Origin of the sequence: Claveliimonas monacensis, from assembly GCF_014982975.1 — a bacterium.
Taxonomy (GTDB): Bacteria; Bacillota; Clostridia; order Lachnospirales; family Lachnospiraceae; genus Claveliimonas; species Claveliimonas monacensis.
Genome location: NZ_JADCKL010000006.1, coordinates 115,343 through 156,028, shown reverse-complemented (window position 1 = coordinate 156,028; position 40,686 = coordinate 115,343). Strand labels below are relative to the sequence as shown.

The following is a 40,686-nucleotide window of genomic DNA, read 5'->3' as shown; positions in this document are numbered from 1 at the left end:
TAGTAAGACCCCTTGAAGACGACGAGGTAGATAGGGCAGAGGTGGAAGTGTGGTAACACATGGAGCTGACTGTTACTAATCGGTCGAGGGCATAACCATAAAGGTTCGGGAAGAGATGGAAGATAGAAAAGATTTCTTGTATGTGGTTTTGAGGGTACATAGATTAAGAAGAGCTGATAGAAGCTCTTCTTTTTTTATTGACTTTTCTACATTTGTAGAATATAATAACTCTACAAATGTAGAAGCAATATGCGAAGGAAGGAGGCGAGAACTGTAATGGAAGAGATAAAGCGTTTGCCGGAGAGTGAACTTGAGATTATGCAGATTATATGGAAGAAGTCCGCTCCGGTTTCCAGGGTGGATATTGAACAGGCCCTGCAGGAGACACATCCGCTGGCGCCGACTACCATTCTCACATTGCTGACACGTCTCTGCGAAAAGGGCTTTCTATCTCTCAAAAAAGAGGGAAGGAGCAACCTGTATGAGCCGCTGATCACAGAGAAGGAGTATCTGGCAGCGGAGAGCAGATCATTTCTGGACAGGGTGTTTCATGGTTCTGTGGCGTCCTTTGCGACAGCACTCTGTGACAGCGGAGTTACGAAGGAGGAGCTGGAGGAACTGAGACGTCTTCTTGAGGAGGGAGGGCTGTAGCATGTCAGAGGTGTTTATCCTGTATATGTACCGCATGTTCTGGGCACTGTTTCTGGGAGCGTTGCTGGCAATGGGGTTCAGAAGATCGTGGAATGCGGAGCATGGCAAGATGACGTCATGGATGGAAGACAGGGAGCATGCGGTAGTATGGCTGGATCCTATTGTGTTTCCTGTTATGATCATATTCTTCGCGGCGATCAATCTGTGGGTATATGGCTCTGATGACGGGGTGGAATATGGTCTCTGTCTGCTTATTGATATTTTTGTGTTTGTGAGCGTCTATTTTACAGGGCTTATGTTTTTACTGCCTATGCTCAGACGCCGCTACACAGCCAGAACATGTGCGGTACTCTGGTTGGTGCCGGTTTTTCTGTTTTACCAGCCGCATATGCTATACTTGATGAGATCAGAGCCGCCTCTCGTAGTGCTGTACCTGCCGGGGATACTCCTGCGGGTGCTGCTTACCGTATGGGCGGCAGGTTTCCTGGTGTTGTTTGGGACAAAGATCGGCTCCCACATCTGGTTTTCACGCCGCCTGAGACAGCATTCCCGTCCGATCCTGGACCCTGAGTTGCTGGAGATATGGGAGAAAGTAAGGCGCGATCTGGATATGCACATCCCTGTTGATCTGCGATACTGCAGCCTGATCCGGACACCTCTCACGATCGGGATGAGAAAGAAGAGCAAGGTCACCTATCTGCCGGAGCGCGCTTATGGGGCAGAGGAGGCGGAGCTGATCTTCAGCCATGAACTGCACCATGTGCAGAGACGGGACACCCACACGAAATGTTTCCTGGAGTTCTGCAAGGCGCTTGGCTGGATACACCCGCTTGTGTGGCTGGCGGCCAGGAGGGCGCAGGATGATCTGGAGCTCTCCTGTGATGAGATCGTCCTGGAGAGGGCGGATGCCGTCACACGGCGGAAATATGCGAAACTTCTCCTCTCAACAGCGGGGGATGGCCGTGGATTTACGACCTGCCTCTCGGCCTCAGCCCGGACGCTGCGGTACCGCATGCGGGCGACTGTGTCAGGAGGGAAGAAAAAGCTTGGGGTTGTCATGCTGTTTACAGTTATGGCCTTGAGTGTCCTTGGTATGGGAAAGATCAGTGTATCAACAGACAGGACCTCGTTGGCAGAGCTGATCCAGCTTTCCGAGGACAGCCTTTCAGAAGTTTATCTTACGAAAGACGGGGAGGAGATCCGGATCAGTGATCTGGAGAGACTGGCCGGGTATCTCTCTTCCCTGCAGGCGGAAAGGCTGATCTACACGTACACGCTGCTTTCTGAGCCAGAAGGCGATGTCCTGGAGGGATTCACCTCTTCTGACGCGACATTTCGTATGTCCGGGAGCTATGTGGAGATTTGGTTCCCGGAAAAGAGAAATCCGGTGCTCTGCCGTATGAAGGAGCCCGTTGACTGGCAGAAGATCCAGGCGTTTGAATGACAGCTGCTTGCCCGATATGAGCAATGCAGGAATCTTCGTACGGAAAGAAATTGAGGTAAAATGCTTGAATTAGTACAGAATATGTGATAAAATACTTTCTGTTATGAAGATAGATAATCCTCCTTAGCTCAGTCGGTAGAGCACTCGGCTGTTAACCGAGTTGTCGTTGGTTCAAGTCCAACAGGGGGAGCTTGAAAAGCCCGTAAATTCAATGTTTACGGGTTTTGTTTATTTCCGAGAGCAACGAGCCAAGCGGACATGCTCGCATGTCCATTTGGCGACTGCCGCGAGAGTCAAAGACCGTCGGGGGCTTTGAATTTGCAACATGCCCCTCGGGGGCAAAATAAACCGTCTGCTGAAAAAAGCAGGCATTAGATTATTAACCGAAAAATGAACCGGAATTACGTTGCTGGATGGGGGCGGTATGTTGCCCGAAGGTAAATTTTAAGTTTTACTGTTGGGCTTTTTTTGTGCCTTTTTTCAGGAAGGAGGGAAGTCTTATGGTATTGAATGAAATGGGAAAACGGTAGCTTTTTCCCTGATCGAAACGGATGTGACCGTGACCGGGAGCAATCGGGTGCTGACGCTTTCCACCTGTACGCCGGGTGCCTGAAAGAAAACAATAAATATATAATCTGTTGTGGTCAGTTTTCTATTCTAACCATAAAATGAAAAGAATGGTTAGAATATGTCACGTATAATCTATAAAATACGTGACAAAATCATGGTATATGGCTTGGGGCACAAGTTTTATCCTTTATTCGGCTATTCTAACCACTTTTCTAACCAATAATTGACAAGAATGGTTAGAAAGGTTAGAATGTGAGTAGAATAATTTGGAGGGAAATAAGATGGTTTTTAAGGAAAGCGAAACAGTGGAATTAAAATCTGTTGTGGTGGATGATATAAAAAAAGAAATTATAGCATTTGCAAATTGCGAAGGTGGGAAATTATATATTGGTGTTCAGGACGATGGAACGGTTATCGGACTGGATGATCCGGACGGAGCTGCCCTGCAGGTCAGCAATATGGTTCGGGATACGATAAAGCCGGATCTGACGATGTTCTTACATTATGAGACGTTAAATGAGGACGGAAAGCAGATTGTTGCAGTCGATATCCAACAGGGAACGGAACGCCCTTATTATATTGCAAAAAAGGGGCTGCGTCCGGAAGGGGTTTATGTCCGGCAGGGGTATTCCTCAGTACCGGCGACTAATACGGCAATCCGCCGGATGATCAAGGAAACGGATGGAGATCATTTCGAGGATATGAGATCTTTAAATCAGGAGCTGACTTTTGAAGCGGCAAAAAAGCAATTTGCCAAAAAGAATCTTCCTCTGGGCGAACCACAGATGAAAACGCTGGGGATTATGACGCACGACGGAGTTTATACAAATCTGGGGCTGCTGCTGTCAGATCAGTGTGTGCATACGATCAAGGTGGCCGCTTTTGAAGGAACTACCCAGAGCCAGTTTAAAGACCGTAAAGAATTTTCCGGCTCCCTGTTTCAGCAGATGGACGAAGTGTATGATTACATTGATTTTCGCAATCAGATCCATTCTTCATTCCAGAAGCTGTACCGGATCGATCAGAGAGACTATCCGGAGACAGCAGTCAGGGAGGCACTTTTGAATCTGCTTATCCATCGTGAATATTCCTACCGGGCCAGCAGCTTTGTCAGTCTTTATGCAGACCGGATCGAGTTTACTTCCATTGGAGGGCTTTTAAGCGGAGTTACCCTGAATGATGTGATGATGGGGATATCTGTGTGCCGAAATATAAAACTGGCCAATATATTTTATCGTCTGGAATTGATCGAAGCATACGGAACCGGGATGCGGAAAATAAGGGAGGCTTATTCGGAAACAGGGAAAAAGCCTGAGATTGAAACTTCTGAAAATGCTTTTAAGATCATTCTTCCGAATCTGAATGTCCAGACCGAGACGAAGAAGACGGACGTTAACAAGCCGGCAGATGACGATCAGCAGGAAGCAGTAATTTCTCTGGCAAAAAAGCAGGGTACATTTACAAGAAAAGATGTACAAAAAGAGTTGGGGATCAGTCAGACAACATGCGGACGGTTATTGAAGAAGATGGTTGAAAATGGACAGATCATTCAGGAGGGAAAAAGCCGGAACACACATTACCGGCTTCCTGAGTAACAATAGTGATCGGGGAAACGAGGTCTTAACTGCCTCGTTTTTTCTATGCATTTTGATAGGGAGGAAGGGGAGTTCCTGCAGTGTGCGCAAGCTCCGGCAAAGCGGCGGCTTTTTGTGGTTGTCTTAATATACTGTACCTTAAAAACTGTGATAAGTCGGCCCCGAAAGTTACCGACAGGTAACTACGGCACAAAAAAGTGCGTACTTGTAGGCAGGCCGCTTCACTCATAAAATAAGCTCAGAAAATAAATCGGAAATGAGAAATGTATGAATAAGGCACAGTTTGTTGTGGATAAAAATAGGTGTACCGGCTGCGGCATGTGTGTGAAGGTATGCCCGGGAGGCGTCCTGTCTATGGGAGAGGATGGCAGGGTACAGATAGAAGACTTTCAGGAGTTTGGATGGAGCGGCTGCTGGAAGTGCGAACACTGCCTGGCGGTCTGCCCGACGGGGGCGATCTCCATCTTTGGGCACTGCCCAAAGGACAGCATCCCTCCGGTGCAAGCGGATGAGGCGTCTCCTGTCATAGACGCTCTGATCGCAAACAGGCACTCCTGCAGGCGCTACCAGGACCGCAGCGTAGATCCGGGCATGATCTGTGATACGATCCGCATTGCCACAAAGCCAATGACAGAGCAGTATGTGCTGGGAGAAATGCTGAAGATCCTGATCGAAAAGGATACAGATCTTCAGGTGGAACTGACCCAGGGGGTAGGCGGCACTTCCAACATCCAGCCGGCTATGGAGAGCGGAGAATTTGACCTGTATCCCGAGTACACCGGCACGGCCTGGAATATGGTGATGAAGGAGGAAGGGCTGTACACGGAGGAGTTGTTTGACGATCTGCAGGCGTTTTACAATGACGAGCTTTCCATGGAGTGGACCGGTATGTATGGGTTCAACAATACCTACGGCCTGGTGGTGCGCCGGGAGATCGCGGAGCAGTATGATCTGAAGACTTACTCTGATCTTGCCCGGGTTTCGGAACAGCTTGTGTTCGGAGCAGAGTATGATTTCTTCGAGAGAGAAGACGGTTATGATGCCCTGTGCGATACCTATGGCTTTCATTTCAAGGAGACAATGGATCTGGATATCGGGCTGAAGTACCAGGCCATAGACCAGGGGCAGATCGATGTCATGGTGATCTTTACCACAGACGGACAGCTCTCAGCTTCCGATGTGACTGTGCTGGAGGACGATAAGCAGTTCTATCCGTCTTATCTGTGCGGCAATGTGGTCCGCAGCGAAGTGCTGCAGGAACACCCGGAACTGGAGCAGATCTTTGAACAGGTGACGGGGATCATTTCGGACGGAGACATGGCTTCCATGAATTACCAGGTGGAGGCAGAGGGAAAAGAGCCGGAAGATGTGGCGGAAGAGTTCCTTGAGAGCCGGGGACTTCTGTAAGGAGGATGCAAAATGAGTACACTGATAGAATTTAAAAATATCAAAAAGTCATATGGGGAAAAGGTGGTTATGGAGAATTTTGATCTCCAGGTAGACAGGGGAGAGTTTGTCACCATCATCGGTTCCTCGGGATGCGGCAAGACCACAGCGCTCAAGATGGTGAACGGGCTGATCCATCCCGACCAGGGAGATATCCTGATCGATGGTGAGAACATCCGGGAAAAAGACCAGACCCAGCTCAGGCGAAATATCGGCTATGCCATCCAGGGGAGCGTCCTGTTTCCTCACATGACAGTGGAGCAGAACATTTCTTATGTGCCGGATCTACTGAATGGGAGGAACCGGGCAAAGACAAAGGAGGCTGTATCCAAGTGGATGAAGATCGTGGGGCTGGACGAAGAGCTGAAGGAGCGCTATCCGGCGGAACTCTCGGGCGGTCAGCAGCAGAGAGTGGGCATTGCCAGGGCACTGGCTGCATCGCCGGAGATCCTGCTCATGGATGAACCTTTTGGCGCGGTGGATGAGATCACCCGGCCACACCTTTTGTGGAGCGGCTGGTTGAGAAAGAGAGAAGGACCTGCAGCCTGCCGGAGGAGAAGCTGAGGGACTGCGAGTTTAGCGGCGCGGCAGGCGCAGTAAGGGGAGAAGACAGGTGAAAGCATAAAGAGGGGATGCCCCGGGCAATCAATATGTTCCCTTCCAAGCAGATATGTTCTTGTGGGATGCGCTATTTAAAATGTATGCGATGGATACTAAACTGGCTTGCGCATCTGATAAAATGATGATAAAATTAAGATAACAGAGAAGGACAAAAGCATGTGGAGAAGGGAGAGATTGCTATGATACAAATTAGACCTGTTTCAGATTTGAGAAATAAATTTCCGGAGATTGAAAGGATTGTCAATGAGGGGCAACCGGTATATTTGACTAAAAACGGATATGGGGCAATGGTTGTGCTGAGTCTGGAGGAATATGCAAGTCTTGTGGACAACGTGGAGATGAAACTGGACGAGGCGGACAAAATAGCAGAAACCACAGAAGAAAGATTAAGCCATGATGACGTATTCCGAAATGTAAGGAGAGTGATCCATGGCAGATAAAAAATACAGAATTCGGTACCTGCCTTTGTTTGAGCAGGATTTAGTGCAAACAGTGAGTTATATTACAAATGTACTAAAAAATCCAGATGCAGCGGAAAAGCTGGCGAATGATGTAGAGGCGGCTATATTAGAATGTTTGCATAATCCATTAGCGTTTGAACCGTACCCATCTGTAAAGAAGAGAAAATATCCGTATTATCGGATTTATGTGCGTAATTATGTGGTTTATTACGTTGTTATGGGAGATATAATGGAAGTTCGGAGATTTCTATATGGTGCAAGGGATATAGATAGATATCTATAAAACACGAATGGATAAGCGGATGTATTGTGTGTGTGCAATATGTCCGTTTTTTAAGTTAATGTTATCTGATACATACTATTTTTAGAAGGAGAAGAGGAGTATATGTATACAAAAGATAAAATGAATTCATAAAAATGCTGCCCAGCTCATGCAGGGCAGCAAAAAATTTATATTCTTTTCATAAATCTCAGCAATACCTTTCCGAGTGCCAGCACGAGCACGGCCGATGCAATGGCTTCCGGAATGCCGGATGCGGTGATGGTTCCCATGATCAGGCCCCACACAGCTGTGATGCCCACATTCTGAGCCTGGGCGTACTGCTGGGCGAAGAGAAGATAGATGCTGCCCATGACAGTCACCGTGTTGACCATAGCTCCCACAAAGCCGGTGATGGGAAGGGCGATAGTCTGGTTTAAGTGAACCTTCTCGAAGAGCTTCCAGAGCCAGCCGGATACTACGCCGATGAGAATGCGGCATCCAACGGAGATCCAGAGCGCTTTCAGAACGCCGGGAAGTCCGGTGGTGCTCATAAAGGGAGAGAAGGCGAAGGACAAAAGGGTCGGTGCCATGGTATTGCTTATGAGAGAGCAGATTCCAAAGACGCCGCCTAAGATGCCGCCTGCCAGTGGTCCTAAGAGCACAGCTCCGAGGATGACCGGAATGTGTACTGTTGTCGCCTTGATGACTGGAAGCTGGATCATGCCAAGCGGTGTGTTCGCGAGGACGATGACGATCGCTGCCATAAGTGCAACACAGACCATCCATCTGGTGTCATGTTTTTTTTCTTTCATTATTCAATTCCTCCTTGTTATCATTCCCGCTGTCGGGATATAATACAATTACGCGGAAAGTATAGCATGAAAGGAAGGATTTTACAATATGCTGAAAGGGAAGACAGTGATCCTGGGAGTGACTGGGGGGATCGCGGCATATAAGAGCGCCTGGCTGACCAGCCTTCTTGTAAAGGCGGGGGCGGACGTGCAGGTGATCATGACAGAACACGCCAGGGAGTTTATAGCGCCACTGACATTTGAGGCGCTGACAAACCAGCGGTGCCATACAGATACATTTGACAGGAACCACGAGTACAGCACAGAGCATGTCTCTCTGGCTTCCCGGGCGGACGCGGTGATCATCGCTCCGGCCACGGCCAACGTCATTGCGAAGCTGGCTTGCGGCATTGCGGACGATATGCTGACGACCACCGTGCTGGCCTGCGACTGCCCAAAGATCGTAGTGCCTGCCATGAACACCAGGATGTACGAAAATCCGGTGACCCAGGACAATCTGGAAAAGCTGAGAAAATACGGGGTGACTGTAGTGGAGCCGGCAGCAGGCCGGCTGGCCTGCGGAGATGTGGGAAAAGGCAAGATGCCGGAGCCGGATGTCCTGTTTCAGTATGTGCTCATGGCCTGCGCCTTTGAAAAGGACATGGCGGGGAAGAAAGTTCTTGTGACAGCAGGCCCTACCCAGGAGCGGATCGATCCGGTGCGCTACATCACCAACCACTCTACCGGGCGGATGGGCTATAGCATCGCGAAGATCTGTGCCCTGCGGGGAGCGGAGGTGACGCTGGTGACCGGACAGACAGCCCTGGAGCCCCCTCTGTTTGTAGATGTGGTGCCGGTGGTGTCTGCCAGAGATATGTACGAGGCAGTTGTGGAAAGAAGCGTGGAGATGGATGTGATCATCAAGGCCGCGGCGGTGGCGGACTACCGCCCGGCGGTGACAAGCGATGAGAAGATCAAAAAGTCCGACGGAGATATGGCTATCGATATGGAGAGGACCGATGATATCCTGGGCTATCTGGGCAGCTGCAAAAAGCCCGGACAGTTCCTCTGCGGATTTTCCATGGAGACCCAGAACATGCTGGAAAATTCCCGCGCCAAGCTCAGGAAGAAGAACCTGGACATGATCGTGGCCAACAACCTGAAAGTCAAGGGAGCGGGATTTGGAACAGACACCAATGTGGTGACCATCATCACGGCGGACATGGAAAAGGAGCTGGAGCTCATGAGCAAGGATGAGGTGGCGGCAAGGCTGCTGGACGAGATCCTTGCCCGCATCTGAAAGGACAACGGGCAGCAGGTACACAGCGCGGCGGTTGTGCGCTAAAATATATAGAAGATAATAAAAATAAAATGGAGGTAATACATATGGATCCGAACAGAAGAAAGAGAAATGAAATGGCAGCGCAGAGAGTGATCAAAGGGCTGGAGTCCCGGAACATGGAAGGCTATTACGCAGAGTCAAAAGAGGAAGCCCTGAAAAAAGCGCTGGAGCTGATCCCTGAGGGAAGCTCTGTGGGCTGGGGCGGTTCTATGTCCATCAAGGAAATGGGGCTTCTGGACGCTGTCTGTTCAGGAAATTATACGGTTTACAACCGGGATATCTGCAAGACTCCGGAGGAGAAGAGGCAGACCCAGCTGCAGATTTTTACCAGCGATTATTTCCTTTGCAGCACAAACGCCATCACAGAGGACGGTGTGCTCGTGAACGTGGACGGGACGGCCAACAGAGTGTCCTGCATCTGCTGGGGGCCTGCCAATGTGGTTATGATCGTGGGCATGAACAAACTGGTGAAGAGTGTGGAGGACGCTGTTTCCCGGGCAAGATACGAGGCAGCTCCTATCAATGCCCAGAGGTTTGGACTGGACACACCCTGCTCCAAGACCGGCGTGTGCGCCAACTGTAAATCTCCGGATACGGTGTGCTGCCAGGTGCTGGTGACAAGGTATTCCAAGGAGAAAGGCCGCATCAAAGTCATTCTTGTGAACGATGAGATGGGATTTTAAGGAGACAGAGAAATGAAGATCAGACAGTTTATGGACTGCTTTCTTCCTATACCTGTCGTGGGAAAGCTTGAGGAGAACTGCTGGGGAGCGAAGAGTGTGATCCCTAGAGATCAGGACAATGGCCTGGAGGACAAAGTGCTGGAAGATCCGGCTGTGTCCGGGAAGGTGAACTACACATACTGGGACGGAAGCATTGTATATGATGAGGACGAGTGCGGAAAGTACCACCTGTTCGCCAGCCGCTGGAACGAGGCGGATGGATTTGAGAAGGTGAATGGGGAAGGCGGCTGGAGCGGTTCCCTGGCTGTGGAGGCGGTCAGTGACTGTCTGTATGGACCCTATGACCAGAAAGAGCGGCTGCTCTGGCCTGACAGCCAGGGCGGCCTGGGATACAATGTGTATGTGTTCCGCCTGCGGGACGGCGATCCGGCGGGGAGATATGCGGCCATTGCCAGCGATACCCGCCCGGGAGACCTTTTCACCACAGACAGCCTGGATGAGGGGAAATGGGTGTACCGGGGACCGGTGAAGCTGGACAGAGGACATTTTTTTCGTGCCAATATCTGTATCATTCTAAGGCCGGACGGAGCTTACGAGCTGCTGAACAGGGACGGCCTGATCGCTCTGTGCCGGGGAAGCATCCTGGATACGTTTCAGCTGGTGCATGAAAATATATGGCCTCGGGTGGAGGGCCTGCCCACAGTGAACATGGAGGATCCGGTGCTCTGGTACAGCGGCGGCCTGTATCACTGCGTGGTCAATCAGTGGAGTGCCAGAAAGGCTTTTTACATCATCTCTGAAAATGGTCTGGACGGCTGGAAACTGTCCGATGGGATTGCCTACTCGCCTACTGTGGATTTTCTGCGATACGAAAATTCGGACGTGGTCAACAGGTGGAATAAGATTGAGCGGCCCGGCGTATATATAGAAGACGGGATTGTGAGGGCCATGACATTTTCTGTCCTGGATCTCCCCAAGGAGGAAGATAAGGGAAATGACGGCCACGCCAGCAAGGTGATCGTGGTCCCCTTTGACGGAGAGGCGCTCAACCAGTTCGCAAAGGAGCAGTACTACGGAAAATAGAAATTGTCAAACTTTTCATTGACGAACAGGGAAGAGTTTGCTATAATATGAGTGTTCCGCAAAAACGGGACACTGCGGCGCAGTAGCCAAGTGGTAAGGCACAGGTCTGCAACACCTCGATTCACCGGTTCAAATCCGGTCTGCGCCTCTCAACAAAAAGAAGAAAGAGAAATATCAGCTCAGCTGGTATTTCTCTTTTTCGTATATAAATATTTACCTCAGGGTTCATACTGCAAAACTAAAAAGAACTTCTGCGGGATAGAGGAGTATGTTTATAATGCAACTAGAGAAACAGGACACAGATTAAAAACAGACAGGGAGGATGGCAAAATGGAGGCGAGATCCATGGCGTGTTTGTCAAGGACAAGGTGTATGTCTACATCTTGGAGCTGATCAGGGCTACCTATGTAGAAAGCTGGATTTAGGAAACACGGGCGAAAAAACGGACTTGACTTCCACTGCCATACTATGGTATATTATTGTGGCGATGGAAGAAGGTCTTTTTTTTATGCCTAAATTTAGGCATCCGGTCAGGACCGCCGGTAACACGTCAACATTAAGAAAATGAAGCGAGGTGGAAGTTGTGCGTACAAGAATTACTTTAGAGTGTACAGAATGCAAGCAGCGTAACTACAACATGACAAAGGATAAGAAAACTCATCCGGAGCGCATGGAAACCAAGAAATACTGCAGATTCTGTAAATCACACACATTGCACAAAGAAACAAAATAGTCGCTGGCAAAAGGAGTGAATGTCGTGAGTAAAGAAAAAACTCAGAAGAAGAGCTGGTTCAAAGGTCTTAGCTCAGAATTCAAGAAGATCATCTGGCCAGACAAAGTGACACTTGCGAAACAGACAGCAGCGGTTGTTTGCGTATCCGTAGTGCTGGGAGTCATCATCGCGATTATCGACTTCGTTGCACAGTATGGGATAGATTTTTTAATAGGACTGTAAGCAAGAAAGGTGATTATATGTCAGAGGCAAAATGGTATGTTGTTCATACTTATTCCGGGTATGAGAACAAAGTGAAAGCCAACATTGACAAGACAGTGGAGAACAGACATCTGGAGGAGCAGATCCTGGAGGTGCGGGTTCCACTGGAGGATGTTGTGGAGAACAAGAATGGGGTGCAGAAAGTGACACAGAAAAAGATGTTCCCCGGCTATGTGCTCATTCACATGATCATGAATGACGATACATGGTATGTAGTCCGCAACACAAGAGGCGTGACAGGGTTTGTGGGTCCCGGTTCCAAGCCGGTTCCCCTGACAGACGAGGAGATGGCGCCCCTTGGCATCCAGCGCGAGAACTACGTGGTGGATTACGAGGTGGGCGACAGCGTCAAGGTCATCGCCGGTGCGTGGGCGGATACGGTGGGAGTTGTGCAGTCCATCAACGCCGCAAAGCAGAGCCTGACCATCAATGTTGAGCTGTTTGGCCGCGAAACGCCAGTAGAAATAAGTTTCGCTGAAGTGAAAAAATTGTAGTCAGTAGTGGGAGGGACATGTGTCCCGACAATACCACAAGGAGGTAATGAAAATGGCAAAAAAAGTAGAAGGTTATATCAAATTACAGATTCCTGCCGGCAAGGCAACTCCGGCTCCTCCGGTCGGACCTGCACTTGGACAGCACGGAGTTAACATCGTTGAGTTCACAAAGCAGTTCAATGCCAGAACAGCTGACCAGGGAGATCTGATCATTCCTGTAGTAATCACCGTTTACAACGACAGAAGCTTCAGCTTCGTTACAAAGACACCTCCGGCAGCAGTCCTGATCAAGAAGGCCTGCAATCTGAAATCCGGTTCCGGTGTGCCGAACAAACAGAAAGTTGCAAAGATCACAAAGGCTCAGCTCCAGGAGATCGCTGAGACAAAGATGCCTGACCTGAATGCAGCAAGCCTTGAGGCAGCTATGAGCATGATCGCAGGTACATGCAGGAGCATGGGTGTTACAGTAGAAGAGTAGAGCGATTTGAGTCAACAGGAACAGTAAGTGGGAGGGTTATCCCGACATTACCACAAGGAGGTATTTTTTAAAATGAAAAGAGGAAAGAAATATACAGAAGCTGCAAAAGCTATCGAGAGAGGAACACTCTACGACAGAGATGAAGCAATTTCTTTAGTAAAGAAGACAGCAGTGGCAAAATTCGATGAGACCATCGAGGCTCACATCAGAACAGGCTGTGACGGACGTCATGCTGACCAGCAGATCCGCGGCGCCGTTGTACTGCCTCACGGAACTGGTAAGAAAGTCCGCATCCTTGTATTTGCAAAAGACGCAAAGGCTGAGGAGGCAAAGGCAGCAGGAGCTGACTATGTAGGAGGCGACGAGCTGATCCCGAAGATCCAGAACGAGAACTGGTTTGAGTTCGATGTTGTAGTTGCTACACCAGATATGATGGGTGTTGTTGGACGTCTCGGACGTGTACTTGGACCTAAAGGCCTGATGCCGAACCCGAAGGCCGGAACAGTAACAATGGACGTTACAAAGGCTATCCAGGACATCAAAGCTGGTAAGATCGAATACAGACTTGACAAGACAAACATTATCCATGTGCCGATCGGTAAGGCTTCCTTTACCGAGGAGCAGCTTGCAGACAACTTCCAGACGCTTATTGATGCAGTCAACAAAGCCAGACCGGCAGCTGTTAAGGGTCAGTTCTTAAAGAGCGTGACACTTACTTCTACAATGGGACCTGGCGTGAAGCTTAACCCGGTTAAGCTGGCTTAATCAGAAGCCCGAATTGACGCATATAGAAAGTCTGCCGCTTTTGAGGACACAGAGTTCTCGGGCGGCGGGCTTTTTTTTTTTGAGCAGGCTTTTTGAAAAGTATGTGTTGACAATACATCGTATTGGTATATAATATATTGTTAGTTCCCGAATTGTTAGCAACCGAACAACAAAAAAGGGGAACGGGAAAGGATGGAGTTATGGCGGAAGATGCAGGGAAGTGGATCAACCGTGTTTCCCATCAATTGAAGAGACAGATGTCCTGTACGGACCGGCAGGCGGACGATCTAACGAACATGCAGAAACACATTCTGCATTTTATTTTGCTTGAAACCATGCACAGGGATCTGTTCCAGAAGGATCTGGAGAAGGAGTTCAAGGTCCGCAGGTCCACGGCCACGGGAATCCTTCAACTTTTGGAGAAAAAAGGGTATCTCTACCGGGAGCCGGTGAAGGAGGATGCCAGGCTGAAGCGCATTGTGCCGACGGAAAAAGCGGCAAAGCTTCGGGGAGACCTGTTGAAAAACATCCGCAGGAGCGAAGCGCGCTTAAGAAGAGGGATTTCGGAGGAAGATATGGACGTGTTCATAGAAGTGCTCAAGCAGATATCCTCCAATCTGTCCTGCGGGGAAAAGCAAAAGGAAATAAGTATGGAAAGAAAGGGAGAGTCAGATGAATAGGAAACTACTGAAATCTGTGCGGGAGTACAAGAAGCAGGCGTTCCTGGCACCTGTACTGGTGACGCTGGAGGTGCTGCTGGAAGTACTGATCCCGCTTCTGATGGCCAATATCATTGACATCGGAATCATGGAAGGAAATATGGACTACATTATAAAGATGGGCATCGTCCTTGTCATCATGGCTATGCTGTCGCTTGCGTTTGGCGCAAAAGCGGGGCAGGTGGCTGCTGTCGCGGCTGCCGGCTATGCCAAGAACCTGCGGCATGACATCTTTTATAAGATCCAGGAATTTTCATTTGGAAATATTGATCATTTTTCAACACCCAGCCTTGTCACAAGGCTGACTACAGATATCACCAATGTGCAGATGGCATTTATGTTTAGTATCCGCATGCTGGCGAGAGCCCCCATCATGGTGGTGCTGTCCTGGATCATGACAGCCACTATCAGCCTGAAGATCGCATTTCTCATGCTGATTACGATCCCCGTCCTGGGAGGCGTTCTGATCTTTATCGCAAAGAAGGCGCACCCTCATTTCATCCAGGTGTTTGACGAGTACGATATACTGAACAACACAGTGCAGGAGAATGTAAATGCTGCCAGAGTGGTAAAGGCCTATGTGCGGGAGGAACACGAGAATGAGAAGTTCCACAAGATTTCCCTGAAAGTGTTTGATCTGTTCACAAAGGCTGAGAAGCTGGTGGCGTGGAACTCCCCTGTTATGAACTTTGTCATGTACACAGTGGTCCTCCTCATTGTTCTCATTGGAGGAGAGGACATTGTGCTTGGAAATATGATGACAGGTGAGCTTACAAGTATCATGGTATATGCCATGCAGATCCTCATGTCCCTGATGATGGTATCCTTTGTCTTTGTCATGATCATGATTGCTGAGGCTTCTTCTGACCGTATCAAAGAGGTGCTTGAGGAAGTGCCGGAGATGGTGGATAAAGAGGATGCCCTGACAGAGGTGGCGAACGGGGATATTGATTTTGAACATGTGGACTTCAGCTATGCAGGGGAGGACGGCAACCTGTCTCTGAAGGATGTGAACCTTCATATTAAGAGCGGACAGATCGTCGGTATCATCGGCGGCACCGGAAGCGCCAAGTCCACTCTGGTGCAGCTCATCCCAAGGCTCTACGATGTGACCAGAGGCTGTGTGAAGGTGGGCGGCCAGGATGTGCGGAAATACAATCTGGAAAAACTCCGGGATCAGGTGTCCATGGTGCTCCAGAAAAACGTGCTTTTCACGGGAAGTATTTACGAAAATATCCGCTGGGGAGATGAGAGCGCCAGCAATGAAGAGGTCAGGAGAGTGTGCCAGCTGGCCCAGGCTGACGGATTTATCAGTGAGTTCCCGGCGGGATACAACACCATGATCGTAGAGGGAGGAAACAATGTGTCCGGCGGACAGAAACAGAGACTTTGTATCGCCAGAGCCCTCTTGAAGAAACCGAAGATCCTGATCCTGGACGACTCCACCAGCGCGGTGGATACAAGGACAGACGCCCTGATCCGCAAGGCTTTCAGGGAGGAGATCCCGGATACCACAAAGATCATCATTGCCCAGAGGATCTCCTCTGTGGAGGACGCTGACATGATCATTGTCATGGACAATGGAAAGATTGATGGTATCGGAACATCTGAGGAACTTCTGAAGACCAATGCGATCTACCGGGAAGTATACGAATCACAGGTGAAAGGAGGAAATGACAATGAGTAAAAATGGAAAACCCAAAGTGACCAAAAACACGATCAAGACAGCAAAAAGACTCCTTGGCTATGTGACGAGCACATATAAGGCGCAGTTTGTGCTGGTGTTGCTGTGCATCCTGATCAGCTCCATTGCCAGCATCTCTGTCTCCTTATCCCTGCGCTATCTGCTGGATGATTTTATCATTCCCCTGATCGGGCATGAGGACCCGGATTTTTCTGAGCTGTACATGGCACTGACTGTGCTGGGCTGCATTTTTGCGATGGGCGTAGTGTCCACCTTCCTCTACACAAGGACCATGGTCATCATCGGACAGGGTGTGCTTAAAAGGGTCAGAGATGAGATGTTTGAACACATGCAGACCCTGCCGATCCGCTATTTTGACCAGAATACAAACGGCTCCATCATGAGTCTTTACACGAACGATACAGATACGCTGCGCCAGATGATCAACCAGTCCATCCCCCAGGTGCTCATGTCTGCGCTGATGATCGTGGTCACGTTCATTGCTATGCTTGTGCTGAGCCCCATCCTGACAGTGCTGGCCATTGTGGTGATCCTTCTGATGATCGCTGTGTCCAGGTTCATCGGAGGCAACAGTGGGAAATATTTCATCCGGCAGCAGTTGGACCTGGCCAATATCACGGGATTTGTAGAAGAGCGGATGAACGGCCAGAGAGTGGTGAAAGTCTTCAACCATGAAAAGAAATCAGAGGAAGAATTTGATGTGCTCAATGAAAAGCTCTTCGAGAGCGCTTCAAACGCCCATACATTTGCCAGCATCATGGGACCTGTCATCGGAAATATCGGGAATCTGCAGTTTGTACTGACAGCTGTGCTGGGTGGATTTCTCTCCATTATGGGCATTGGAAATATCACGCTGGGCGTTATGGCCTCCTACCTGCAGTTTACAAAGAGCTTTACGCAGCCCTTCATGCAGGTGGCGCAGCAGTTCAACTCCATCATCATGGCTCTTGCAGGTGCAGAGCGCATCTTTAAGATGATGGATGAGGCCCCGGAGGTGGACGAAGGGTATGTGACTCTTGTCAATGCAAGAAAGAAAGAGGATGGCACCATCGAGGAGTGCAAAGAGCGCACCGGCATGTGGGCCTGGAAACATCCTCACCAGGCAGAGGGCACTGTCACATATACGGAGCTGAAAGGCGATGTGCGGTTCTTTGACATGTCTTTTGGATATGAACCGGACCACATGGTGCTCCATGACCTGACACTCTATGCGAAGCCGGGGCAGAAGCTGGCCTTCGTGGGATCGACAGGTGCGGGAAAGACCACCATTACCAACCTGATCAACCGGTTCTACGACGTGCAGGATGGAAAGATCCGCTACGACGGCATCAATATTAACAAGATCAAAAAGGCAGACCTGCGCCGCTCTCTGGGGATCGTGCTTCAGGACACCCATCTGTTCACGGGAACTATCATGGACAATATCCGTTACGGAAAGCTGGATGCCACGGACGAGGAAGTGTACAATGCGGCAAAACTGGCCCATGCGGATCAGTTTATCCAGATGCTCCCCCAGGGCTATAACACTATGCTCACCAGCGACGGGGAGGAACTCTCTCAGGGGCAGCGCCAGCTCCTGGCTATTGCCAGAGCTGCTGTGGCAGATCCGCCGGTGCTGATCCTGGATGAGGCTACATCCAGCATTGACACCCGCACGGAGAGCATTGTGCAGAAGGGTATGGATAACCTGATGAAAGGGCGCACGGTATTTGTCATTGCCCACAGGCTCTCCACGATCCGGAACAGCGACGCCATCATGGTGCTGGAGCACGGCCGGATCATTGAGAGAGGAACTCACGAGGATCTGCTGGCTCTGAGGGGAACCTACTATCAGCTGTACACAGGAAAGCTGGAGCTGTCATAGAGACTACGGAGCAGAGAGCAGAGAGATAAAACATGCCGGAATGATCCGGCAGAATGAAAAAAAGATATTGACAAAAAACGAGAAACGTGCTAAATTACAATGGTAACTGCCGAAGACAGCAGGTGCTGAAAAGCGTAAGTATGAAAACGCCTGCCGAGGAAGAATAGATTTAGTACGTGTGTATGAATTTCTAACCCTCTGTGTCTTTGGATGCGGAGGGTATTTTTATTCAGCCATAAATCTGTCGGCGGTGCAAGAACCAAAAATCTAACAAGGAGGTGCACCATTCGTGGCAAAAGTTGAGTTAAAACAGCCTATCGTTCAGGCAATTGTTGATGACATCACAGGCGCTGAGTCAGTCGTTCTGGTTGACTACCGCGGATTAACTGTTGCACAGGACACAGAGCTCCGTAAACAGTTAAGAGAAGCAGGGATCATCTACAAAGTCTGCAAGAACACAATGATGAAGAGAGCTTTTGAGGGAACAGAGTTTGCAGCTCTGGAAGAGCATCTGGAAGGCCCAAGCGCAATCGCTATCTCTAAAGATGACGCGACAGCTCCGGCAAGAATCCTGTGCAAGTTCGCTAAAGATGCGAAGGCTCTTGAGTTAAAAGGCGGTGTTGTTGAGGGCACTGTATATGACGTAGCCGGGCTGACTGAGCTGGCTAAGATCCCGTCAAGAGAAGAACTTCTCTCCAGACTGCTTGGAAGCATGCAGTCACCTATTACAAACTTTGCTCGTGTTATCAAGCAGATCGCAGAGCAGGGTGGAGAGGCCGCTCCCGCAGAGGAGAGCGCAGAGGCTGCAGCTGAGGAAGCTCCCGCAGCAGAGGCGGCTGAGACACCGGCTGAGTAGACAGCAGACCGGAACATAAAAATAGTAAAGACTATAAAAGTAATGAAAAGAAATTAAATGGAGGACAATGAAATGGCTAAGTTAACAACAGCTGAAATGATCGAAGCGATCAAAGAGTTATCAGTATTAGAATTAAACGAGTTAGTTAAAGCATGCGAAGAAGAGTTCGGCGTATCTGCAGCAGCAGGCGTTGTAGTTGCAGCAGCAGGCGGAGACGGAGCTGCAGCAGCTGAGGAGAAAGATGAGTTTGATGTAGAGCTTGTAGCAGCAGGCGCATCCAAAGTTAAGGTTATCAAAGTTGTTCGTGAGCTCACAGGTCTTGGCCTGAAAGAGGCTAAAGAGCTTGTTGACGGCGCACCGAAGGTTATCAAAGAGGGCGTTTCCAAGGCAGAGGCTGAGGAGATCAAAGCTAAACTTGAGGGCGAAGGTGCAGAGGTTAACCTTAAATAATTTGTTTGTTCACAGTGTAAATCTGAACATGATAAATTGTGCGTAAAAAATAAAGGCCGCTTGCGGGTTCTGTGACAGGAATTCCGCGAGCGGCCTTTTTTTTGCCCTGTGGGACACAATTACACGGGTATGGATGTACAACGGGACACCAGTTGACTTAATTCCGGACGTAACCCTTTTCAAAAGGGTTACGTCCGGAATTAAAAAATCCTTGACAAGGTTCTGACGCTTGTTGTATTATATAGGGTGCATCATTATGAAAAACTGTGTCATGAATCATGGCACAATGTGCGAGAGTGTAATAAAAACGGGGGTTTGCTCGGTTAAACCTCACAAAAAATAAACGAGGAGTGAAACGTCATATGGAGAAAAACAGAATTCGTCCTATTAAAAGTGGAAAAAATTCACGCATGAGTTATTCCAGACAGAAAGAAGTGCTTCAGATGCCCAATCTGATAGAAGTCCAGAAAGACTCCTACCAGTGGTTCCTTGACGAGGGGTTAAAGGAGGTATTTGATGACATTTCTCCGATCACAGACTACAGTGGTCATCTCAGTCTGGAGTTTGTGGATTTCACCTTGTGCGAGAAAGACGTAAAGTACTCGATCGAGGAGTGCAAGGAGCGGGACGCCACCTATGCTGCTCCGCTGAAGGTGCGCGTAAGACTTCATAATAAGGAGACAGACGAGATCAATGAACATGAGATATTCATGGGTGACCTGCCGCTGATGACAGCGACAGGAACTTTTGTGATCAATGGTGCAGAGCGAGTTATCGTAAGTCAGCTCGTGCGTTCGCCTGGTATCTACTACGGCATTGCGCATGACAAGCTGGGCAAAAGGCTGTTTTCCTCCACTGTCATTCCAAACCGGGGAGCATGGCTGGAATATGAGACAGATTCAAATGACGTTTTCTATGTGCGTGTAGACAGAACAAGGAAGGTGCCGATCACTGTGCTGATCCGCGCCCTCGGTATCGGAACGAATCCTGAGATCATCGAGCTGTTCGGCGAGGAGCCCAAGATCCTGGCCAGCTTTGAGAAGGATGCTGCAACCAACTACCAGGAAGGTCTTCTGGAACTGTACAAGAAGATCCGTCCGGGCGAGCCGCTTGCAGTGGACAGCGCAGAGAGCCTGATCACAAGCATGTTCTTTGACCCGAGACGCTACGACCTTGCCAAAGTCGGACGCTATAAATTCAACAAGAAGCTGATGCTCAGAAACCGCATCGCAGGCCATGTGCTGGCTGAGGATGCAGTGAGTCCCATCACAGGTGAAGTGATCGCTGAGGCGGGCACAAAGCTGACAAGAGAGATGGCGGATGCGATCCAGAACGCAGCCATTCCTTATGTGTGGATCGACAAGCCGGAGGAGGAGCGGAAAGTAAAAGTCCTCTCCAACATGATGGTGGACCTTCGATCCATCGTGGACATTGATCCCCAGGAAGTGGGCGTCACAGAGCTGGTATACTACCCTGTCCTGGCAGGACTTCTGGAGGAGACCGCCGGGGATATCGAGGAGCTGGGGAGCGCCATCAAGAGGGATATCCACGACCTGATCCCGAAGCATATTACAAAGGAAGACATCCTTGCTTCCATTAACTATAACATCCATCTTGAGTATGGACTTGGAAATGACGACGACATCGACCACCTGGGCAACCGCCGTATTCGTGCTGTGGGCGAGCTTCTGCAGAACCAGTACAGAATCGGTCTGTCCCGTCTGGAGAGAGTCGTCCGCGAGAGAATGACGACACAGGATCTGGAGGGTATCTCTCCCCAGTCCCTGATTAATATCAAACCGGTGACCGCTGCGGTGAAAGAGTTCTTTGGATCTTCCCAGCTGTCCCAGTTTATGGACCAGAACAACCCGCTGGGTGAGCTGACTCACAAGAGACGTCTGTCCGCCCTCGGACCGGGAGGTCTTTCCAGAGACCGTGCAGGTTTCGAGGTCCGCGACGTACATTACTCCCACTACGGAAGAATGTGTCCCATCGAGACCCCTGAGGGTCCCAACATTGGTCTGATCAACTCCCTTGCCACATACGCAAGGATCAACCAGTACGGATTCGTGGAGGCTCCGTACCGCAAGATCGATAAGTCCGATCCGAAAAACCCGAGAGTTACGGATGAAGTTGTCTACATGACAGCGGACGAAGAAGATAATTACCATGTAGCACAGGCGAATGAGCCCCTGGATGCAGAGGGACATTTCGTGCACAAGAATGTATCCGGTCGTTACCGCGAGGAGACACAGGAGTACGAGCGCACCATGTTCGACTACATGGACGTGTCTCCTAAGATGGTATTCTCCGTGGCGACAGCCCTGATCCCCTTCCTGGAGAACGACGATGCCAACCGTGCGCTGATGGGATCCAACATGCAGCGTCAGGCCGTTCCGCTTCTTATGACAGAGGCTCCGGTGGTTGGTACGGGTATGGAAGAAAAAGCTGCCGTTGACTCAGGCGTGTGCGTGCTGGCAGAAGAGGGCGGTATCGTGGAGAGATCCACATCCAATGAGATTACCATTCGCCAGGATGACAACACACTGAAAAAATACAAGCTGACTAAATTCCAGCGAAGCAACCAGAGCAACTGCTACAACCAGAGACCCATTGTCTTCAAAGGCGACAGAGTGGAGAAGGGCGAGGTCATTGCAGACGGACCTTCCACATCCAACGGCGAGATGGCTCTTGGAAAGAACCCTCTGATCGGATTCATGACATGGGAAGGATACAACTACGAGGATGCTGTCCTCTTAAGTGAGAGACTGGTACAGGACGACGTTTACACATCCATTCATATAGAAGAGTACGAGGCTGAGGCCCGCGATACCAAGTTAGGACCTGAGGAGATCACAAGAGACATCCCGGGCGTGGGCGATGATGCCCTGAAGAACCTGGATGAGAGAGGAATCATCCGCATTGGTGCGGAGGTCCGCGCAGGCGATATCCTGGTAGGTAAGGTGACTCCCAAGGGAGAGACCGAGCTGACAGCAGAGGAGAGACTTCTTCGCGCCATCTTTGGTGAGAAGGCCAGAGAAGTAAGAGATACCTCCCTGAAAGTACCTCACGGCGAGTACGGTATCGTAGTGGACGCCAAAGTGTTCACAAGAGAGAATGGCGACGAGCTGTCACCTGGCGTAAACCAGGCAGTCCGCATCTACATCGCTCAGAAGAGAAAGATCTCCGTGGGTGACAAGATGGCCGGACGTCACGGAAACAAGGGTGTCGTTTCCCGCGTGCTTCCTGTGGAAGATATGCCGTTCCTGCCAAACGGACGTCCTCTGGACATCGTGCTGAACCCTCTGGGCGTGCCTTCCCGTATGAACATCGGACAGGTGCTTGAGATCCATCTGTCACTGGCTGCCAAGGCGCTTGGCTTTAACATTGCCACACCGGTCTTTGACGGTGCGGACGAGAACGACATCATGGACACACTTGACCTGGCAAACGACTACGTGAACTTAAGCTGGGAAGAGTTTGAGGCTAAACATAAAGAAGAACTGCTGCCGGAGGTGCTCCAGTACCTGTCCGACAACAGAGATCACAGAGAACTGTGGAAGGGCGTGCCGATTTCCAGAGACGGAAAAGTGCGCCTGCGCGATGGACGTACCGGAGAATTCTTTGACAGCCCGGTTACCATCGGACACATGCATTACCTGAAACTGCACCACCTGGTAGACGACAAGATCCACGCCCGCTCTACCGGTCCTTACTCACTGGTAACCCAGCAGCCTCTGGGAGGAAAAGCCCAGTTCGGCGGCCAGCGTTTCGGAGAGATGGAAGTGTGGGCTCTGGAGGCCTACGGTGCATCCTACACTCTGCAGGAGATCCTGACAGTGAAATCCGACGATGTGGTGGGACGTGTGAAGACATACGAAGCCATTATCAAAGGGGAGAATATTCCGGAGCCAGGTATTCCGGAGGCCTTCAAGGTACTGCTCAAAGAGCTGCAGTCACTGGCCCTCGATGTGCGCGTACTCCGCGACAACGAAGAGGTGGAGATCCTGGAGTCTGTCGATATGGGCGAGACCGATTTCCGCTCACTGATGAACGAAGACCGGAAGTACCGGGGTGATGACGAGAATCTGGGAGACCACGGCTACACAGCTCAGGAATTCCAGGGCGAGGAGCTTGTGGATGTGGAAGAGTCTGAGAGCGACGAGAGCTATGAAGACGACGATCTGGGTATAGAGTTTAACGAAATATCAGACGATGAATTTTAGGAAGGGGTGCCAGTATGCCGGAAACAAAAAAGGAACAAACCTATCAGACAATGACCTTTGACGCCATCAAGATCGGGTTGGCGTCACCGGAAAAAATACTTGAGTGGTCCAGGGGCGAGGTAACAAAGCCCGAGACCATCAACTACAGGACGCTGAAACCGGAAAAGGACGGCCTGTTCTGTGAGCGCATCTTCGGACCCAGCAAGGACTGGGAGTGTCATTGTGGTAAATATAAAAAGATCCGTTACAAAGGCGTTGTCTGCGACCGCTGCGGCGTCGAAGTGACAAAATCCAGCGTGCGCCGCGAGCGTATGGGCCATATCGCCCTGGCCGCCCCGGTGTCACATATCTGGTACTTCAAGGGAATTCCCAGCCGTATGGGACTGATCCTGGATCTGTCCCCCAGAACGCTGGAGAAAGTGCTCTACTTTGCCTCCTACATTGTGCTGGACAAAGGAGAGACAGACCTGATGTACAAACAGGTGCTCTCCGAGCAGGAGTACCAGGAAGCAAGAGAAAAATGGGGCAGCGCATTCCGCGTGGGAATGGGCGCAGAGGCTGTCAAGGAGCTTCTTGAGACCATTGATCTTGACAAGGAGTACGAGGAGCTGACTGCAGGCCTGGAAGGGGCCAGCGGCCAGAAGAGGGCAAGGATCGTGAAGCGCCTGGAAGTTGTGGAAGCCTTCCGGGAGTCCGGCAACAAGCCGGAGTGGATGATCCTGACAGCCATCCCGGTCATCCCGCCGGATCTTCGTCCTATGGTACAGCTGGACGGTGGACGTTTCGCCACCAGCGACCTGAACGACCTTTACAGAAGGATCATCAACAGAAACAACCGTTTGAAACGCCTGCTTGAGCTGGGCGCGCCGGACATTATCGTAAGAAATGAAAAGAGAATGCTGCAGGAGGCGGTAGACGCCCTCATCGACAACGGAAGAAGAGGACGTCCGGTCACAGGACCCGGAAACCGTGCCCTCAAGTCTCTGTCCGATATGATGAAAGGAAAATCCGGACGTTTCCGTCAGAACCTACTGGGAAAACGTGTTGACTACTCCGGACGTTCCGTTATTGTCGTGGGACCGGAGCTGAAGATCTATCAGTGCGGTCTCCCGAAAGAGATGGCTATCGAGCTGTTCAAGCCTTTCGTTATGAAAGAGCTGGTACAGAACGGAACAGCCCACAACATCAAAAACGCCAAGAAAATGGTGGAGAGACTGCAGCCGGAAGTCTGGGATGTGCTGGAAGACGTTATCAAGGAGCACCCGGTTATGCTGAACCGTGCCCCTACGCTGCACAGACTGGGTATCCAGGCATTTGAGCCTATCCTTGTAGAGGGTAAAGCCATCAAGCTTCATCCCCTTGTATGTACCGCCTACAACGCGGACTTTGACGGAGACCAGATGGCTGTCCATCTGCCGCTGTCTGTGGAGGCTCAGGCAGAGTGCCGCTTCCTTCTGCTCTCACCGAACAACCTGCTGAAACCGTCAGACGGTGGACCGGTGGCCGTTCCTTCACAGGATATGGTCCTTGGTATCTACTATCTGACACAGGAGAGACCGGGAGCCTTAGGAGAAGGTAAATTCTTCAAGAGCGTAAACGAGGCGATCCTGGCCTACGAGAACCAGGCTATCACACTTCACTCCAAGATCCAGGTGCGTGTGTCCAAGACCATGCCGGACGGAAGTGTGAAGACAGGAACCATCTCCTCCACACTTGGAAGGATGCTCTTCAATGAGATCATCCCCCAGGATCTTGGATTTGTAGACCGTGAGATCGAGGGAAATGAGCTTCTCCCGGAGATTGACTTCCACGTAGGAAAGAAACAGTTAAAGCAGATCCTTGAGAAAGTTATCAATACCCATGGCGCTACAGCTACGGCGGAAGTGCTGGACAATGTAAAAGCCATCGGTTACAAATATTCCACAAGAGCGGCCATGACCGTATCTATCTCAGATATGACCGTGCCGCCGCAGAAACCGGAAATGATCGCTCAGGCCCAGGAGACAGTGGACAGGATCACAAAGAACTTCAAGCGTGGTCTTATCACAGAGGAAGAGCGTTACAAAGAAGTCGTAGAGACATGGAAGGCAACCGACGATGCCCTGACAGAGGCGCTGCTTTCCGGTCTGGATAAATACAACAACATCTTTATGATGGCGGACTCCGGAGCCCGTGGTTCTGACAAGCAGATCAAACAGCTTGCCGGTATGCGTGGTCTGATGGCAGATACGACAGGACGTACGATCGAGCTGCCTATCAAGTCCAACTTCCGTGAAGGTCTGGACGTACTGGAGTACTTCATGTCCGCCCATGGAGCGCGTAAAGGTCTGTCCGATACGGCTCTTCGTACAGCCGACTCCGGTTACCTGACAAGACGTCTGGTAGACGTTTCCCAGGAGCTCATCATCCGTGAAGTGGACTGCCGCCGGGAAGGCGATGAGATCCCGGGCATGTACGTGCAGGCGTTCATGGAGGGCAACGAGGAGATCGAGAGCCTGCAGGAGCGTATCACAGGACGCTACCTGTGCGAGAGCATCAAAGACAAAGACGGCAATGTCCTTGTAAAGGCAAACCACATGGTGACACCGAAGAGGGCAGAGCTGATCATGAAGAAAGGTGTGGATGAGAACGGCGAGACACCTAAGAAGATCAAGATCCGTACCATCCTTACCTGCCGCTGCCACAACGGTGTGTGTGCAAAATGCTACGGCGCCAACATGGCCACCGGCGAGCCTGTACAGGTGGGCGAGGCTGTCGGTATTATCGCTGCTCAGTCCATCGGCGAGCCGGGTACACAGCTTACCATGCGTACCTTCCATACCGGAGGCGTGGCCGGTGACGATATCACACAGGGTCTTCCCCGTGTGGAGGAGCTTTTCGAGGCGAGAAAACCGAAGGGTCTTGCCATCATCACCGAGTTTGCAGGAAAAGCTGTCATCAACGACACAAAGAAGAAGAGAGAAGTCATCGTTACCAACGACGAGACAGGCGAGTCCAAGGCATACCTTATTCCTTACGGATCCAGGATCAAGATTCAGGACGGACAGATGCTGGAGGCCGGCGACGAGCTTACAGAAGGTAGCGTGAATCCGCATGATATCCTGAAGATCAAGGGACTGCGCGCTGTACAGGATTACATGATCCAGGAAGTACAGAGAGTATACCGTCTGCAGGGTGTTGATATCAATGACAAGCACATCGAGGTCATCGTGCGCCAGATGCTGAAGAAGATCCGCGTGGAAGAGAGCGGAGACACAGGTTATCTGCCGGGCACAATGGTAGATGCGCTGGAGTTCGAAGACAAGAACAAAGAACTTATGGCAGAAGGAAAAGAGCCTGCAACAGGCGAGCAGATCATGCTGGGTATCACCAAAGCATCTCTTGCAACCAACTCCTTCCTGTCGGCTGCCTCCTTCCAGGAGACAACCAAGGTGCTGACAGAGGCTGCCATCAAGGGCAAGATCGACCCGCTTGTAGGTCTGAAAGAAAACGTCATCATCGGTAAACACATTCCGGCTGGTACAGGTATGAGAAAGTACCGCGATGTAAAGCTCAGCACAGAGCTGGCCATCGAGGAAGAGGATGATGAGATCCTGACAGACGACATGGCTTCCGCCGGAGAGATCCCGGAGAGCCAGCCGGCGCAGGAGACAGATCTTTTAGAGCAGGAGCCGGAACTGGAGACAGAGGCCGCTTCTGAGGAGATCATCCTGGAGTAAGAGGGTATCCATCTTTCTGACAAAAAAACAGACAAAAACAGCTGTGCACCGACAGAGAAAGGATCTGCCGGTGCACAGTTTTTTGTATTCCTTTTTATACTGGTAGTACAACACGAAACAGAGGATGAAAGGAGTCAGAAAATGGAAAAAGAAATCTACTACAATGAGCTGCTGGAAAGATGGTTTGAGGCGCAGGGGACACAGCTGGCTGCGTCCTCCTATGCAAAGTACTACCAGCTTTACACCAATCACATCCGCCCTTTTTTTCTGGGAGTGAAAGTTTCCGACCTGTCAGAAGAGCTTCTGGAGCAGTTCAGGGGAGAGCTGGAGAGCAGAAAAGCCTGCCGCTGCGGAAGGGCGCTGTCCGGAAGTACGGTAAAATGCGTCATCATGCTGGTGAACCGGGGACTGTCCGAGGCGCAGAGGGAGCAGTTCCTGGACCACGCGATGCGGATATCAGCGAAGTGTCAGAGAAGCCGGACCGAGATCCAGGTCTTCTCAGAGGCAGAACAGAGAAGATTGGAGGCTTATTTAAGCAGCCACTCGGACATCAGCAGGGCCTGCATCTACCTGTGTCTGTATACGGGCCTTCGGATTGGAGAGCTGTGCAGCCTTACCTGGCAGGACATTAATATGGAAGAGGGGTATATCCGTGTGGAGCGGACCCTGCAGAGGCTTAAGAGCCGGCAGCCGGAGAGCAAGAGGACTGTCCTTGTCATGGGAAAGCCAAAGAGCAGCTCTTCGGACCGGGTCATTCCCTTTCCGGATTTTATGCGGGAGAAGCTGGAAGGATTCCGCCAGACGGGAAAAGAGAAGGGGTACATTCTCTCCGGCTCCGAGGTAGATCCTCTGGATCCCAGAACGCTCCAGTACCGGTATAAAAAGTACCTGGAGGAGGCGGAAGTGCCATACAGGAAGTTCCACACCTTGCGGCACACCTTTGCCAGCCGCTGCCTCATGGCAGGTATTGACGCGAAGACTCTCAGCGAACTTCTGGGGCACGCGGACATCCGGACTACGCTGAATATTTACTGTCACACAACCCTCCAGTACAAAAAGGAGCAGGTCAACCGGCTGCAGCCATTTTTTTCGTGAAACAGGTTATCATTTCAGGAAAAATATGTTAAGATATAGGGCGGATGAAAAAGACAGGAGGAACAGGATATGAACAGAGAACAGGCGCATGAAATACTGATGAAATACATGCAGGGCGAAAACTACATCACCCACTCCTATGCGGTGGAGGCTATTATGAAGGGACTGGCAAAACGACTGGCTCCGGATGAAGTGGAGTACTGGGGTATCGTAGGACTTCTCCATGACCTTGACGAGGAGCAGTGTGACTGGGCCCACGACATGAGTGTACACGGCCCCACATCGGTTGAGATCCTGAAGAAAGAGGGGATCGAAGATCCGGTGCTGTTCGACGCCATAAAGGCACACAACCCGAAGTGCGGCATGAAGGCAAAGACAAACCTCCAGTACGCTGTGCTTGCGGCAGACCCCATGAGCGGTTTCATCAAAGCTGTAGCGCAGATTTATCCGGACAAAAAGATTGCCAGCGTAAAGCATAAATCTGTCATCAAGAGGTTCAACGAATCACGCTTTGCCAAGGGGGCAAACCGGGATTACATGGAGATGATCGAATTCACAGGTCTCTCTCTTGATGATCTGATCGACATTGCCCTGGAAGAAATGGGCGCTATTGCTGATGTGCTGGGCCTGTAAACACGGTAAAACTGGCTATTTTTGCTAAAAATAAGTGAATTCTTCAAAATTAGAGAATTTTCCCACAAAAAGTGGTATGATAATCTATTGAATGTGGATCAATTTCAGCGTATAATGAAATCCACACATGAGCAGAGGAGGCTGCGGATGGACAGATACATTGATATGCATTGTCATATCCTTCCGGGAGTCGATGACGGCGCTCAGAGCATGGAGGAGACGCGGCAGATGCTGATGACGGCATACCAGGAGGGAGTGCGGTATATCATCGCGACTCCCCACCACCATCCCCGCAGGGGGAGGGCAACGCCGCAGCAGCTGCGCGAGCAGCTGAAAAAAGTGCGTGAGGAAGCCGCGAAGATCAGCGATCGCCTGAAGGTCTTTCTTGGGACAGAGATCTATTTTGGGCAGGACATTCCCGAAAAACTGCAAGAGAATAGTGTACTTACAATGAATCGGACGAGATATGTGCTAGTGGAGTTTTCCCCGTCCGATCCTTTTGAGTATATACACCGGGGAATACAGCGTATCCAGATGAAGGGATACATCGTGATCCTTGCCCATGCGGAGCGCTATGAGTGCCTGAGAGAAGATTTTGACAACGTGGAATATCTGGACGAGATGGGCGTGCTGATCCAGGTCAATGCAGGAAGTATTACAGGAAGCGGCGGACGAAAACTCAAGAAGTTTGTAAAAGCCCTTCTGGAGAGCGAGATGGTCTTCTGTGTGGGGACCGACGCCCATGACAATGAGAAGAGGGCGCCTCATATGAAAAAGGCGGCTGAGTACGTGAAGAAAAAATATGGCGAAGATTATGCGAGGAGGATTTTCTTCAGCAACGCGGCAGAGATGCTGAGGAAAAAGAAGAGGAATGAATCAAGAGAAAGTAACAAGTCGTGATTTTGAAAATGAAGAAATTACTATTGACCTGACAGAGCTTTTCATGGCTCTGTGGAGCAAGATCCATCTGATCATCCTGGCGGGCATCCTGATGGCCTTCGTGGCCTTTGCCGGGACAAAGCTGCTGATCACCCCCATGTACACATCCACGACGAGCATGTATGTGCTCACAAGGACAGGGGACAGCAGCGGCGTAACGTATAACGATCTGCAGACAGGTACACAGCTGACCCAGGATTACATGGAGCTGGTAAAGAGCCGACCGGTCCTGGAGCAGGTGATCGCCGTGCTGAATCTGGACATGACGACGGCAGAGCTGAGCGAATCCATTGCAACGGAGAATGCGGCCAACACCCGTATCCTGACAGTGAGTGTGGAGAATGAGGACCCGAAGATGGCAAAAGAGATCGCCGATGCGCTGCGTGAGTCCGTCAGCATCAAGATCACAGAGATCATGGAGGCGGACGCGGTGAATACGATTGAGGAGGCCAACCTTCCTACAGCGCCTTCCTCTCCCAATGTGATGCGCAACATTGCCATCGGCGCCCTGCTGGGTATCCTGATCGCCGCAGGCATCATTATCCTGATCTTTATCCTGGACGATACCATCAAGACACCGGACGATGTGGAGCATTATCTCGGACTGAATGTACTGACATCCATTCCTATTGAGGAAGGGGCAAAGAAAACCAAAAAAGTGAAAGGTCTGTCTTCTAAAAAGCTGCAGAAGCAGATGAAGCGCTAGGAGGATGTAGAAGATGCAGGAAATTGTATTAAAAAATATCACAAAAGATTACCGGAGCAACGAGGCGTACAAAACGCTCCGGACCAACATTGAGTTCTCCGGCGCTGACAACAAGGTGATCGTGCTGACCAGCTGCACGCCGGATGAAGGAAAGAGTACCGTATCCCTCAATCTGTCTATCTCCCTCGCGGAGAGCGGGAAGAGAGTTCTCTTTATTGACGCGGACCTGAGAAAGTCCGTCCTGACAGGACGCCACAGAGTGGCGGAGGAAGTCAAGGGACTGAGCCATTTCCTCTCCGGACAGGCTGAGGTGGATGAAGTGATGTACAAGACCCAGGAGGAAGGGCTGATCGTCATGTTTGCAGGCGTGGTGCCGCCCAATCCCTCTGAGCTCCTGGGACAGAAAAAGTTTGAGGCGCTGATCTCCAGCGCAAGGAAGGTGTACGACTACATCATCATCGATGCGCCTCCGCTGGGAAGCGTGATCGATGCCGCTGTCATCGCAAGAGTGTGCGATGCGTCTGTTCTCGTTACAGCGGCCAATGCAGTCAGCTATAAATTTGCCAGAACTGTGAAAGAGCAGCTGGAGAAGACAGGATGTCCGATCCTGGGCGTTGTTCTGAACAAAGTAAATATGAAGCAGAACAAATACTATGGAAAATATTACGGAAAATACTACGGGAACTACGGGGAAAAATAGAGGATAAAAGGATGAAGAAACTACACGCAGCGGGAGCGGTCCTTTTACTGGGCTGCATAGTCCTTGGAATTATATCTGTTGTCTTATATATGGGGCAGGATCACACGGCCCCCGAGATCACCATAGAAGAGGCTGACATCACCTACACGGAGGGGGAGGCCTACACCGCCCTGATGGAGGGAGTCACCGCGGAGGATGACCAGGACGGGGATCTGACGGATCAGGTTTTCGTGGACAAAGTGATCCCCACCGGGGATGACACAGCCATGGTCTATTACGGGGCCATCGACAGCGCGAAAAATGTAGCCACAAAGGGAAGAAAGATCCATTACATCCCGGCAGCAGACGAGACGTCTGCCGAGGAGACAGCCGAAACTGTCCAGCAGACAGAAGAACAGCAGGACGCTGAGGCTCAGGAGCAGACAGGGGAAGAGCAGGCCAGCCAGACCCCGGAACTGACACCAAATGGCGAAAGACCTGTACTGGCTCTGAACACGACAGCGGCTACCGTGGCGGTGGGGACTGGTTTTGACCCCATGAGCGTGATCCAGGGTATGGTGGACGACAAGGACAGCGTGGACGTCCTCTCCCAGAAGATCATGGTAGACGGTACATATGACACAGCGGTGCCGGGTAATTACAGCCTGAGTTTCTATGTGATGGACAGTGACGGCAACACATCAGATCCCATTGCGTTTACCCTTACCGTACAGTAAAAGGAGATAGATAAAATGGTACAGCACAGCCACTCCCATGGAGGAGGAAAAAAGCAAAAACACCTGGCAGGAAAGCTGATCGCACTTGTGCAGCTGATCTTATCCGTCGCATTTATCATCGTGGCGTGGAACAGCGGCATGGTGCCTGTGAAATATCTGATCGCAGTCATCGTAGTTCTTTTCCTGCTGTTTGCCCTGACCTTTGGTCTGCAGTATGTGAAAAACAAGATCTTTATTCTGGGGATCGTGCTGAGTGTATTGATCAGTATCTGCCTGGCAGTGGGCGTGGTCTATCTGTCCAAGGCGAACAGGCTTCTGGAAGACGTGGGAGGCGCGACCTACAAGACCGACAACATGATCGTGGTGGTAAAAAAAGACGATCTTGCGCAGAATCTTCTGGATGCAGGCAATTACCGCTTCGGCACACAGACAGCTGTGGACCAGGAAAATACCCGGCTTATGAAGGAAGACATTGAGAGCGCGGTGGGCAGGGAGCTGCTCGTGGTAGAGTACCCCAGCATCCAGGAGGAGGCCCAGGCTCTTCTCGATGGAACCATTGACGCGGCGATCTACAATGAAGCCTTTGCAGGCATTATCGAAGATTCCATAGAGGGATATTCCGATCAGGTAAGGATCCTTTACCAGTACGGAATTGACACACCTATTGAGCAGGAAGAGACAAATGTGGAGGAGCCCTTCAACGTATACATCAGCGGTATCGATGTATCTGGACCCATCACCACAAACAGCCGGAGTGATGTGAACATCATCATGACCGTGAATCCGAACACCAAGAAGATCCTTCTGACTACAACGCCCCGTGATTACTACGTGACGCTTCCGGGTGTGTCCGGAGAGTCCAGGGACAAACTGACCCATGCGGGCATCTACGGCGTGGATGTGTCCATGAGTACGCTGGAAAATCTCTACGGTATTGACATCACCTACTATGCAAGGGTGAACTTCACATCCCTTGTCACCATTGTGGACGCCCTGGGCGGTGTGGATGTCAATTCAGAATATGCCTTTGAGGCCGGCGGCTATCAGTTCCAGCAGGGGATCAATACGCTGAACGGCGACCAGGCTCTGGCTTTCTCAAGAGAGCGCTACAGCTTCACAGAGGGAGACAACCAGCGAGGCAGGAATCAGGAGGCTGTACTGACAGCGATCCTGCAGAAAGCCATGTCGCCTGCCATCCTGACAAATGCAAACCAGATCATTGCCAGTGTCAGCGACAGCGTGGAGACAAACATGACCCAGGAGGATATGGCGAAGTTCATCAACATGCAGCTCTCTGACGGAGCAAGCTGGAGCATCGAGTCCCAGGCAGCCACAGGAACCGGCGACAACCAGGCCTGCTTCTCATCCGGCAGCCAGCTACTCTACGTCATGTGGCCGGACGACGCAGTCGTTGCATCTCTGAGCAGCAAGATGCAGCAGATCTTAAGCGGACAGTAGACCGGCAGCAGGACGCAGTGTAAAATAGAGGTTAAAACTGTCAAAACCAAGGGGAAGCCCTTGATTTTTGACGGGATAAATCGTATTATATATAAATGACGGCAGAAATAGGGGGAGGGGGCAAACATAATGAGTGTCGATCCTATGATGGCGATCATAGCCGCAGCCCTGGCGGCAGCAGCCGGAATCGGGCTTTTTGTCAAGCGCAGGCTTGCAGAAAAAGATAAAATATAGATACCAAAGGAAATGAGAATATGAAAAAGTATTTTTCGGAACATTTATGGATGCAGAGGGCGATCGTACTGGCGTTTATAGATGTGTTATCTATATTGCTTTCTTATCTGCTTGCTCTGCTTTTGAGATTTGACCTGATCTTCTCGGCTGTGCCAAGAGAATATATAGAAGGTTATATCTGGTCTATGCCCTACTGGGTTATTGTGACCGTTGTTGTATTTTATGCATTCCGTCTGTATCACAGTATATGGAGGTTTGCCGGATTTGAAGAGCTGAAGACCCTGATCCAGGCGTACATCGTTCTTCTGATCCTCTATGTGGCAGGTATGTTTTTCATGCGGCTGCACATGCCCAGATCCTACTTCTTTATGGGGTATGTCCTCAGTATCGTACTGACAGGGGGGAGCAGAATAGCCTACAGGCTGCTTTCCTCATGGACGAAGAAAAATAACAAAGAGAAGGCCGAGGAACCGGCGGACAGAGTCATGGTCATCGGCGGCGGACAGGCCGGCCTTGCTGTCATCAAGGAGATGATAAGCAGCAACCATCTGAATACTAAGGTCTGCTGCGTCATCGACGACAACCCCAACAAAAAGGGAAGAGTGCTGGAGGGCGTTCCCATTGTGGGAAACCGCAACGATATTGTGGAGAAAGTCAAAGAATACAAGATCACCCGGATCGTGTATGCCATTCCGGCCACCACAGGCGCCAACCGGAAAGCTATCCTGAACATCTGCAAGGACACAGGATGCAAGATGCAGACCGTACCCGGTGTCTACCAGCTGCTGAACGAGGAAGTCAGCGTGACGAAGCTCAGAGATGTGGAGATTACGGACCTCTTAGGAAGAGCCCAGGTCAAGGTCAACAACTGTGAGATCATGAAGGTGCTCAAAGACAAAGTGGTCATGGTGACCGGCGGAGGCGGCTCCATCGGAAGCGAGCTGTGCCGGCAGATCGCCTCAGCCCAGCCAAAGACATTGATCATCTTTGACATCTATGAAAACAATGCTTACGAGATCCAGCAGGAGCTGAGACGGAAGTATCACGATCTGCATCTGGTCACCCTGATCGGATCTGTGAGAAATACAAAGAGAGTCAATTCGGTCATTGAAAAGTACAGACCGGAAATCATTTTCCACGCAGCGGCGCACAAGCACGTGCCCCTCATGGAGGAAAGCCCCAACGAGGCGATCAAGAACAATGTGGAAGGAACGTATAAAGTGGCCAAGGCTGCCGCGAAATACGGCGTACATAAATTCGTACTGATCTCCACAGACAAGGCGGTGAATCCCACCAATATCATGGGTGCATCCAAGCGTCTCTGCGAGATGGTGGTACAGATGATGGACCGCCGGTCAGATACAGACTTTGTGGCTGTGCGCTTCGGAAATGTACTGGGAAGCAACGGTAGCGTGATCCCGCTCTTCAAAAAGCAGATCGCAGAGGGCGGCCCTGTCACTGTGACAGACAAGCGCATCATCCGCTACTTCATGACCATACCGGAGGCAGTATCCCTGATACTGCAGGCCGCCTACTATGCACACGGCGGCGAGATTTTTATCCTGGATATGGGTGAGCCGGTCAAGATCGACGACCTGGCAAGAAACCTGATCCGCCTCTCCGGCTATGTCCCGGATGAGGATATCAAGATCGAATACACAGGCCTTCGTCCCGGTGAGAAGCTCTACGAGGAGCTGCTCATGGACGAGGAAGGCATGACAGAGACAGAGAACAAGCTGATCTTCATCGGAAAACCCATCGAGATGGACGACGAGGACTTCAAGAAAAAACTGGATCTTCTGGATCAGGCCAGCCGTATGGAGTCTGACCGGATCAAGGAGCTGGTGGCCCAGATCGTCCCCACCTACCAGTACAAAAAAACGGAAGGCCAGCAGCAGAAAAACAGCTGACAAACAGTTAAGATTTATATATAATGTCATAGGGACAGAACAGACACTTGTCCCAAACAGGAAGACAAAACTTCAAGGCTTCAAATCGTCGCTTTGCCGCGTTTGGAGCCAAAAAGGGTCATAAGGGTATGCTTTGCTTTTGAGCATGCATAGTCACCTCATACCATACTTGAGAGAAGGAAAAGGCAGAGGTGATGTGCGCGGTCAAAATGGCGAAGCATACCCTTTTTGCGTTGTGCGGAGGGATTGCCCCTTACACAACGCGAAGAGGGATGACCCAGGGATGCGCAGCATGCAGAAATGAAGGTGCTGCATACGCAGCCTGCACGCGCGCAGGAGTTCCGCAAGCGGAACTCCATCTTTATGCATGGTCTGTAAGACTATGTATGATAAGGATCCCAGGCACAAAATCTTACACAGGCAAAGCAGAAAGGACTGCCCATGTGGTATGTAGTCCAGGTCCGAACAGGGACCGAGGAGGACATCCAGAAGCAATGCGAAAAACTGATCTCAAAGGAGACGCTGGAGCGAAGCTTCATCCCCTACTGCGAGCAGATGAAACGGTATCACGGGAAATGGCACAAGGAGACAAAGATCCTTTTCCCAGGCTACATCTTCCTTGTCAGCCCGGACAAGGAAAAGCTGTTCTTCCAGCTCAAGAAAGTCATGGGGCTGACCAAGCTGATCGGCACCGGCGACGAAGTGGTGCCTCTCACAGAAGAGGAGGTCCACTTCCTCCTGGAGTTTGGAAAAGATGAGCAGATCGTGGAGATGTCAGAGGGCATCATTGAGAACGAACAGGTCATCATCACAAGAGGTCCTCTCAAAGGCCATGAGGGGCTGATCAAAAAGATAGACCGCCACAAGCGGAAGGCCTACCTGGAGATGGAGATGTTTGGCAGGAAGCTGGAGACCCAGGTGGGGCTGGAGGTTGTGGTGAAGAGATAGGGAATATGGAGAATGAAAATGAGAGTCCGGAGGGGCTCTTATTTTTGTGGGGAAAATTAAAGGGAAACAAGGGAAAGAGACAATGAATAAAATAGTTCCATTTCAAAACAAAGTGTGGCTTTCCAGCCCGACCATGCATGGCCCTGAGCTGGAATACGTGAAAGAAGCCTACGAGACGAACTGGATGTCTACCGTGGGAAAGAACATTAATGAGGTAGAAAGACTGGCCTGTGAGAAAGTGGGCTGCAGATATGCAGTGGCCCTCTCGGCAGGAACAGCTGCCCTGCATATGGCAGTAAAGCTGGCGGGAGTCAAACCCGGGGAGAAAGTATTCTGCTCAGATATGACGTTTGACGCCACTGTCAATCCGGTGGTCTACGAGGGGGGAGTTCCCGTATTTATCGATACAGAATATGACACCTGGAACATGGATCCGACAGCACTTGAGAAAGCCTTTGAGCTGTATCCCGAGGTAAAAGTGGTAGTCATGGCACATCTCTACGGCACTCCCGGAAAAATCGAAGAGCTGCAGGCAGTCTGCGACAGGCACGGAGCGATCATCATCGAGGACGCTGCAGAATCTCTGGGAGCAACCTATAAGGGCGTGCAGACAGGTACCTTTGGGGCATACAATTGCATTTCCTTCAACGGAAATAAGATCATCACCGGTTCTTCCGGCGGCATGCTGCTGACAGATGATGAAGAAGCGGCCAATAAAGTGCGGAAATGGTCTACCCAGTCCAGAGAGAACGCACCCTGGTACCAGCACGAGGAGCTGGGATACAACTACCGCATGAGCAACGTGATCGCCGGGGTTGTCAGAGGACAGTTCCCCTACCTGGAAGAGCACATTGCACAGAAAAAGGCTATTTATGAGAGGTACAGGGAAGGCTTTAAAGACCTGCCAGTGACTATGAACCCGTATGATGCCAAGAACAGCGAGCCCAACTTCTGGCTCTCCTGTATGCTCATTGAACCGGAGGCTATGTGCCGCCAGGAGAGGGGAGAACAGGAAGCTTTGTATATTACAGAACCTGGAAAATCCTGTCCCACAGAGATCCTGGAGACACTGGCATCCTACAACGCAGAGGGGCGGCCCATCTGGAAGCCCATGCATATGCAGCCCATCTACCGAATGAATGCCTTTGTGACAAGAGAAGGAAACGGAAGAGCCAAGACTAATGCATACATAAGAGGCGGAGCGCTTGGAAAGGACGGAAAGCCGCTGGATGTGGGGATGGATATCTTCCAGAGAGGGCTTTGTCTGCCAAGTGATAATAAGATGACGGTGGAAGAGCAGGAGCAGGTCATTGAGATTGTGAAGGGATGTTTTTTGTAGTAGGAGAAAATTAATGCAGCAGGAGCATGTTGATAATAATATTATAGATATTCGCTTGGAGAGAACAGGTGGAATTTATGAATCGTACATTAAACGATTAGTAGATATCATCTGTGCTCTTTTAGCAATTGTCTTGTTCGGGTGGCTTTATATTATTGTAGCAGTATTGGTTAGATTAAAACTTGGATCCCCCGTGTTATTTAAGCAACCTCGTCCTGGGGAATTTGATTTAAAAACAGGGAGAGAGAGAATTTTTTATATGTATAAATTTCGTTCTATGTCTGATGAACGGGATGAGGCAGGGAAACTCTTGCCAGATAGGGAACGGCTTGGAAAATTTGGAAAAGCTCTTAGAGCAAGTTCATTGGATGAGTTACCAGAAGTTTTTAACATTTTAAAAGGAGATATGAGTATAATTGGTCCAAGACCTCAACTTGTTCGGGATATGGTATTTATGACCAAAGAACAGAGAATGCGTCATACTGTAAAACCAGGCTTAAGTGGGCTCGCGCAGGTTAATGGACGTAATGGTATTGATTGGGAAGATAAATTAGAGTGGGATTTAAAATATATTCAGGATGTTACATTTTTTGGAGATATAGGGATTATATTTCAAACTATTATGAAAGCTTTTGTAAAACAGGAGGGTATTACGACAGGCGATATGGCTACCTCTGAAGATTTAGGGGATTATTTATTAAGTAAAGGAAAAATAAGTCAAGAAGAATATGATAGAAAACAGAAAGAGGCGGATGAATTGCTAAATGAGAGAACACGATATAAATGATACATAGTATTTATTTGTAGTGCGGGGTGAAAAAATGGAGTCATACAGTGTATTGATGGCATTATACATAAAAGAAAAGCCGGAATATCTAAATTTGGCTATTAAAAGTATGGTGGAACAAACATTAAAACCAGATGAGATTGTCATAGTAAAAGATGGAGAAATAACAGTAGAGTTACAGGCAATTCTTGACTATTATACTGAAGAATATCCTAAACTTTTTAATATAGTTGGATATGAAAGAAATATGGGCCTTGGATTCGCGCTAAATTATGGATTGAAACATTGTAAAAATGATTTAGTTGCCCGTATGGATACCGATGATATATCAAAGCCGAATCGTTGTATGAAACAAGTTAAGGCATTTGAAAGGTTCCCTGATTGTGCGATTATTGGATCAGCAGTAGAAGAATTTTATGGAAATACTGATAATATAACAGGATGCAGAGCGGTTCCATCTGATTACATAGAAATCTATCAGTTTGCCAAAAGAAGAAGTGCATTTAATCATCCAAGTGTTATGTATAGAAAAAGTAAAGTGCTAGAATTTGGCGGTTACAGTACTCTAAGAAGAAATCAAGATGTAGATCTGTTTGGAAGGATGCTTTATGGGGGGTGTAAGGCTACTAATTTTAAAGAATCTTTGTTATGGTTTCGTTCAGATGAAAATTTAGCTAAAAGAAGAAAGAGTTGGGAAAACACATGGAGCTACATAGAGACTATTCGAAGATTTTGGCGAATAGGATATTCTAGTTTTTTTGATTTTGTTATTGTGGCTGGAGCACAGACATTAATGTATTTGATGCCAATTAATGTGCAGAATTTGATATACAGGATATTTTTGAGAAAATGAATGGATTAAAGGTGACAAACTATGATTAAGATACTACAAGTTGTAGGGAAAATGCATAGGGCAGGAATGGAAACACTTATTATGAATATATATCGAAACATTGATCGAAACAAAATTCAATTTGATTTTTGCGTACATTCCAATGAACCAGGGGCATATGATGATGAAATTGGAAAACTTGGTGGGAAAATATATCATTTACCAAGTGCAAGAGTTTCTAATTTGTTCAAACTACAAAAAGCAACAGATACTTTTTTTTCGAAACATAATAACTATAGAGCAGTTCATGTACATTATTCTTGTGTCGGGTATTATTATTTTAAATCTGCGAAGAAAGTAGGTATTAATAACCTGATTTATCATGCACATAATTCCGCTCGAGAATCAGGAGCAAGGGCAAAACTTAGATACTTGATGGAACAACAATCAGCAAAAAAAGCAAATATAAGGTTTGCATGTTCAGATTTAGCAGCTAAGTATAATTTCGGAAACAAAGATTATATAATGCTAAATAATGGCATAAATACAAGAAAATATCGTTTTTCGAATGAGGTACGGTTAGAAGTTCGTAAAAAGTTGGGAATAGTGAATAGAAAGGTTTGCATTCATATTGGGAGATTTGATATACAGAAGAATCATGCGTTTTTAATAGAGGCATTTGATAAGGCATTTCAAAAAAATAATCAGTTGGAGCTGTTATTATTAGGAAATGGAGTGTTAAAAGAACATATACAGAAAAGAGTTTCACTGCTTTCGAGTGCAGAGCACATTCATTTTCTAGGGAACTTGGATAATGTTGCGGATATGTTATCGGCAGCAGATTTATTTTTATTACCATCTCTTTATGAAGGTCTTCCTCTAACACTTGTTGAAGCTCAAACTTCTGGAATTAAGTGTTTAGTAAGTGATGTAATCACAAAAGAAGCCATAGTTGTTCCAGAATTAGTGATTCAATATTCTCTAATATCATCTGATACTTGGGCGGAAAAAATTTTAGAACTTATGGATTATGAAAGACAAGATACATCAGACATTGTAAAACAAGCGGGATTTGATTCAAATGAGATAGCAAAATATATGGAATGCTTTTATCAGGAGTTAAGGTAGGATGAATATTATTTTTTATCTTGGAAGTATGAATAATGGTGG

37 protein-coding genes, 2 tRNA genes, 1 rRNA gene and 1 other annotated feature (1 of these 41 running past the window's edge) are annotated in these 40,686 nt (G+C 49.5%); of the genes, 39 read left to right on the top strand and 1 reads right to left on the bottom strand.

The window, feature by feature from the left end:
• The 9 genes from INF30_RS09565 to INF30_RS09525 all read left to right on the top strand — a co-directional run.
• Window positions 1–99 (top strand): 23S ribosomal RNA (locus tag INF30_RS09565); the annotation flags it as partial.
• Window positions 100–276: 177 nt separating this feature from the next.
• Window positions 277–651 carry a BlaI/MecI/CopY family transcriptional regulator gene (locus tag INF30_RS09560; protein ID WP_083582578.1) on the top strand — a complete coding sequence of 125 codons (375 nt, stop codon included), beginning with the start codon at window positions 277–279 and terminating at the stop codon, window positions 649–651.
• Window position 652: 1 nt separating this feature from the next.
• Window positions 653–2,095 carry a M56 family metallopeptidase gene (locus tag INF30_RS09555; protein ID WP_226395020.1) on the top strand — a complete coding sequence of 481 codons (1,443 nt, stop codon included), beginning with the start codon at window positions 653–655 and terminating at the stop codon, window positions 2,093–2,095.
• A gap of 117 nt (window positions 2,096–2,212) precedes the next feature.
• Window positions 2,213–2,285: transfer RNA gene (locus INF30_RS09550), tRNA-Asn, on the top strand.
• Window positions 2,286–2,946: 661 nt separating this feature from the next.
• A complete protein-coding gene (locus tag INF30_RS09545) occupies window positions 2,947–4,260 on the top strand; it encodes an RNA-binding domain-containing protein (RefSeq protein WP_226395019.1) in 1,314 nt (437 codons plus the stop codon).
• A gap of 267 nt (window positions 4,261–4,527) precedes the next feature.
• Window positions 4,528–5,667: a glycine betaine ABC transporter substrate-binding protein gene (locus INF30_RS09540; RefSeq protein WP_226395018.1), complete on the top strand. Its 1,140-nt coding sequence runs from the start codon at window positions 4,528–4,530 to the stop codon at window positions 5,665–5,667.
• A 12-nt stretch (window positions 5,668–5,679) separates the two neighbouring features.
• Window positions 5,680–6,270 (top strand): ATP-binding cassette domain-containing protein, encoded by a 591-nt coding sequence (locus INF30_RS09535; protein ID WP_330601301.1) that lies wholly within the window; start codon window positions 5,680–5,682, stop codon window positions 6,268–6,270.
• 236 nt (window positions 6,271–6,506) lie between these two features.
• Window positions 6,507–6,767: a type II toxin-antitoxin system prevent-host-death family antitoxin gene (locus INF30_RS09530; protein ID WP_226395017.1), complete on the top strand. Its 261-nt coding sequence runs from the start codon at window positions 6,507–6,509 to the stop codon at window positions 6,765–6,767.
• The gene (locus INF30_RS09525; protein WP_226395016.1) at window positions 6,757–7,071 is read left to right on the top strand and encodes a type II toxin-antitoxin system RelE/ParE family toxin; all 315 of its coding nucleotides are present in this window, start codon (window positions 6,757–6,759) and stop codon (window positions 7,069–7,071) included. The genes INF30_RS09530 and INF30_RS09525 overlap by 11 nt, the downstream gene beginning before the upstream one ends.
• A 167-nt stretch (window positions 7,072–7,238) precedes the next feature.
• Here INF30_RS09525 and INF30_RS09520 read toward each other — a convergent pair whose 3' ends face one another.
• Window positions 7,239–7,862, bottom strand: coding sequence for an ECF transporter S component (locus INF30_RS09520; RefSeq protein ID WP_226395015.1), 624 nt, complete (start codon window positions 7,860–7,862; stop codon window positions 7,239–7,241).
• An 88-nt stretch (window positions 7,863–7,950) separates the two neighbouring features.
• Between INF30_RS09520 and coaBC the strand changes: the two genes are divergently transcribed.
• The 30 genes from coaBC to INF30_RS09370 form a co-directional block, all read left to right on the top strand.
• A complete protein-coding gene (coaBC, locus tag INF30_RS09515) occupies window positions 7,951–9,141 on the top strand; it encodes a bifunctional phosphopantothenoylcysteine decarboxylase/phosphopantothenate--cysteine ligase CoaBC (protein WP_226395014.1) in 1,191 nt (396 codons plus the stop codon).
• 86 nt (window positions 9,142–9,227) lie between these two features.
• Window positions 9,228–9,866, top strand: coding sequence for a lactate utilization protein (locus INF30_RS09510; RefSeq protein ID WP_226395013.1), 639 nt, complete (start codon window positions 9,228–9,230; stop codon window positions 9,864–9,866).
• 12 nt (window positions 9,867–9,878) lie between these two features.
• Complete coding sequence (locus INF30_RS09505; RefSeq protein WP_226395012.1) at window positions 9,879–10,949, top strand: glycoside hydrolase family protein; 1,071 nt, start codon at window positions 9,879–9,881, stop codon at window positions 10,947–10,949.
• Window positions 10,950–11,025: 76 nt separating this feature from the next.
• Window positions 11,026–11,097: transfer RNA gene (locus tag INF30_RS09500), tRNA-Cys, on the top strand.
• Between the two features lie 435 nt (window positions 11,098–11,532).
• Complete coding sequence (gene rpmG, locus INF30_RS09495) at window positions 11,533–11,682, top strand: 50S ribosomal protein L33 (protein WP_076781083.1); 150 nt, start codon at window positions 11,533–11,535, stop codon at window positions 11,680–11,682.
• 24 nt (window positions 11,683–11,706) lie between these two features.
• Window positions 11,707–11,904, top strand: coding sequence for a preprotein translocase subunit SecE (gene secE, locus INF30_RS09490; protein ID WP_076779588.1), 198 nt, complete (start codon window positions 11,707–11,709; stop codon window positions 11,902–11,904).
• A gap of 17 nt (window positions 11,905–11,921) precedes the next feature.
• On the top strand, window positions 11,922–12,437 hold the full coding sequence (gene nusG / locus INF30_RS09485) for a transcription termination/antitermination protein NusG (RefSeq protein WP_076779585.1): 516 nt from the start codon (window positions 11,922–11,924) through the stop codon (window positions 12,435–12,437).
• A gap of 52 nt (window positions 12,438–12,489) precedes the next feature.
• A complete protein-coding gene (gene rplK / locus INF30_RS09480; protein ID WP_076779583.1) occupies window positions 12,490–12,915 on the top strand; it encodes a 50S ribosomal protein L11 in 426 nt (141 codons plus the stop codon).
• Between the two features lie 72 nt (window positions 12,916–12,987).
• On the top strand, window positions 12,988–13,680 hold the full coding sequence (gene rplA, locus INF30_RS09475) for a 50S ribosomal protein L1 (RefSeq protein WP_076779581.1): 693 nt from the start codon (window positions 12,988–12,990) through the stop codon (window positions 13,678–13,680).
• 200 nt (window positions 13,681–13,880) lie between these two features.
• Window positions 13,881–14,360 (top strand): MarR family winged helix-turn-helix transcriptional regulator, encoded by a 480-nt coding sequence (locus INF30_RS09470; protein WP_076779579.1) that lies wholly within the window; start codon window positions 13,881–13,883, stop codon window positions 14,358–14,360.
• Window positions 14,353–16,086 carry an ABC transporter ATP-binding protein gene (locus INF30_RS09465; protein WP_226395011.1) on the top strand — a complete coding sequence of 578 codons (1,734 nt, stop codon included), beginning with the start codon at window positions 14,353–14,355 and terminating at the stop codon, window positions 16,084–16,086. The genes INF30_RS09470 and INF30_RS09465 overlap by 8 nt, the downstream gene beginning before the upstream one ends.
• Complete coding sequence (locus tag INF30_RS09460; protein WP_226395010.1) at window positions 16,079–17,968, top strand: ABC transporter ATP-binding protein; 1,890 nt, start codon at window positions 16,079–16,081, stop codon at window positions 17,966–17,968. The genes INF30_RS09465 and INF30_RS09460 overlap by 8 nt, the downstream gene beginning before the upstream one ends.
• A 91-nt stretch (window positions 17,969–18,059) precedes the next feature.
• Window positions 18,060–18,203, top strand: a sequence feature (ribosomal protein L10 leader region).
• A gap of 54 nt (window positions 18,204–18,257) precedes the next feature.
• Window positions 18,258–18,824, top strand: a complete 567-nt coding sequence (gene rplJ, locus INF30_RS09455) for a 50S ribosomal protein L10 (RefSeq protein ID WP_226395009.1) — start codon at window positions 18,258–18,260, stop codon at window positions 18,822–18,824.
• A 72-nt stretch (window positions 18,825–18,896) separates the two neighbouring features.
• A complete protein-coding gene (rplL, locus tag INF30_RS09450; RefSeq protein ID WP_076779570.1) occupies window positions 18,897–19,274 on the top strand; it encodes a 50S ribosomal protein L7/L12 in 378 nt (125 codons plus the stop codon).
• A gap of 362 nt (window positions 19,275–19,636) precedes the next feature.
• Window positions 19,637–23,500, top strand: coding sequence for a DNA-directed RNA polymerase subunit beta (gene rpoB / locus INF30_RS09445; RefSeq protein ID WP_226395008.1), 3,864 nt, complete (start codon window positions 19,637–19,639; stop codon window positions 23,498–23,500).
• 14 nt (window positions 23,501–23,514) lie between these two features.
• Window positions 23,515–27,219, top strand: coding sequence for a DNA-directed RNA polymerase subunit beta' (gene rpoC / locus INF30_RS09440; protein WP_226395007.1), 3,705 nt, complete (start codon window positions 23,515–23,517; stop codon window positions 27,217–27,219).
• Between the two features lie 141 nt (window positions 27,220–27,360).
• The gene (locus INF30_RS09435; RefSeq protein ID WP_226395006.1) at window positions 27,361–28,314 is read left to right on the top strand and encodes a tyrosine-type recombinase/integrase; all 954 of its coding nucleotides are present in this window, start codon (window positions 27,361–27,363) and stop codon (window positions 28,312–28,314) included.
• A 69-nt stretch (window positions 28,315–28,383) separates the two neighbouring features.
• Window positions 28,384–28,947 (top strand): HD domain-containing protein, encoded by a 564-nt coding sequence (locus INF30_RS09430; RefSeq protein WP_076779560.1) that lies wholly within the window; start codon window positions 28,384–28,386, stop codon window positions 28,945–28,947.
• A gap of 147 nt (window positions 28,948–29,094) precedes the next feature.
• Window positions 29,095–29,847, top strand: coding sequence for a CpsB/CapC family capsule biosynthesis tyrosine phosphatase (locus INF30_RS09425; RefSeq protein WP_226395005.1), 753 nt, complete (start codon window positions 29,095–29,097; stop codon window positions 29,845–29,847).
• Entirely contained in the window at window positions 29,819–30,592 is a 774-nt protein-coding gene (locus tag INF30_RS09420) for a YveK family protein (protein WP_226395004.1), read from the top strand. Before INF30_RS09425 ends, INF30_RS09420 begins: the two co-directional genes overlap by 29 nt.
• 13 nt (window positions 30,593–30,605) lie before the next feature.
• Complete coding sequence (locus tag INF30_RS09415; RefSeq protein WP_226395003.1) at window positions 30,606–31,292, top strand: polysaccharide biosynthesis tyrosine autokinase; 687 nt, start codon at window positions 30,606–30,608, stop codon at window positions 31,290–31,292.
• A gap of 11 nt (window positions 31,293–31,303) precedes the next feature.
• Window positions 31,304–32,008 (top strand): DUF5011 domain-containing protein, encoded by a 705-nt coding sequence (locus INF30_RS09410; RefSeq protein WP_226395002.1) that lies wholly within the window; start codon window positions 31,304–31,306, stop codon window positions 32,006–32,008.
• Between the two features lie 15 nt (window positions 32,009–32,023).
• Window positions 32,024–33,466, top strand: a complete 1,443-nt coding sequence (locus INF30_RS09405; RefSeq protein WP_076779549.1) for an LCP family protein — start codon at window positions 32,024–32,026, stop codon at window positions 33,464–33,466.
• 254 nt (window positions 33,467–33,720) lie between these two features.
• Window positions 33,721–35,610 carry a nucleoside-diphosphate sugar epimerase/dehydratase gene (locus tag INF30_RS09400; RefSeq protein ID WP_226395001.1) on the top strand — a complete coding sequence of 630 codons (1,890 nt, stop codon included), beginning with the start codon at window positions 33,721–33,723 and terminating at the stop codon, window positions 35,608–35,610.
• A gap of 441 nt (window positions 35,611–36,051) precedes the next feature.
• Window positions 36,052–36,558, top strand: a complete 507-nt coding sequence (loaP, locus tag INF30_RS09395) for an antiterminator LoaP (protein WP_226395000.1) — start codon at window positions 36,052–36,054, stop codon at window positions 36,556–36,558.
• 82 nt (window positions 36,559–36,640) lie between these two features.
• On the top strand, window positions 36,641–37,897 hold the full coding sequence (locus INF30_RS09390) for a DegT/DnrJ/EryC1/StrS family aminotransferase (RefSeq protein ID WP_226394999.1): 1,257 nt from the start codon (window positions 36,641–36,643) through the stop codon (window positions 37,895–37,897).
• A gap of 13 nt (window positions 37,898–37,910) precedes the next feature.
• Window positions 37,911–38,684: a sugar transferase gene (locus INF30_RS09385; RefSeq protein ID WP_264176894.1), complete on the top strand. Its 774-nt coding sequence runs from the start codon at window positions 37,911–37,913 to the stop codon at window positions 38,682–38,684.
• A gap of 55 nt (window positions 38,685–38,739) precedes the next feature.
• A complete protein-coding gene (locus INF30_RS09380) occupies window positions 38,740–39,537 on the top strand; it encodes a glycosyltransferase (RefSeq protein WP_264176893.1) in 798 nt (265 codons plus the stop codon).
• A gap of 21 nt (window positions 39,538–39,558) precedes the next feature.
• On the top strand, window positions 39,559–40,644 hold the full coding sequence (locus tag INF30_RS09375) for a glycosyltransferase (RefSeq protein ID WP_226394997.1): 1,086 nt from the start codon (window positions 39,559–39,561) through the stop codon (window positions 40,642–40,644).
• Between the two features lies 1 nt (window position 40,645).
• A protein-coding gene (locus INF30_RS09370) for a glycosyltransferase (protein ID WP_226394996.1) crosses the window boundary here: on the top strand, window positions 40,646–40,686 show its beginning. The gene runs 1,102 nt beyond the window's last position; 41 of the gene's 1,143 nt are visible here — the first part of the coding sequence; it begins with the start codon at window positions 40,646–40,648; the stop codon falls past the right edge of the window.

Bases quoted from the DNA above. Each gene is read 5' to 3' on its own strand.
- INF30_RS09560 (WP_083582578.1), top strand. From the start codon at position 277: ATGGAAGAGATAAAGCGTTTGCCGGAGAGTGAACTTGAGATTATGCAG.
- INF30_RS09510 (WP_226395013.1), top strand. From the start codon at position 9,228: ATGGATCCGAACAGAAGAAAGAGAAATGAAATGGCAGCGCAGAGAGTG.
- INF30_RS09525 (WP_226395016.1), top strand. From the start codon at position 6,757: ATGGCAGATAAAAAATACAGAATTCGGTACCTGCCTTTGTTTGAGCAG.
- INF30_RS09435 (WP_226395006.1), top strand. From the start codon at position 27,361: ATGGAAAAAGAAATCTACTACAATGAGCTGCTGGAAAGATGGTTTGAG.
- INF30_RS09390 (WP_226394999.1), top strand. From the start codon at position 36,641: ATGAATAAAATAGTTCCATTTCAAAACAAAGTGTGGCTTTCCAGCCCG.
- INF30_RS09460 (WP_226395010.1), top strand. From the start codon at position 16,079: ATGAGTAAAAATGGAAAACCCAAAGTGACCAAAAACACGATCAAGACA.
- INF30_RS09430 (WP_076779560.1), top strand. From the start codon at position 28,384: ATGAACAGAGAACAGGCGCATGAAATACTGATGAAATACATGCAGGGC.
- INF30_RS09420 (WP_226395004.1), top strand. From the start codon at position 29,819: ATGAATCAAGAGAAAGTAACAAGTCGTGATTTTGAAAATGAAGAAATT.
- INF30_RS09535 (WP_330601301.1), top strand. From the start codon at position 5,680: ATGAGTACACTGATAGAATTTAAAAATATCAAAAAGTCATATGGGGAA.
- coaBC (WP_226395014.1), top strand. From the start codon at position 7,951: ATGCTGAAAGGGAAGACAGTGATCCTGGGAGTGACTGGGGGGATCGCG.
- rpoB (WP_226395008.1), top strand. From the start codon at position 19,637: ATGGAGAAAAACAGAATTCGTCCTATTAAAAGTGGAAAAAATTCACGC.
- INF30_RS09520 (WP_226395015.1), bottom strand. From the start codon at position 7,862: ATGAAAGAAAAAAAACATGACACCAGATGGATGGTCTGTGTTGCACTT.
- INF30_RS09380 (WP_264176893.1), top strand. From the start codon at position 38,740: ATGGCATTATACATAAAAGAAAAGCCGGAATATCTAAATTTGGCTATT.
- INF30_RS09530 (WP_226395017.1), top strand. From the start codon at position 6,507: ATGATACAAATTAGACCTGTTTCAGATTTGAGAAATAAATTTCCGGAG.
- INF30_RS09465 (WP_226395011.1), top strand. From the start codon at position 14,353: ATGAATAGGAAACTACTGAAATCTGTGCGGGAGTACAAGAAGCAGGCG.
- nusG (WP_076779585.1), top strand. From the start codon at position 11,922: ATGTCAGAGGCAAAATGGTATGTTGTTCATACTTATTCCGGGTATGAG.
- INF30_RS09505 (WP_226395012.1), top strand. From the start codon at position 9,879: ATGAAGATCAGACAGTTTATGGACTGCTTTCTTCCTATACCTGTCGTG.
- INF30_RS09405 (WP_076779549.1), top strand. From the start codon at position 32,024: ATGGTACAGCACAGCCACTCCCATGGAGGAGGAAAAAAGCAAAAACAC.
- rplK (WP_076779583.1), top strand. From the start codon at position 12,490: ATGGCAAAAAAAGTAGAAGGTTATATCAAATTACAGATTCCTGCCGGC.
- INF30_RS09400 (WP_226395001.1), top strand. From the start codon at position 33,721: ATGAAAAAGTATTTTTCGGAACATTTATGGATGCAGAGGGCGATCGTA.
- rplA (WP_076779581.1), top strand. From the start codon at position 12,988: ATGAAAAGAGGAAAGAAATATACAGAAGCTGCAAAAGCTATCGAGAGA.
- INF30_RS09540 (WP_226395018.1), top strand. From the start codon at position 4,528: ATGAATAAGGCACAGTTTGTTGTGGATAAAAATAGGTGTACCGGCTGC.
- INF30_RS09555 (WP_226395020.1), top strand. From the start codon at position 653: ATGTCAGAGGTGTTTATCCTGTATATGTACCGCATGTTCTGGGCACTG.
- INF30_RS09415 (WP_226395003.1), top strand. From the start codon at position 30,606: ATGCAGGAAATTGTATTAAAAAATATCACAAAAGATTACCGGAGCAAC.
- loaP (WP_226395000.1), top strand. From the start codon at position 36,052: ATGTGGTATGTAGTCCAGGTCCGAACAGGGACCGAGGAGGACATCCAG.
- rpoC (WP_226395007.1), top strand. From the start codon at position 23,515: ATGCCGGAAACAAAAAAGGAACAAACCTATCAGACAATGACCTTTGAC.
- INF30_RS09375 (WP_226394997.1), top strand. From the start codon at position 39,559: ATGATTAAGATACTACAAGTTGTAGGGAAAATGCATAGGGCAGGAATG.
- rplL (WP_076779570.1), top strand. From the start codon at position 18,897: ATGGCTAAGTTAACAACAGCTGAAATGATCGAAGCGATCAAAGAGTTA.
- INF30_RS09470 (WP_076779579.1), top strand. From the start codon at position 13,881: ATGGCGGAAGATGCAGGGAAGTGGATCAACCGTGTTTCCCATCAATTG.
- INF30_RS09385 (WP_264176894.1), top strand. From the start codon at position 37,911: ATGCAGCAGGAGCATGTTGATAATAATATTATAGATATTCGCTTGGAG.
- INF30_RS09545 (WP_226395019.1), top strand. From the start codon at position 2,947: ATGGTTTTTAAGGAAAGCGAAACAGTGGAATTAAAATCTGTTGTGGTG.
- INF30_RS09425 (WP_226395005.1), top strand. From the start codon at position 29,095: ATGGACAGATACATTGATATGCATTGTCATATCCTTCCGGGAGTCGAT.
- INF30_RS09410 (WP_226395002.1), top strand. From the start codon at position 31,304: ATGAAGAAACTACACGCAGCGGGAGCGGTCCTTTTACTGGGCTGCATA.